Raw genomic sequence first — 46,350 nt, forward strand, 5'->3', positions numbered from 1 at the left:
GGGCGGCGCGCCGCCCCCCCCCCCCCGCGCGCCCCCCCCCCCCCCGCCGTTCTTTCCGGGACCGGGGCGAAGGAGAAGGCGACGGCGGGGGCGAGGTCCGTGCCCGGTCCGTTTCGCGTCGTTCAGCGAGGTGAGGCGATCGCGCGGGCCGCGGCGACCTCCTGCCGGAGGGGTTCGAGCACGCTGCCGGCCGGCCCGGTGAGATCCGTACGGACGGCGACGAGCACGTCCGTCTCGCGCAGCCCCTCGGACAGTTCCCGCAGTTGCAGGACCACCTGCGCGAACTCGGCGGCCGACGGACGCTGGGCGCCGTGCCGGATCCGTACCCCGGCCGCGGTGGTCGCGTCGACGATCCGCTCGACGGCGACGACGAGCGGGAGCCAGGCGGCGGCGCGCCGGCCGTTGGGCGGGGGTTCGCTCAGGGCCCGCTGGAACTCGGTGCGGATGCCGGACAGGTCGCGGTGGAGCCGGCGCCGCATTCGGGCGCGTTCGCCGGTGTCGGCGTCCTCCCGGGAGGCGTACTCGACGTAGTGGGCGGTGTCCGCGACCGTGTCGGCGAGCCGGTCCCCGACCCGGGTGTGCCAGCTCTCCGGCCACAGCAGATAGCCGGCGACGAGCGCGATCGCGCATCCCATCAGGGAGTCGACGAGCCGCGGGACGAGCAGCGCGGTGCCCTGGTGGTTGAGGACGTCGGACAGCAGCAGGATCACCGGGGTGACGGCGGCGGTCTGGTGGCCGTAGCCGCGTGCGCCGAGGACCGGGATGAGCGGGGCGAGGACGACCAGGGCCGGCACGTCCCACCAGCCGAGCGGCACCGCGGCGAGGACGACGGCCGCGACGAGGAGCCCCGCCACCGTGCCGAGCGCGCGCATCAGCGCCCGTGAGAAGACCGATCCGAAGTCGGGCTTCATCACGAAGGTGATGGTGAGGGCGACCCAGTACGAGCGGGCCACCGGTACGAGCGAGACCAGGCCCTGCGCGATGCCGATGCAGACGGCCAGCCGCAGTCCGTAACGCCAGGACCCGGGGGACAGCAGGACGTCGCGGGCGGAGCGCGCCGCGCGGACGCCGAGGCGGGCGGGCCGGCCGAGGGGGTCGTCGGCCGTGCGGGTGTCGGGGGTCCGGCCGGTGACGACGTCGGCGGCGTGGGTCAGCGCGTGGTCGACGGCGCGCGCGGTCTCGTTGGTGGGGACGGGGAGCCCGAGCCGTACCGGGCCGGTGTGACCGGTCTCGACGGCGTCCGCGAGCCGGCGTACGGCGGCGGGCACCTCGGGGGGCAGCGGCTCGGCGTGCCGGCGGCTGTACTGGTGGGCGGCCGGGGCGCTCTCCACGACAGGGGTGACGGCGTTCAGCTGGGCCAGCAGCCGGGCGAGGTCCGGGTTGCGGCCGCGGTGGCGGGCGCGCCGGGCGAGGACGAGGTCGTAGGACTGGTTGAGGGACTGGGTGATGGCGTGGCGGCGGTCGTCGTACGCGTCGGTGCCGCTCGCGGCGAGCAGGTCCGCCACGGCCCGGTACGTCTCCGCGACGGCGACCCGTTCGGGTACGCCCGAGCGCAGCGGCCAGGCCAGCAGGGCGAGGGCGAGGACCAGCAGGCCGCCGCCGGACATCAGGACGGGCGCCACCCACCACGCGCCCGGCAACGGCAGGCCGGCACCGATCACGCAGTTGAGGAGGAGCAGCAGTCCGGACACGGAGGCGACGGAGCCGATCGTCGAGAACATCCCGGAGGCGAGGGCGACGGCGGTGACCGCGCAGACGGCGACCCAGCCGTGGCCGAAGGCGGCCGCGCCGATGGCGACGCCGGCCGCGCCGAAGAGCTGGGGGACGGCGATGGTGAGGACGCGCATGCGGTACGCGTCGGCGGTGTCGCCGATGACGCCGGACAGGGCGCCCATGGAGGCGAGCGCCCCGTAGGCGGGCCGGCCCACGGCGAGGCCGATCGCCAGTGGCAGGGACATCGCGACCGCGGCGCGGACGACGGCGGCCCGGGAGACGGGGGCGTTCTGCGGGCGGAGGTTCCTGACCAGCCAGTCGGGAGGGGTGAGCACACTGGGCAACTGGCGGGGCATGGGCCCATTATGACCGTTTCGCGGAGCCGTCCCCCGACTCGTCCGGGCTGTGGAGGGTGAGATCGACGAGCAGGGCGCGGTGGTCGCTGCCGGCGACGGGGAGGAAGGCGGCGCCGGTGGCGGAGAACTCCCGGGAGACCAGGACGTGGTCGATCTGGGCGCCGAGGGCGGGGGTGGTGCGGGCCGGCCAGCTGGGGGTGCGGGGGGCGCCCGCGAGGCGGGAGGCGTCGCGCAGGCCGGTGTCGAGGAGGCGGCGGAAGGCGGCGTGGTCCTGGGAGGCGTTGAAGTCCCCGGCGATCAGGGTGGGGGTGGCCCCGCGCGCGGCCGCGTAGGCGCGCAGCTCGCCGAGTTCGTGGCGCCACAGGCCGACCTGTCCCGGCAGCGGGGGCATGGGATGCGCGAGCTGGAGCCGTACGGGGTGGCCGTCGACGTCCGCGACGGCTCCCGGCATTCCCATCGTGGCGCGGATGCCGTCGGCCTTCGTGAGCGGGTAGCGGCTCATGATGACCGACCCGTCGGAGCCGGCGCCCTCGACGGACTCCCGGTACGGATAGGGGCCGCCGGTCCGCTGGAAGGCGTTCCGCAGGGCCCGGGAGCAGACGTGCTCGCACTCCTCGACGAACACGACGGCGGGCCGCTCCCGGCGGACCGTCGCGATGAGCGCGGGGGTTCCCCTCCCGAACTGCACGTTGGAGGTCAGCACCCGCAGTTCGGCGACGGGACTGCCGACGGGCTCGCGGGTCCTCCCGTACGGCTCGGTGAACCAGGCGATCGCCCCCAGCACCACCACGCCCCACACCATCCCGGTCCGCCAGCGCGCGAACAGGGCGAGCAGCAGGGCCAGGCCGAGGGGAGCGAGCAGCCACGGCAGGAAGGCGAGCAGCTGGGGCACGGGGGTGATCCCGTCGGTGTCGGCCGCCCGGCAGCCCACGACGACGCTCAGGCCGGTGAGCAGCGCGCCGGACGTCCAGGGTCCGGCCCGCCGTCCGGTCGGCCGCCGTGGCCGCCGGTCCTCCGCCCGTTCCGCCTCCGCCGTGTCCACGCCCGGCCCTCCGCTCGTCCGTGTGGGATGCCCGAATCCTCCCTCGGACGAGGGGTGGCGCGCTCACGCGGGGACGAGCGTCACCTTTCCGGGTGGGCCGGGGAAGGGGCGTCGAGGCGGTGGAGGAAGGCGGCCAGTGCCGCGTTGAACTCCTCGGGCCGCTCCAGGTTCGGCAGGTGGGCCGCCGACGCGATCACGCACAGCGTGGAGTCGGGCAGCGCCGCGTGCATCGCCTCCGCGTCGTGGACCGGGGTGAACTCGTCGTCGGCGCCCACCAGGACGAGCGCCGGGACCCCGACGCGGGTCAGCAGGTCACGGTAGTCGGGGCGGAGCGCGCGCCCGCGCAGGGCGGCCGCGGCGCCCTGGACCGGCGTGCCGGTCATCATGCGGCGTACGTGTGCCGCGACGTGCGCGTCGGCGTAGGGGGCGACCATCTTGTACAGCACCTCGTCGGCGTATCCCGTCATGCCCTCGCGCAGCAGCCGGTCGGCCGTCGCGGCCCGGGCCTGCCGGCCCCGCGGCGTCTCGGCCGCGGGGAAGGTGTCGGCGAGCACCAGCGCGCCGATCCGCTCCGGGAACAGCCGGTAGCACTCCATGGCGATCTGGCCGCCCATGGAGAGCCCGGCGAGGGCGCATCGCGCGACGCCCAGTTCGTCGAGGAGCGCCGCGACGTCCTCGGCGAAGGCGGACAGGAGGGTGACGCCGGGGGTCACCGGGGAGGCGCCGTAGCCGCGCAGGTCCGGTGCGATCACCCGGCGCTCCGCCGAGAAGGCGGCGATCTGGGGGGCCCACATGGTGCGGTCGAAGGGGTGGCCGTGGAGCAGGACGAGGGGCAGCGCCGACGCGGCGGCGTCCCCTTTGTCCTCGTACGCGAGGAAGGGTGCCATGGTCACGACCCTAGGTCCGGCCAACTCCTCGGTGCAATAAGATCTTTGCCCTCGGTGCAATGTGTGGAGGCTCGCGTGGAGGACTACCGGCGTATCGCCGACCGGCTCGCCGACGACATCGCCGCCGGACGGCTCGGGTCGGGTGAACAGCTGCCCCCGCAGCGGGCGTTCGCCCGGCAGCGCGGTATCGCCGGGTCGACCGCCGGGCGGGTCTACGCCGAACTGGTGCGGCGCGGACTGGTGGTGGGCGAGGTCGGCCGCGGCACCTTCGTCCGGGCCGCCCCGGTCCCCTCGGGCCGCGCCCTCGCCGAACCGCCCCCCGAAGTCCCGGACCCGCCCGGGAAGTTCGGCCGTCCGCCCGCCGCGTCCGTCAACCTGGAGCTCAACTACCCGCTCGTACCGGGCCAGTCGGAACTGCTCGCCCCCGCTCTCTCCGCGCTGCTGCGCCCGGACCTGCTCACGGATTCCCTGCGCACGGCGCCCGCCACCGGCACGCCCGCCGCCCGCGAGGCCGCCGCCGCCCTCCTCGCCACCCCGGGCTGGCGGCCCGCCCCGGACCGGCTGGCCTTCGCGGGCAACGCGCGCCAGGCCGTCGCCGCCGCGCTCGCCTCCCTGGTCCGGCCGGGCGGCCGCGTCGGCGTCGAGTCGCTGACGTATCCCCTGGTCAAGGAGATCGCGACCCGGCTGGGCATCACCCTCGTCCCGCTCGCCACCGACGACGAGGGCCTGCGGCCGGAGGCGGTCACGGCGGCCCACCGCTCGACGCCGCTGTCCGCCGTGTACGTCCAGCCGACCCTGCACAACCCGACGTCGGCGACGGCGGGCGACGCCCGGCGCCGGGAACTGGCCGCCGTCGCCAGGGGCGCGGACCTCCCCCTCGTCGAGGACCGGATCTGGTCCTTCCTCCAGGACGGCCGGCGGGGCCCGGACCCGCTGGCCGCGTACGCCCCCGAGCGCACCCACGTCGTGGACGGCCTCTCCAAGCGTGTCGCGCCCGGACTGACGGTGGGCATGCTCGTGGTCCCGCCGGAGCGCGTCGAGGCCGTCGCGGCGGCCCTGCGCTCCGGAGCGTGGACGGCGGGACGCTTCGCCCTGGAGGCCGCGGTCCGCTGGATCGCCGACGGGACGGTGGAGCGGCTGGTCACCGCCAAACGCGCGGACGCGGCGGCCCGGCAGCGGCTCGTCGCCCGGCACCTCGCCGGGTTCCGCGTGCGGGCCGACCCGCGGTCCTACTTCGCCTGGTGGGAGCTGCCCCCGCCCTGGCGGGCCGACACCTTCACGGCGGCGGCAGCGGCGCACGGGATCGCGGTCACCCCCGGCTCGGCGTTCGCGGCCGGCACCGGCGCCCCGGACGCCGTCAGGCTCGGACTCGCGTCGGCCGGTCCGACGGAGCTTGCGCGAGCGCTGCGGACGCTCGCCTGCGTCGCCCGTACGCGGCCGTGAGCAGCGCGGCCGACGCCACCGCGACGCCGAGGGCGAGCAGCAGCCAGGAGACCAGGCGGAGGGTGCCGGTGAGAGCGTCGTAGACCGCGCCCGCCGCGCTGGGGGACACGTCGGCCGGCAGGTCGGCGAGCGTGAGCCGGCGGCCGACGGCGATCGCGACACCGAGCAGCGCGGCACCCAGCGCCGTACCGAGCCCGGTGGCCAGCACCGCCCGTCTGCGGCACACGGCGACCAGGATGCCCGTCACGGCGAGGACGGCCGCCGCGGCCGGCAGCCAGAAGCCCGCGAATTCAAGCACGTGGAACCCCTTCCGGAGCTGGGTCAGGTCCTCGGACGGCAACACCGTGATCTCGGTGTGCTCGACGGGAATCCGGTTCGCCAACGGCATGTGTTCGACCGTGAGTTGGGTCTTGACCCGCTCGGCGACCGGCGCGAGGTCGATGGTCACGGCCTCCTCGCGGTCGCTGTGCAGCGCCCGCATCACGGCGTCGTGCGCGACCCGGTTCGCCGCCTGCCACGCCGTACGGAACGCCGGGGTCTGGGTGAACGAACGCACCGCGTCCCGCACGAAGTGGTTCACCGGCTTCTGGAGCGGCGCGCCCACGTGGACCTCGCGCAGGATCCCGTTCGTGACGGCGGCGGCGATCGCCTCCCGCACGTCCGAGTCGGAGGCGAGGGGCGCCACCGTGGCCTCGTACCGCCCACTGTCGCCGATGCCGTACGTCACCCAGCCCGACAGCGCGCCGATCGGCGCGAGCAGACAGGCGAGGGCGATCAGAACGGCCGACAGGACGCTCCGGGCACGAGGGGACACCCCCTCAGGCAAAGCCCCGCCGGGGCCGGGCGCGAGCGGTGTGACTGCATATGGACGCATGCGGCAAGCCGAACGAGCGCCCGGACGGCAGCCCCGAGACCCGTGCGGCACACGGGCTCCGCCCGCTCCGGTGGAGGGCTCACCCGAACGGGTGTTTCCTGGAACCTGGAAGGAACAGGCGTGGCCGGCACGCCCCGTGGCGGGGGGGGGGGGGGGCCCCCCCCCGGGGGGGGTTTTTGTGGGTGGTGGTGTGAGATAGAGAGAGACAGGAGGGGATGGAGTAGAGAAAAACGAGAGACACACTCAGAGCAGACCCCGGCGGCCGCCGGGGTCTCGTGCACCACATACGACGCGGACGGGACGTCAGCCCACCGGGCGGCCCGCGCCGTCCTCGTGCGTGTAGTAGCGGTAGAAGTTCACCGCGAACACGCCGAACGCGACCGCGAGCGACATCATCGTGGACCGCCACACGCTGTGGTCGGCCTGGCTGTAGATGAAGCCGAACGCGAGGCCCGCGAACACGGCCCACAGCACCGCGTGCAGTTCGCGCCGCATCAGCGGCGCCACCATGAGGACACCGACGCAGACCGCGGCGAACACGATCGCGCTGACGAACCCGAACAGGATGTTCCAGCCCGTGATCGGTCCGCCGCCGCGGTTGATGGCCGCCGCCCAGAACCCGTAGACGAGCCCGCCGAGCACGGGTACCGCCAGCAGCGCGACGGCGTGGGTACGCGCGTCGAAGACGTCCGAGGGCCGTGGCGTCCGTGCCGTCCGTGGCATGTGCCGTGTCCCGGACGCCGATGAGGCAGGTGCCGCGTGAACCATGGGAGCACTCCTCTCTCCTCGCCCCTGCCTTCCAGGGCACACCCCGCCCGGACGCCTGGCAAGTCGGGATGCGGGGGCCCTGACCCCGTGTTTCGCTGACTTCCATGAAGCTCGTACTCTTCGGCGCCACCGGCATGGTCGGCAGCCGTATCGCCACGGAGGCGTCGGAGCGCGGTCACCACGTCCTGGCGGTCAGCAGGTCCGGGCAGTCCCCGGTCCCCGGGGTCACCGCGACCGCGGCGGACGCCTCCGACGCGGCGAAGGTGACCGAACTGGCGGCGGACGCGGACGTCGTCGCCTCGGCGTGCGTGCCACCGCGGGACGCCGCGGATCTCACGGCCCCCTTCCTCGCCCTCAACCGGGCGCTCGTGGACGGTACGCGCGCGGCGGGCGTGCCCCGGCTCGTGGTCGTCGGCGGCGCGGGCAGTCTGGAGGTCACGGCCGGACAGGAACTCTGCGACCAGCCGGGCTTCCCCGAGACCCTGCTGGCGGAGGCGCTCGCCCACCGCGACACCCTCACCTATTACCGCACCCTCGACGACCTCGACTGGACGTACGTCTCGCCCGCCGCGGAGATCGGCCCCGGCCCGCGCACCGGCCGGTTCCGGACCGACGGCGACCGGATGCTCACCGACGAACACGGCAACAGCCGGATCAGCGCCGAGGACTACGCGGTCGCCTTCGTCGACGAGCTGGAGACGCCCACCCACCCACGTGCCCGGATGTCGGTGGCGTACTGACATCCGTCGCGCGCCGACAAGGACAGGCGGTACGGCGAGGTGGGCGACTGGCTACCCCCACTCGGCCCGCTGGCGTCCCCGGCCGGACGGGACGATCCCGTCCAGCGGCAGAAGGTCCTGAGGCTCCGCGGCCGCAGCGTCGCCTGGGTGCCGCCCGCGGTGCTCCTCGGCGGGATCGCCGCCGCCGACTGGAACACCTCGGGCGCGTTCCGGATGATCTCGTGGATCGTGCTCGTCCCGGGCATCGCGGCGGCGCTCTGCGGAGTGTGGGGCACGGCGGCCTTCGCCTGTCTCTCGATGCTCACCTACTTCGCGGTGGACAGGTCCTGGTCGTACCAGTACCGGACGGGGCTGGCCGACTTCATCCTCGTCGCCCTGGGCAGCCTCCTCGCGATCCTGGCCTGCGTGGTCCGGGTCCGCAGCGAACGGCGCATGCTGCACATGCTGGACGTCGCCGAGACGACCCGGCGCACCGTGCTGCGCCCGATGCCGGCCGGCTGGGGCGGCCTCGACCACGCGGCCGTGTACCTCGCCGCGGACAGCGAGGCCCGGGTCGGCGGCGACTTCTACGACATCCAGCCGGGCCCCCGCGGCACCCGGCTCCTGCTCGGTGACGTCCAGGGCAAGGGGCTCGGGGCGGTGGAGGCGGCGGCGGCGCTGCTCGGCACCTTCCGGGAGGCGGCGTACCACGAGCCCGCCCTCGACACGGTCGCCGACCGGCTGGAGGTGCGCATGCTCCGGCACGTGCGCTACCGGGCGGCCCTCGACCGTGACGACTGGGAACGTTTCGCCACCGGCGTCCTCGTCGGTTTCCCCCAGGACGACCGGGACACCGTGGAGTTCGTCAACTTCGGCCACGAACCCCCGCTGGTGGTCGCCCCCGACGGCGTGCGCGACCTGCCGCCGGGCCACGGCCTGCCGCTCGGCCTGGCCGCCCTGACCACCGACCGGCCCCTCGTCCTGACGGTCGTGCTGGCACCCGGCGAGACCCTGCTCCTGGTCACGGACGGGGTGACCGAGGCCCGTGACGCCGACGGCGTGTTCTTCCCGCTCCGCGACCGGGTGGCCGGCGCCCTCGCCGCGGACCCGGCCACCGCCGATCCGCAACGCCTCGTCGAACTCGTCCGCGACGGCACGCTGCGGCACTGCGGGGGGCGCCTCTCCGACGACACGACGATCTTCGCGGTACGGCGGCGGACCGGCGGCGACGCCACGGACAACGGCACAAGCCAGCCATAGGGGGCGTTTGCGCGTCTGTCGTCCCCCCTTTGCAGGCGCAGCGGTTACGGTGCTGGCGTACGTGATCGATGGGGAGGGAACCATGCCCGGAACCGTGCTGCTCCTCGCGGCCTCGCCGGTGGGCAAGGGGTGCCTGGTGGACGCGGCGTCCGTGCTCCCCGTGCTCGCGGCCGTCTCCCCCTCGGTGCTGTCCGGCACGGACACGGCGAACGTGGTCGAACTGGCCGACCCACTGGAGCCGCAGGCCGTCCTGACCCGGCTGCGGGCCGCGGCGACGGCCCCCGGCCCGCTGACGGTGTTCGTGACCGGCCAGCTCCAACTGGACCGCCGCCAGCACCTCCCCCACCTCGCGCTGGCCCGCACCACCCCCGCGACCGTCCGCTACACCGCTTTCCCCTGGCACTGGATCGCCGAGGAACTCCGGCTGCGCCCGCCGGGCACCACCGCGCTCCTGGTCGACCTGCACGCCGACGCGGAGAGCTGGGAGTACCTCGCCACCACCACCCTGACCGTGGGGACGGGCGTCGGCCTGTACGGCAGGGTCGCCCCGCCGCCGCCCCGGCGCACGCTGGCGTCCCCGGCGTACATGAAGGCCGTCGCCACCATCCTGCGCAGCGGCCACCGGCCCGCACTGCCGCTGCTGCACGAGCAGGCGCTGGCCCGCACCGAGGGCGAGGGCGGGCAGCCGGGGATCGTCCTGGCGGTGGACGCGCGGGTGCCCGCGGCGCCGGACCCGCACGCCGCGATCACCGCCGCCGCGCAGGCGGGCCGGCACGCCGAGGCCGCCGCGCTGGCCGGGCGCTGGGAACAGGAGGCGGTCCGCACCTGGGGCGCCGCGTCCGAACAGGCCCTGCACTGGGCGGAGGTCCGCGCGGACCTGGCGATGCTCGCGGGTGACGCGGCCGGCAGCTGCCGGGTCTGGCTGGCGGTGGCGACCGCGCGCCTGGACGCGGGGCAGCCCGCGGACGCCCCGTCCGTGGAGTCGGCCGTGGACCGGGCCCACCACCAGTGGGGCCGGGTCGGCGACCCGCTGCGCGCCCGTGAACTGGGGCTCGCGCTGGCCGGGTTGCGGCTGCGCGTGCCGGGGCGCCGGCAGGGGGCGCTGGACCATGTGCAGCGCAAACTCAGCCGGCTGGAGGCCTGATCGGCCCGGTCGCCCCTGAACGACAGGGAGCACAGGGGCCACGTCCGTGCGGTGCCCGTACCGCGCTGCCCCGGTCGAGAGCCTCCCCGGACGTCCGCTCCGGTGCCATGATGGTGAGTCATGACTGCTGAGGGGGAGGGCGTGGCGGCCCGGGCCGTCCGTGTGCGTCTGGACGGGACGGCGGGCGAGAGTGACGTCGGCGCCCTGAAGAAGTGGCTGGAGCGCGAGAAACCCCTGGAGGAGCTGGTCAGGAGGGGCGACCTCAGGATCGAGGAACGCGCCGGGACCGACGCGCAGGGCACGCCCATGGGCGTCGGCATGGACATCGTGCTCGTGCTGATCGGCGCGGGCGCCGAGACCCTCTTCAAGGAGCTGCTCGCCCAGGTGAAGAGCGCCGTGCGGGCCTGGCGGGACAACCGCGGCTCCGTGGAGAACGGTGATCCGCCCGATGCCCGCGTCGACTCCGTGGACCCCGACGAGAGGTAGTCGGGTGGACCGCTTCGACCCGCGCGGACGAGTGAACCGGGCCCTGCTCGTCGGGGTGTCCGAGTACGAGTTCACGCGGCCGGAGCACCGCCACGGCGTCCCGAGCCCCCTGCCCGCCGTCGCGCACGACCTCCCGCTGCTCGCCGGCGCGCTGGAGCGGGGCGGAGTCGTCGGGCCGGGGGAGATCACCGTGGCGGACTCCCCGGCGCTGGGGGAGTTCCGCCAGGCGCTGCGCGCGGCCGTCGAGGCCGCCGAGGGGCTGCTCCTGCTCTACTTCGCCGGACACGGCGCCGTGCCCAGCGCGGGCGACGAGCTGTGGCTCCAGATGCGTGACGCGGAGGTAGTCCGGGGCGGGACGGCGGGGTTCGAGGGGGCCGCCCCGTTCACCAACGTGCTGAGGATCCTCGCCAACAGTGGCGCGGAGCGGATCGTCGTCGTCCTCGACTGCTGCAACGCGGGCAACGCGGCCCGAGTGTGGGAGGCGGTGGAGAGACCCGACATCAGACGGCGAGTCTCCGTACTCATGGGCGTGCAGGCCAACCACCGCATCGACGCGGGGGACGGCGACACCCCCACGCCGTTCACCGCCCGGCTGGTGGACCTGCTGACGGACGGCGTCGAGGGGCAGGGCGACGAGATCCACTTCCTGGCCCTCTCGGAGGCGCTCAGGGTGTACATGTCCGCCCACCACCGCACCGAGCGCGGGGAGCCCTGGGAACCGCAGAGCCGTACGGAGAACCCGGCGGTGGACGTGCTGTTGGCGGTCCGGCGGGGGGCCGCCGTCGGCTCCGCGGGCACGGGAGTCGCAGGAGGTACCGGCGCGCCTGGAGCCGCCGGGAGTACCAGGGCCGTCGGCGGCTCCGCGGACAGCACGGGCATCGGTGCGGCGGCCGGCAGCGCTGGTACGGGAGCCGGTGTCGACACGGGAGGCACCGCAGGCACCGCAGATGTGGGCATCGGGCCTGCCGGAGGCACCGCAGGCACCGGAGGCCCCGCTGGTACCGCAGGCACGGGAGGCACTGCTGTCACCGGAGCCGCGGGGGCGGCCGGGGCCACCCGGGCCTCCGGAGAGACCGTGGCCGCCGGACCCGCCGGACCCGCCGGACCCCCCACGGCTCCCGGACCAGCCGAGCCAGTCGGACCTGCTGGACCCCCCACGGCTTCCGAGCTAGCCGAGCCAGCCGGACCCGCTGGACCTGCTGGACCCCCGACGGCTCCCGGGCTAGCCGAGCCAGTCGGACCCGCTGGACCTGCTGGATCCGTCGGACCTGCTGGATCCAGCGGACCTGCTGGATCCAGCGGACCCGCTGGATCCGTCGGGCCCGGTCGACCCCGCGGGTCCAGCGGGACGGTCGTGGACCCGGTCCGCCGCGGAGCGCCCACGTTCCGGGTCCGCGGTCTCCTCGCCGCGGCGGCCGGTGCCGTCCGTACCGTACGGGCCCGTGTCCATCCGCCCCGCGGCCCGGCCCGGGCCACCGGCCCCGCCGAGCCCCGGCCGCCCGGCCGGACCCCGCTCCCGCGCGGCCCCTGGCGCTCCCTGCGGCGCCCGTCCCGCCGTACCGCCGTCGCCGCCACCGGCCTGACCGTCGCCGTCCTCGGTCTCACGAGCTACCTCTTCCTCGGCGACGGCACGTCCGGCGGAGCGTCCTGCGCCCCGCCCCTGGAACTGCGCCTGCTCACCGATCCCGACCTCGAACCCACCGTCCGCAAGGCGGCCGACACCTACCTCACCTCGGCGGCCAACACCACGGACGACGGCTGCCGGCGCAGCGGGATCACGGTGTACGGCGCTGGCTCGGCGGCCGTGGTGGCGGGCCTGCGCGACCAGTCGGACCCCTGGCAGCGGCCGGTCGGCGACGAGATCGACCCGCAGCGCGACATCGGGCCCCAGCCCGACATCTGGATCCCGGCCACGGCGGCGACGGCGGCCCGGGCGCGCCCGACCGGGCTCCAGCGCAGCTACGTGTCGCTGGAGCCGGACGCGGCGCCCTTCGCGTACTCCCCGGTGGTGCTGTCCGTGCCGCAGGAGATCGCCGAGGCCTCGGTCGCCGACCGCACCGGCGACTCGCTCACGGGCCTGCGGCAGAAGCTGACGCGGCGGGACGGGAACGCCGAGGTGCGGCGCCCGGACCCGGCGTACACGGACTCCGCGCTGCTGGCGACGGTCGGCCTGTACGGCGCCGGGGAGCCCGACGTGAGCCGGGCCGAGGAGAGCGTGGACCAGACCGGTCCGGTCTCCCCCACCGCCGGCGACCTGCTCTGCACGCTGCCCGACGACGCGGACACCGACCGGGGTACGGCGGCCCTGGTACCGGAGTTCCTGATGGTGAGCGGCGTCGGCTGCGACCGGACGACGCGCACGCTGCGGATGGCCGAGTACCCCGACGACGTGCCGGCCCTCGCCCCGCTCTTCGTGCGGGTCCGCTGGACGGGCGGCGACGCCGACGGCGCGGCGCGGGACGACGCGGTCCGGTCGTTCCACGACTGGCTCACGGATCCGGGTGGCGGGAGCGGCGGGGACGGGCACGCCACCGGCGGCGGGCCGGGCGGGGGGCTCGCGGTCTTCGGGAAGGAGGGCTTCCGCTCCCCGTCGGGGGCTCATGCGCTGCTCTCGTCGCGGGTCCCGGACTCCGGGCTGATCGCCGATCCCGGCCGGTCTCCCGGGGCGGCGGGTGCCGGCGCGATGGAGACGGCCCTGAAGCGGTACCGCAACGCGAACGGGCCGGGCCGGGTGCTCTTCCTGCTGGACAGCTCCGGCTCCATGGCCGACCTGTGGCAGGGGCCCGGCGGTGCCCCCGGCATCCTGAAGCAGTCGTTCGCCGGGCTCGGCGACCGGGACGAGTACGGCGTCTGGTCCGTCGCCTCGGCGGGCAGCCGCCCGTACCGGGAGATTCTGGCGTTCGGCCCGCACGAGCGGCGGGACGCCGAGCGTGCCGTCGACCGCGGAGCCGTGGTCCAGGACGCGGAGGCCGATCCGTACGGCGCGCTCACGGCCGCGCTGGACACCATGGCCCGCAAGGGCAGGGACGACAACCGTCCCGAGCTGATCGTCCTCCTCACCGACGACGAGGACAACAACCGCCTGACCGCGCACGATCACCTCGGCGAACTGCTCAAGACGCTCGGCGACAAGGGCGTTCCGGTGGTCATGGCGTCCCTGGAGAGCGGCGGCTGCGCCAAGGGCGGTCCCGACCAGCGGGTGTCCGAGGCGAGCGGCGGTCGCTGTCTGGACACCAGGGGCGACCTCGTGGCGGGCCTGCGCAACGAGGTCGCGCGCACGGGAACGGGGGACGAGTGACGCGGGGACGGGCGTACGGGGGCGCGGTGGCCCGGCGGGTGTACGGGTGCGGGCTGGCCCTGACGCTCCTGCTGACCGCCGCCTGCACCGGTGGCGGCCCGGCGCCGTCGGGTCTGCCCGCCCCGGCCGGCGGCCCCGGGGACATCATCGTGGCCAGCGGCCGGGACGTGACCGGCAAGGGCGGCATCCGGCAGCAGCTCATAGACGCCTGGAACGCCCGGCAGGACAAGCGGCACACCGGTGTCCACGCCCGCCTGGTCGAACTCCCCGGCTCCGCCGACGAACAGCGCAGCCAGCTCCTCGGCGCGTTGCAGTCGCGCGGCGCGGAGTACGACGTCGTCAACCTCGACGTGACGTGGGTGCCGGAGTTCGCCGCCGCGCACCTGATACGCCCGCTGCCGGACACCCTGGTCGACGCCGACGTCATCAAGTCGGTGGCGAGCACGGCCCGTTGGGACGGGAAGGTCTACGCGGTGCCGTTCAACAGCGATGTCGGGCTCCTCTACTACCGGCGCGACTACCTGGAGCGGGCGCACATCCGGGACACCGACCTGAGCCAGGGCGTCAGCTGGCAGCGGCTGCGGGATCTGACCGACACCGTCGAGGCACCGGGCGTGCCCCGGCCGCGGGAGTACGAGAAGGGCTGGACCACGCAGCTCGGCCCCTACGAGGGACGTACGGTCAACGGCGTCGAGGCGTTCCTCTCGGCCGGTGGCGGTGTCGCCCTCACCGACGACCGGGGCCGCTACACCGCGACCGTGGCGGAGCTGACCGAGGGGGTGGCGCAACTGCGCGCCCGTGCCCAGGCCGCGTACACCCTCGGCGACGCGTTCCGCTCCGACGAGACCGAGTCGCTCACCGACTTCGCCGACGGCCGTACGGCGTTCCTGCGCCACTGGCCGTACGCGTACCGCACCCTGCACCAGTCGCTCGGCGAGGCGCAGGTCGGCGTGGCGCCGCTGCCGGGCCGGGCGGTGCTGGGCGGCCAGAACCTCGCGGTGACCACGCAGTCGCCGCTGCGCGCCGAGAAGGCGAAGGAGCTGATCGGCTTCCTCACCGGCGCGGAGAGCGAACGCTGTCTGCTGGACGCGGGGTTCGCGGCCACCCGGGAGTCCGCCTACCAGGACGACGGGGTGACCTGCGGCACCGCCAGGACCTCCGGTGCCTCCCCCGCCGCCTCGGCGTCCCCGCCGGCGTCGCCGTCCGCGGAGAGCGCCGACCGTATGCCGCGCGACGACCACGGGCGTCCGCGGTACGCCCGCACCATCCTGCTGCCCGCGCTCCGGCGCGCCGTGCAGCGTCCCCGCACCCCGTTCTACGGGGCCTTCACCCAGACCTTCGCCACCGGACTGGGCGGGCTCTTCGGCGAGGACCCGCCGGGCGACGCGGAGCTGGCCGCCGGACTGGACAAGGCGCTCAGGCGGATCCTGCCGGGGCGGTGAGACAGGCGAGGGCTCCCGACACCAGCGTCCGTACGCCCGGCGCGAGGGTGCTCGGGTCGGGCGCGAAGCGCGGGCTGTGGTTGCTGGGCACGGCCGCGAACTTCTCCATGAGGTCGTCGCCCGGCGCGGCGTCCCAGACCTCCGCCGGGGTGCTCGTCACGAACCAGTAGGAGTACGGGATCCGTCCGTCCGCGAGCCTCGGGAAGTCCTCGCTGCCCATCGCCGGGCCGGGGTCGAGGATCGTCCCGGTGCCGAAGACCTCGCCGTGCACGGCGGCGATCCGCCGGTCGGTGTCCGGGTCGTTGACGGTCACGGGGAAGCTGTTGCCGACGGTGACGTCGGGCTCGCGCGGGCAGCCGGCCGCCAGGCACTCGCCGGCCGCCATCCGCCGGATCGCCGCGATCATGCGGTCCCGCACCTCGTCCGACTGGGTCCGCAGGTTGAGGGCGATCCGGGCCTCGGAGGGGATGATGTTGTTGCGGGTGCCCGCCTCGATCCGTCCCACCGTCAGGACGGCCTGCTCGCGCGCCGCGATCTCCCGGCTGACGACGGTCTGCAGCCGGGTCACCAGGTACGCGGCGGTGACGACCGGGTCGACGGTCGACTCCGGTCGCGAGCCGTGCCCGCCCAGCCCGTGCACGACGATGTCCACGTCGGTCGAGGCGGACATGATGAGACCGGGCCGGTGGGCGTAGAGCCCCGTCGGACCGGGCGCCGCGTGCTGGGCGAGCAGTACGTCCGGCGGCGGGAACCGCTCGTACACGTGGTCCTCGATCATCGCCGCCGCGCCCTCGCCGGTCTCCTCGGCGGGCTGTCCGAGCACCAGCAGCGTGCCCGACCAGGTGTCGCGCCCGGCGGAGAGCGCCTGGGCCGCGCCCGCCAGCCAGGTGACGTGCAGATCGTGTCCGCAGGCGTGCATCACGCCGGGCGTCGTGGACGCGTACGGCAGCCCGGTCTCCTCCTGGACCGGCAGCGCGTCCATGTCGGCGCGGAGCAGGACGGTGGGTCCCGGTCCGTTCCGCAGGACTCCGACGACACCGGTGCCACCGATGCCGGTGACCGTGTCGAACCCGGCGGTGCGGAACCGGTCGGCGAGGGCGGCGGCCGTGCGGTGCTCCCGCATCGACAGTTCCGGGTGCCGATGCAGATCCCGGTAGAAGTCCTCCAGGGCGGGGACCGGGAGGTCGGCGGTGAGGTCCAGCGCGGTACGTGCGGCAGGGGAGTTCACCGGGTCAGAGTAGAGGCCGCCGGCGGAACGGGGGGAGTTCCGCCGGCGGCCGTACGCGCCGTCCGCCGCGGGGGAGGACGCGGTTGCCGGACGGTCGGGTCTCCTGGGAACGGGGCGGCCCCTCGCCGCGCTGCCGCCGTGGCCGCTACGGTCGGGAAGGGGTGCCGTACGCCGTGTCCGTGGGTCCGGAGCCCTGCTGGTGGAGGGCCGGGGCCGGATCGGCCGCCCTGGCGGGACCCGCGTTCGCCGCCAGGACCAGTGCGGCCACGGCGGTGACTGCCGCACCGAGCACTCGGAAGTAGCGCGCGGAAATACGTCGGAGCACGGCGACCTCGCAACAACAGCGGCGTATTAAGCAGGCTTAACCCGTCGCTTAACGTAGGGGCTCGGAGCACCAAAGAGCAAGGGGCGCAAGGGGAGTTGGATATTAGTCAAAAGTCGTCTCGGGTTAAGTGGACTTAATGGCATGCTTAATCCATGGCGGAGCGTGACGGCCCGGAGGTCATCGGGCGCAGGGTCCAGCAGCTGCGTACGGAACGCGGGCTGACACAGCGGCAATTGGCGGAACCGGCGTACACGCCCGCCTACATCTCGACGCTGGAGGCGGGGCGGGTACGCGCCTCGGAGCCCGCGCTGCGGCACATAGCCGAGCGGCTCGGGGTGGCGTACGAGGAGCTGGCGACCGGCCGGCCGGCCCACCTCGCCACCGGTCTGCGGCTGCGGCTCACCGACGCGCAGCGCACCCTCGCCACCGGCGAGGCCGAGGTCGCCGCGGAGCAGTACACGGTGCTCCTCGAAGAGGCGGACACGCACGGACTCGTCGCCGAGCAGGCCGCCGCACTGCTCGGTCTCGGCGAATGCGCCCTGGAGAACGGGGACCTGGAGACCGCCCGGGAACGGTTCGAGGCGTCGGAGCGGCGCCTCGGGGACGCCCCGCTGCCCCAGCGGGTGCCCGCCCTGCGCGGCCGTGCCGTATCCCACTACCTCGCCGGCGAACTCCGGTACGCCTGCTACCTGTTCGAGTCCACGCTGGACGAGCTGAACCGGACCGGGATGCACGACCCGGACGCCCTGCTGCTTCTCTACACCGGGGTCATCGCGCCCTACATGGACATGGGCGCGCACGCCCGCGCCGCCCAGGCCGCCGAGTTCGCGCTCGCGCTCGCCCCGCAGGTCGGCGACCCCGCGCTGGTCGCCCGGATGCACCGCTCGGTGGCCCGCACCATGATCGCGGAAGGCCGGATGACGGAGGCCGACGCGTCCCTCGCCAAGGCCGCCGAGCTCTACCGGCAGCTCCAGATCCGTACGGAGCTCGCCAACTGCCACTGGATGCGGGGGTACCTGTACGCGCAGAACGGGGAACTGGAGCGCGCCGAAGGCGAGTTGCGTGAGGCGCAGGTCATGCTGTCGGCCAAGCGGGCCGCCCTCTACACCAGCCAGGTCAACGTGGAACTGGCGGACGTGCTGCACCGGCGCGGCAAGTCGACGGAGGCGGCCGTCCTCCTCCACGAGGTGCTCGGCGACCTCAGCCCCGAACGCGGCGCCGTGCACTCGGCGGGCGCGCACCGGCTGCTCGGCATCATCGCCGAGGACGCCCGCGACACCGAGACCGCGGAGGAGCACTACGTCCGGGCGCTGAGCCTGCTGGAGCGGGCCGGCGCGGCGGGCGACCTGGCCGACCTCTGCCGCCTGCTCGGCGACCTCCTGCGCCGCACCGGCCGGGTGGAGGCGGCCCTCGACGCCTACCGCACGGGCCTGGGCCACCGCACGGCCCCCGGCACGACCACCCTGGGCCCGGCCCCCGCGCAGCCACCGCTCTGACGGCCGCCGGGGGCGCGGAGGGCGCCCCCGCACCCGCCACCCGGCCCCGGGGCCCCGGCACCCCCGTACGGCCTCCACAGGGCCCCGCGGGGGCGCTGCCGGGGCCCTACGGGGTCACGACGGGGAACGCCCGGTCCGGTTCGGTGGCGTACGACAGGAGGCGGTCCAGGAGGGTGGGGTCGCCGTCCGTCTCGATGCCCGCGAGGCCCCGCCCCTCCAGCACGGCGCGCAGTTCCGGCCGGGTGAGGGTCAGGGTCAGTCCCGCGTGCGGCTTCGGGACGTGGTGGACCGGCATGCCGCGGTGCGTCAGCGCGCCGTGGTGGAGGTTGACGCGGTGGCGGCGCTGCTCGTCGGTCACGACGAGGTCGAGGGTGAGGTGCTCGTGCCAGGCGCGCGGGCCGTCGATACGGACGGCGAGCGAGTCGAGGAGCATGCTCACGGTGAGCGCGGAGGTGAGTTCGGAGCCCGTGGTGTCGATGTCGGTGTCGACCGTGACCCCGCGCAGTTCCAGGGCGGCCGTGAGGTAGTAGTTGCGCCAGGTGCCGTTCTCGGCGCCGTGACCGAGCCGTTCGTAGACGCCGCTGAGGGTCTCCCGGGCCGCGCTGTCCGACGGGTCGGCGAAGACCAGGTGGTTGAGGAGGGTGGCGGCGAAACGGAGGTCGCCGTTGTCCGCGTACGCCCGCGCCTTCACCAGGGCCTCCGTCGGACCGCCCGCCAACTCCACGTAACGGGAGGCGAGTTCGGCGGGCGGATGCTCCCAGAGGTGGGCCGGGTTCCCGTCGTACCAGCCCATGTACCGCTGGTAGACGGCCTTGACGTTGTGGCTGAGGGAGCCGTAGTAGCCGCGCGCGTGCCAGGACCGCTCCAGGGCGGGCGGCAGCCGCAGCTCCTCGGCGATCTCGGTGCCGGTCAGGCCGTTGTTGAGGAGGCGCAGGGTCTGATCGTGCAGATAGGCGTACAGGTCCCGTTGCTCGCCGAGGAACCGGACGACGTTCTCGCGCCCCCAGGTCGGCCAGTTGTGGGAGGCGAACGCGACGTCGTAGGTGTCGGCGAACAGGTCCACGGTCTCGTCGAGGTAGCGGGCCCAGACGCGCGCGTCACGGACCGGGGCGCCACGCAGGGTGAGCACGTTGTGCAGGGTGTGACTGGCGTTCTCGGCCACGCACAGCGCGCGTTGGTCGCGCAGCAGGAAGTTCATCTCGGCGGGTGCCTCCGTCCCCGGCGTGAGCTGGAAGACGAACCGCACGCCGTCCACCGTCTCCTCCTGCCCGGTCCGGGTGACGTCCACGTTCGGGGCGACGAGCGTGACGGTGCCGTCGGAGGTGGTGGTGCCGAGCCCGGTGCCGATCTGGTCGCGCGGCCCCTTGGGCAGCCGGGCACCGTGCATGAACACGGCCCGGCGCAGCATCGCGTTGCCGGCGAAGACGTTCTCGCTGACCGCGTGCTCCAGGAAACCCACGGGCGCGAGCACCGGCACCCCGCTCTCGCTGTCGTGCGGCAGCACACCGCGGGCGCCGCCGAAGTGGTCGACGTGCGAGTGGGTGTAGACGAGCCCGGTCACCCGGCGCGGTCCGCGGTGCTCGCGGTAGAGGGCGAGCGCGGCGGCGGCGCACTCCGCCGAGATCAGCGGATCGATGACGACGACACCCTCGCGGCCCTCGACGAGCGTCATGTTCGACAGATCGAGCCCGCGCACCTGGTAGACGCCCTCGGTGACCTCGTACAACCCCTGCCGCGCGCACAGCCGCGCCTGCCGCCACAGACTGGGGTGCGCGGTCGGCGGACAGTCGTCCGCGAGGAACGCGTAGGCGTCCGCGTCATGGACCACCCGCCCTCCGGCGTCCCGGACCACGCCGGGAACCAGGGCCGCGATGAACCCGCGATCCGCGTTCTCGAAGTCGGTCAGATCCTCGAACGGCAGCTCTTCGCCCGCGGCATCCATGACCCCACCCTCGACGGGACCTCGTCCTGGGACCAGTGGGGTGGGCCGTTCGAGGGGGTGGTGGGGCCCGGAAAGGGGTCATCGGGCGGGGAGCCGGTGAGGCACCTGGACCGTCGCACACCGAAAACCCGGCAACCTGCGGATGGGGCAGCCGCGGGGTGAGGTGGCCGGGTCCGGTGGTGTCAGTCGGGTCGGGTACTGCACGCGTCGTGGGTGGTGACGGCGGTGCGGGTACTGCGCAATGTGCAGGTCAGAGCCTGTCCATCCGGGTGTAGGGGCTGAGGATGCGGGCCTGGCGGGAGCCGAAGTCGACGAGCATGGCGATGCCCTCTTCGACGCCGATGATCGTGCCCAGGCCGAACTGGTCGTGGGAGACACGGTCTCCGAGGCTGAATTCCTTGGCCACGGGGACGACCGGGGCTGCGAAGGGGCTGGTGGGCAGGTGGCGCCGGGGCGCGGAGGGTTTCGTCATCGTGTAGCCAGTATGGGCTTTGTTTGGCCGATCGGAAGCCCCGGATTTCCTTCTTCGGCCGGAGAGGGGCCCACGGAGGTGCCGGTGATCTTGGCCCAGACGCTCTCCGAGATGTGGGCGGAGAGCCCCTCGGCGGTGCCGGGGAGCGGAGCCGGGAAGGCCGCCTTCCTGCCCTTGGCCGGGTGTTCCGCGAAGAGAGCCACGGTGAGGGTGAGGTGTTCGTCGTAGGTCGTCCGCCAGAGGGTGCGCCGGCCCGCGGCGCCCGTGAGGACGACCGGGAGACCCTCGGCCCCGCTCTGCATCAATTTGGTCAACACCCCCGCGCCGCCGTTCGCCATCGCCGTACTGGTGTTCGGATGCGCGCGGTAGAGGGTGCGGCCCCCGCGGGTGATCCGCGCGACCGTGTACGGCTTCGCGTACGTCCCGTGCGCCGCCCCCGCCGCGTACGCCGAGGCCAGCCGCAGCGGCGTCGGGGCGGCGGTGCGCGCGAGGGCGGCGAGCGGCGGCAGCAGCTTCGTGCCGGAGAAGGGCTCCAGCGCCGTGCCCGCCTCCACCGCGCCGTCCACCGCGTCGTTGAAGGGCTGGCGGGCGTGGTCCGCGCCGCCGTACAGGACCCGGACCGCGCCGTCACCCGGGACCAGGGCCACCACGGCCGTGTGCAGCCGGGCCCCGCCCTCGGCGGGCGGTGCGTCGCCCGCCGGCTCGGCCGTCGCGTCCTGTGCCGTCAGATCGAAGGTGGTACGGACCGTGTAGCCGCCCCGGGCGAGCTGGTCCTCGGTGATGCCGAGCCGGTCGGCGGCCTCGGCGGACGCCACGTCGATCAGGTACTGGCGCTGGCCGTCCGTGTCGCCCGGCGGATAGAAGCGGAAGGCGGGGAAGCGGGCCGCGGCGCGCTGGGCGGCGGTGATGGCGCCGCTGACCGCCATCGCGTCCAGCACCCAGTCCCAGCGGTCCACCAGTTTCGCCGTCACCGCGGGGTCCGAGCCGGCCTTCTCGTAGTACGACGGGATGTTGATGACGGCCGCGAGCGCCGCGCCCTGGCTCACGGTCAGGTTCCTGGCGTCCACGCCGAAGTAGTTCCGGGCTGCGGACTGGATGCCGGCCGCGCCCCGGCCGAAATAGACCGTGTTGAGATAGCCCGCCAGGATCTCGTCCTTCGACCGGGTGCGGTCCAGCTTGATCGCGATCAGGGCCTCGCGCGCCTTGCGGGACAGCGACTGCTCCGGGGTGAGCAGGGCGTTCTTCACGTACTGCTGCGTGATCGTGGAGCCGCCCTGCCGGCCGCCGCCGCTCACCGTCGCCCAGGCCGCCCGGGCGATCGCCTTCGGCGAGATCCCCGTGTCCGAACGGAAGGTGCGGTTCTCCGCCGCGATCACCGCCTCCCGCACGTGCCCCGGCACCTGCGAGAGAGGTATCTCCTGACGGTCGACGGGGCCGCGCCGGCCCAGGTAGTCGCCGTCGTCGTCCACGAAGACGGTGCTCTGCATCGCCGTCTCGGGGTGCGGCTCGGGGATGACCGTGAGGTGGTACGCGACGAGGGCCGCGGCGACGAGGTGGGCGAGGACGGTGAGCAGGACGATCAGCGCGCGGCGCAGACGCCGACCGCGCGTGCGGCGGACGCGGATGCGGCGGTCGGCCATACGGCGCCGCAGACCGGACCGGAGCCTGCGCCGGCCCCGTGAGCCACCGCACCTCCGGCTCGGGGCCGCGCCCACGTCCGTTCCCGCCTCCGCGCCCGCGTCCGTTCCCGCCTCCGTGCCTGCGGCCGTGTCCGCGTCCGGGTTCCGGTGCCGGTGCCGGTTTCGGTTCCAGTTCCGGTTCCGGTCCCCGTGAGGACCCTCGTGAGGACCCCTGTGAGGGCTCCCGTGAGGACGTCCGGCCGGCCGGAGGCCCTCGCGGGGCCGTCCGGACAGGTCCGCCGCGCCGGTCCGCCCGGGGCGGCTCGTCTCCATGTCCTCGCCGCTCACGTCGCGAACCCCGTGGTCGCGATCACCCTGCCCGCGGAGTCGTACACCGTGACTCTTCGCGTGGGACCGTCGGGGAACCGTCGTTTCGTCGGGATCCCGAACACCCCGGGCACCGCGGGCACCCCTGGCACCTCCCGCGCCTTCGGTGAACGCGGCTCCCCCGTCGTCCTCGGTGTCTTCGGTGTCCTCGGTGTCTTCGGCCCCGTCACCAGCGCGTACCAGACGCCCCAGTGCGGACTGCCCGCGAGGGTGAGCGCCGTGCCGTCGACGTCGCCCGCCGTGGTCTCGACCCGCACGCGCGCCGCGTCCCCCCTGCCGCGGTAGACGCCGGACACGAAGCGGCCCTGGTCGCCGTCGGCCTCTTCCTGGAGGGTGACGGCGGATGTGCCGGGACCGACGCCGCCGTGCTCGACGCCACGGAAGCGCGGTGCGGCACTCCCGGGCGTGGTCCAGTGCGCGCCGTCCTCGGTGAGCCAGATCTTGATGCCGGACGCGATCCGCACCCGCTCTCCGGGCGCCACCACCCGCACCGTGCCCCGGGGGTCGGCGGACGGGCCCGTCCACCGCGTCGCGTCCGCCCCCGAGCCGGCGCCCCCGCGCAGCGCCACCGCGGCCGCCGGGACCACCAGCAGCGCGCAGGCGGAACCCGCCACGACGGCCGCGCGGCGCCGACGGCGCCGCCGGGCCGCTCGTTCGACGGCGGCCAGGGGGACGGGCGACGGAGTCACGTCGCGGGCGGCGTCGGCGAATATCTCGCGCAATCGCTCGGCCTCGGCCGGGACACCTGCGGACCTGCGGTGACGGTTCATGGGCGGGCTCCGGGAGTGAGACGTCGAAGGGCGAAGGACGGATCGGCGCGCAGGGCCCCCAGACCGCGCCGGGCGAGCGCCCTGACCGTGCCGGCGGAGCAGCCGAGCAGCTGGGCCGTCTCGGCCTCGCTCAGGCCCTCGGCGAAGCGCAGCACGAGCACGACGCGCTGCCGGGCCGAGAGCGCCGACAGCACGGTGAGGGCCGGGACCGCGGCGGGGGCCGTGAGCGAGGTGGACGCCGTGAGCGAGGTGGAGGCGGCGCCGCGGGACGCCCGCTCGCGCGGGAAGGGCGGCCGCGGCCGGGTGACGCGTCTCCTGCGGGCGCGGGCGAGGTGGTGCTCGACCAGCGTGCGCCGTACGTAGAAGGCGACGTCGTCGCGCGGGATGCGCCGCCAGCGGGTGCGGACCCGGGCCAGCGCGGCCAGGACGAGGTCCTCGGCCTCCTGGGGGTCGCCGGTGAGCAGGTGCGCGGTGCGGACCAGGCGGGGCCAGGCCGCGGCGGCGTACGTCGTGAAGTCGCCCGCACGCCCGGGGGCGGCGGAGAGGCCGCCTTCACCGGCGGGCGGGGCGGACGGGGCGTCGGATGGAGTGTGGGGCACGGCCGGCGGTCCCTCGGAGTCTCGGGTACGTGGGGGAGGTGCGGTGCGGGCGAGCCGGGACCTGAACAACTCGGCTCACCCGCCCGCGGTTTCAGCGCGGCCCGGACCGGGCGCGGACCTCGGCCCCGGTGCCGCGGGCGTTCATGAGCGGACAACTCCGGGCGGGGCGGGGGCATGTGGCCGACCGGACCCCGGGCCCGGCTGTTCGAGCGCGGTGGCCGCCCGCCTGCGCGTCCGTCTCGCGTTCCGGTCGTCGTCGCCGTGGTCGCAGTCACCGTCGCCGTCGCTGCCGAGGACCACCTCGTCGCGGAAGGGGTCCCCGACAGAGGCGGTGGACCTCAACGAAAGTCCCGCCCAAGCCCGTTGGGAGGACGGTCCCGCGTGGTCGAAGAGGACGGGCGTCGGCATGCCGGCACCCGCGGTCCGCCCGCCGGCGACGTCGACGTGCGGAACGGGCAGTCGGACGGGGGACCCGGCCGTCACGGCCACGGACCAACCGGCCGCGTGGCGACGGATCCTGACTCCGCTCGTCATCGTGTTCCCCCTGTGGTGTGTTTCGATGTGCGGCGTACGGGACCTGTACGCACGGCACGTTCCGCCGGGTTGCACGGGGCCACGGAAATTCCGGAATCTCCGGCGGGGGCACGACCGAGGAAGCTGCGGGAGGCATGACCGAGGAAGAGTTCGACGCGTTCTACGCCGCCGCGTTCCCCCGGCTGACCGGCCAGCTCTTCGCGTTCACCGGGGACCACGGCGAGGCACAGGACGTCGTCCAGGAGGCGTTCGTGCGCGCCTGGGACCGGCGGCGGGAGTTCCTCGCCGACGGGGCGCCGGAGGCGTGGATCCGGACCGTGGCGATGCGGCTCGCGGTGAGCCGCTGGCGTCGCGCGCGCCGCTGGCTGGAACTCGTGCGCCGCGCCCCGGCGCCCGAGCACACCCCGGGACCCGGTCCCGAGCGCACGGCGCTCGTCGCCGCACTGCGCACGCTGCCCGAGGCACAGCGGATGGCGCTGGTCCTGCACCATCTGTGCGACCTCAGCGTGGAGCAGGTAGCCTCCGAAACCGGGGCCCCCGTGGGCACCGTCAAGGCCCGGTTGTCCCGCGGCCGGGCGGCGCTGGCCCGGGAACTGGCGGCGGACGAGTGGGAGGCCGCCGACGGGGGGAAGAAGACGCACGCGGGGCGGCGGGCGAACACCGCGAAGCCCTCCGCCGGCCCGGCGGCCTCGGCCGCCACGGCCGGCGACGCTGCGGACGAGGCGAGGAGGGAGGACGACCGTGTCCGATGAACTCACCTCGGAACTCGCCTGCGATCTGCGCGAGTTGGCGGCATCCGGCGAGACGCAGCCGCCGGTGTCCGGGGCCGGGATCCGTTTCAGGGCGGTACGTCGCCGGCGCCGCCGCCGTACGGCTGTGGCGGTGTCCGTCGCCGGTGCCTGCGCCGCGGCGAGCCTGGGGCTGCTGCTGTCCCTGAACCTCGGTGACGGCGGGACGCGTGAGCGTCCGTCCCCGGCCGCGAGTCCCACCGCCCCGCCCCGTACACCCGTGGCGGTCGCCGCCACCGTCGATCCCGCCCGCCGGGTGCTGACGGCCGGGGGCCGCGACATGCCGGTGTCCGTGGGCATGCCGGGTCACCCCACGCCGACGGGCCGGATGACGGTCGTGGCGAAGCAGGGCGTCCGGACGGTCCCCGCCGTGCAACTGGACATGAAGAACGCCTTCGAGCTGAAGGTGCCCTGGGTGATCGAGCTGCGCGCCGCCGACGGCACGACGAACTTCATCGGCGCCCTCTCCGTCGACCAGAAGGCCCCCGGCAACTACGACATCACGGGCGGCTGGATCGGGCTGCGGCAGACCGACGCGCAGTGGCTGTACGGGCGGTTGGAGCTGGGCGCGGTCGTCGACGTCGGAGACGCCGGGGACGCCGGTGGCACGGGCGCCGCGCAGCCCTCGTCGGGCCGTCAGCCCGTCGCCACGGCCATTCCGTCCAGGTAGGCGTCGAGGGCGGCGAACGTCGCCGCGGGCTGTTCGATGTGCGGGAGGTGGCCGGCCTCGGGCACGGACACGAACCGCGCGTCGGCGAACGCCGCCGCGAACGCCCGCCCGTACGCGGGCGTCATGATCCGGTCGCTCTCGCCCCACAGTACGAGCGCGGGTATCCGGATCCGTCCGAGGCGGTTCATGAGTTTCGGGTCGTGCATGTACGGGTCGCCGGACAGCGCCCGCAGCGTCACCATGTTGGCCTTCTGGGCGGTGATCTGTTCCTCGGTGAGGGTGGCGGGGTTCACGGCGAAGCGGGCCGGGTCGTGGAAGGAGTACGTGCCGATCTCGCGCGGGTCGAGGGCGAAGATGTCGCGGACCGGCTCGCCCGGTACGTCCACACCCGCGGAGTTGACGAGCGCGAGACGGGTGATGCGGTCGCCGTCGTCGCGGAAGGCCATCTCGGCGGCGGTCCAGCCGCCGAGCGAGGAGCCCACGACGAGGACGTCGCGGTGGTCCTCGTCCTTGAGCCAGTGCAGATAGGCGAGGGCGAGGTCGTCCACGCCGGTGAACCAGTCCGGGCGTCCGGTGCCGTTCCAGCCCGGGTGCGTGGGCACCACGACCCGCATGCGGGCGGCCAGATGGGCGGCGATGCCCGCCACGGTGGCGGGGCCGCCACCGCCGTGCAGGACGAGGGCGAGGGGCCCGTCCTCGGGGCCGCTCTCGGTGAGGGTGAGCGGGAGGTCGGGGCGGGTGCGGACGGTACGGGTCCTGGTGCTCTTGGTGTCAGCCATGCGCCACACGGTATCTACGCATACGTATATACGCAAGCGTATTCGGCACGTTAGAATCACGGCATGACTGGTGGCACGAGTGAGCGGGAGAGGCGCGTGGACGATCGGGAGGGCGGTGCGGTCGACCTCGAAGCACTGGGACGGGCCGTGAAGGAGGCGCAGTACCGGCATCACCGGGCGCTCGACACCCGCCTCGCGGCGGTCGGCACGACCCTCGCCCAGTGGGACGCGCTGCGGGCCATCGGCCGGTCACCCGGTGCCTCCGCGCACGAGCTGGCGGTGGCGACCTTCCAGGGCGACCAGTCCTTCGGCACGCTGGCCGGCCGGCTCGCCGCCCAGCACCTGGTCGAGCGGCGTCCCGGCCGTGGCCGCCGGATCGAGCATCACCTCACCGAGGCCGGCGAACGGACGCTGGAGGCGGGGCGTGCCGTCGCGGTCGAGGTGCTCACCGCGTCCTTCGCTCCGCTCGACGAGGGCGAGCGGGTCACGCTGCTGGGCCTGTTGCGCCGACTGGGCATGGACGCCGGGACGGTTCCCTAGAGTCGGTCCTATGGGAATACTCGGATTCTTCGTCCTCGTCATGATCGTCTTCGCGTGCTACGCGGGACTTGAGGGCCGACTGGGACGCACCGACCGCAAGATCGCCCGCGTCGAGCGCAAACTCGACCTGATCCTCGACCACCTGGGCGTCCGGGAGACCGAACCGGAGCTGGAGCAGGTGGCCGCGCTCGTGCGCGACGGCAGGAAGATCGAGGCGATCAAGGCGTACCGGCAGTTCACCGGGGCGGGCCTCAAGGAGGCGAAGGACGCGGTCGAGCGGATGGACTGACGCCCGGTGCACCCGGTGCGCCCGCTGCCCGGACCCACCGGGGCCGCGGTCCGTCGGTCAGCGGGTCCGCCGGCCGGCCGGTTCGTCAGTTCGTCGGGTTCGTCAGTTCGTCGGGCTGGCGGCGGGCGTCTTCCCTTCGAGTACCTGCCGCAGCCGCGAGGTGCCCTGCTGGACGGCCTGCGTCGTGGAGTCCGTCTCGGCGCCGTCCAGGCCGCCGTTGGTGAGGAAGAGGGCGCTGTCGCCGACCCGCACGGCGGCGATGTCCAGGGTCAGGGTCGAGGGTTCCCCGTCCAGCTGCCCGTTCATGGTCAGCATCAGCCCCTGCCGGGCGTCCCCCTCGTCGGGCAGCTGTGTCGAGACGACCTGGACGTTCTGCTGACCGCCCTGCCCGTCCACCGCTGTGAACTCGGCGCACTTCTGCGGCAGCGTGGCCACCCACGCCAGTTGCCTGGTCAGCTCCGGCTGCCCGTATTCGGCGACCTGGTAGTGCATCTGGGCCTGGTTGTTGCTGTCGTCGAAACCGGTGACGGCCTTGGTGCCCTTCGCCGGGCCGAGCAGTTCTTCGGCGTACAGGCCGTCGAGCAGCTTCTGGCAGTCGGCGGCGGCGTTCTTGTCCCCGCCGAAGCCCGCCGCGTCGACCTTGCTCTTGAGCAGGCCGTCCCGCCAGGTCGCCGCACCCGACGTCCCCGTCCACTGCGACGGCAGGTCCGCGTTGGTGATCAGCGCGGTCCTGGCCTGGGCCTCGGTGAGCGTGCCGGCGGACGACGAGGTCGACGCGGCGGCCAGCGGGTCGGCGGGGAGTGTGTGCCCGGAACCCCCGTCGCCGCCGTTCGAGCACGCGGTCGCCGACCAGAGCACGCCCACCGTCAGGGCGCAGACCAGCAGCCGGGGCACGGGGGACGGTGGCAGGGCGGAGGCGGGGCGGTGCGGCGGACGGTTCACGGCGGAAGCCTCCTGACGGCGGGCGCGATGTCTGCGTCCACGCCACCACCGGGTGCGGCGCACCACCAGCGCACCGGGCCCGTCCGGGTGACCGGCCGCGCGGTCGTCAGCCGGCCGGGTCGTGCGCAGGCCGTCCGGCGCCCGGCGTCGCCACCCGTACCTTGCGGCTTCCGCACCGTGTGCAGACCGCGTCGGCCAGCGGCGACCTGATCGCGACGCCGTCCTCGTCGACGTACTCCTGTGTGTGCAGACCGGCGGCGTCGGTCGGATCGGTGAAGAACATGACCTGGAACGTCGCCTCCCAGGTGTGCCCGCAGTTCCGGCAGGCGAACGCGAAGGTCTCGGACACCGCACCGGGCTCGCTCGTCATGGGCCCTCCTGGGCTCTCCTGCGTCGTAAGGGCCGCGCGCCCGTCCGCGCCCCCGTCGTACGAGGCGCATCCCGTCCCGTACCGGACGCGTCCTGCCGGCCGGGCGGCCGTCGTCGGCCGGTCTCCAGCGCACACCGGTCGTCGCGGGGCGGCAACTCGGGGTGGTGGGCGCGGAGAGGAGGGAGGGGAGGGGAGATGCGGTGGGCGTGAGTGGGCGTGAAGGGGAGGCGCGGTGGGCGGGCCGGCGCGTGGGGCGGGGCTCGGCGGGATCTTCGGGGGTCGGCCGCGACACGCCCGGCGGAGGCCGTCCGGTCGTGTCGGCGGGGCGCCGGGACCGCCTCGGGGACAGGGCGCGCGGTGAGGCCCGGCACCGCCCCGGTCCGCAAGGGGCGCCTGGCCCCGGGCGGGAGATCCGGTGCGGAAGGGCGCGGAATATCTGTCATGGCCGCGATAGAAAATGACTCGGCCGAGGGGGTGGTTCCTTATTCCCCGGAGTGCGGTGAGATAGTGCGCCGCCCTTCCGGAGCCGTGGCGTGCTAGTGTCGATATCAGTTGCAGTTGTGGTTCCCAAAGTCTTGGAGCGTACTTTCCGGTCCGTACCGGTCGGTCGCTTCTGAATTTCCGGTTTTATCCGGAGGGGGCAACATCGCGGCGACGCGGACCCGCACAGTGTGGGTCCTCGAGCTTTGCCCCGAAGGAGATTGACATGGCTACTGGCACCGTGAAGTGGTTCAACGCGGAAAAGGGCTTCGGCTTCATCGAGCAGGACGGCGGCGGCGCCGACGTCTTCGCTCACTACTCGAACATCGCCACCCAGGGCTTCCGTGAGCTCCAGGAAGGCCAGAAGGTGACCTTCGACGTCACGCAGGGCCAGAAGGGCCCCCAGGCGGAGAACATCGTCCCCGCCTAGTCCGGGACCCGCTGACGCCTGACTTCTGAGTCGGCTGATGCTTAAGGTGGCCGGGACCTGCACCCTGAGGTGCGGGCCCCGGCCACCTGCTTTTTGGTTTCCCCCCGGGTTTCGTTCCCCGGCTGGTTTCGTCCCGGATTGAATTTCCGGCGAATTTTCTGTCCGCCGTGTCCACTTTCCGGCCCGCCTCGCCCAGTTTTCGGGCCACGGAACTTCATCCCGCGGAGGCACCATGCGTTGTGTGATCGCCCGTTTCCCCTTCGACCTCATCAAGAGCGAGGTCGAGCACTCGATGGCGGACGTCCAGCCCGAGTCCGTCACCGGCGCGTCCGTGGTCATCGGCCCGCACGCCTACCCCGTCAAGCAGGTCGGCGAGGTCATCACCCGGCAGGACCGGCGTGACTTCACCGAGGCCGAGGTGGCCCGTGCGCTCACCCGGCTCGGCTTCGTGTGCCGGCCCGCCGCCGAGCCCGCCCGGACCGCCGTACCCAGCTGGGCCGATCCGGCCTAAGGGCTCCCCCTCCCGGGGCGTTCCCCCGGATTCCGTCCCGGTGCTCCTTCCCCCTCCCCGTTCTTTCACCGCCTCACCTCCTCACCTCTTCGCCCAGGGCGTGCCCGGCACCCCCGTGGACACCCTCGCCGCCACGAAGTCCACCGTCGCGTAGTGGCCCGGGGTGACGCGGGCCGTGATGCGGCGGAGGTCGCCCTCGGCGTCGATCCAGTAGGTGAGGGGAGAGGTGTCGGCGGGCGAAGCGGTGGGGCGGGGACCGGAGAAGACGCCGTACCCATGGCCGTCGAGGTCCTCCTCGCGCAGCCACAACGGGCCCGACCGGGCGAGCCGCCGCGCGTCGCCGGGGCGGCTCTCGGCCACGGACAGCACCAGGCGCAGCGCGCGGTCCAGCGGGCTGGTGGAGTAGGGGCGGCGGGTCCACCGGCCGGGCTCCAGGGTGCGTGCCCTGCGGACAGCCTGCGCGGCGGTCGTCACGACGTCCCGTGCGGGGGCCCGCGTCGTGGGGCCGGGCGCTCCGCCGGACGCCGGAGCCCGCGGCCGGACCTCGGCGACGCCGCCCGGGTCCCAGGAGAGCAGGCCCCGCGACGTGCGGGTGCCGTCCACCAGCTCGTACGCCCCCACCGCCCGGCGCAGATGATGGTCGACCACCGCGCGCACGGTCACGGTCCCCGTCTCCTCCCCCACCGGGGGCAGCCGCACCGTCACCTCCGCGGGGCTGGCCTCGTACGCGCGGAACCGGGCTACCGCCATGCGTTGGGCCTCGTCCGCCGAGAGGGCACGGGGCGTCGGGTCCTCGCCCCCGGGGAGCAGGAGCAGCAGGACGCTCACGACACCCGCCGCGAGCGCCGTCGCGCCGACGGCCGCGCGCCGGCTCCTCGGCGGCCTTTCGCGGGTGGAGCGCGGGGAGTCCGGGAAGAAGCGCATGGCACGTCTCTACAGGCGGGCCGTCCGTCCACCGGCCGACTCCCGGGGCCGGGCCGTCCCGGGTCACCCACCCGGCGGACGCGGCCACCGCTCGTCGCACGGGCGAATGACGGGCGAGGAGGGGCGTCGGAGACGTGGGTCCGGCGGTGGGGTTCGGGGGAGGGACGCCGAGGGCCGGACGACGCGGAAGCCGGGGCCGGGGCTACACGGCCAGGACCGCGCGGACCGTCTTGCCGCCGATGCCCGTGCTGACGACCTCCAGGCGGTGGGCGAGGTGTTCCACCATCGCGAGGCCGCGGCCGCTCTCCGCGTCGGTGTCCACCAGGCCGACCCGGGGCCGGCCCGGACTGTCGTCGTGGACCTCGACGGTCACTTCGCCGCCGTGCCCCACCTGGAGACGCAGCCGGCAGCCGGTACGGCCGTGCCGGACGGCGTTGGCGACGAGTTCGGACGCGATGAGCGTGGCGTCGTCGACCTGGTCGGCGGTCGGCGGCACCGTCCGCGGACGCGGCCGGGTCAGGAACGCCGACGTCAACCTACGGGCCCTGCCTGCCGAAACGGCCGTGCGTGGCAGGGTGTACTCCACGCGGGCGGTCTGCCGGACGGCGCGCTGCTGCGCACGCATGACAACCTCACTTCCCCTCCCAGGACACCAGGTACCCGGCGGCCGGACCCCCGCCGGCCGGGCCCCGCGCGAAACGGCGCGCGGCGGTCCTGCCCCCGGGTGATGCCCGCCCCCGGCGATCGGCAACCGGCGATCGGGGTCACAAACCCGCCAACGGTGTACAGGAGACGGTCACTGCCGGTCTTCCTGTGCGGGAAGGTGCGCACGGGGTGATCGTGGCCTACGGGTTCCACTGACGGTCATCCGCTGTTCGTCCCCACGAAAGTTGTTCGAGCAACTCCCGTGACCCGCATGATTCTGAAAGGGTGTGGGGATGCCGACCCTTTACAGAAGAATGCTCGGTCTGCTCCCCCGGATAGGTGTGCAGGTCCTCGATCTCGGTTCGGGCGCGGCGGTGGTCTACCGACGCGGCAGCCGCACGCGTGTGCCCGTGGGGCGTGCGGCCGATCTGATCGCCCGCGGCGGGGGACGCTACGAGGTCACGCCCGTCGGCCCGGCGAAGAAGGCCGACATGTGGGTGGTCGCCCGGGAGTCCTCGGCGCAGGGCGACGCCTGGGGAAGCGTGCCCTTCGGTGAGTCGGGCGGCCGGCTGCTCGTCGACGAGACGGCGTCGGCGGCCGACGAGCGCCGCTTCCAGATCGCGGCGGCCGAGTACCTGTGTACCCAGCACGTGACGGCGCTGCTGGAGAAGTACCGGGTGAACTGCGTCTTCGACGTGGGTGCCAACGCCGGCCAGTACGGCCGCCGGCTGCGCAGGCTCGGCTACACCGGTCGCATCGTCTCCTTCGAACCCACCGCGGACGCCTTCGAGAAGCTGGAGCGCGCGGCGAGCAAGGACGACGAGTGGCAGGTGTTCAACGTCGGGCTGGGGCGCGAGGACTCCGCGCAGTCCATCCACGTGGGCTGGAACACCATGAACTCCCTTCTCCCGCCCAGTGATTACGGGAAGGACCGCTACCTCCGGTTCGCGAAGACCCGTACCGAGGACATCGAGATCCGCCGGCTGGACGGGATGCTGGAGAAGGCGCTGGACGGCATCACCGACCCCCGCCCCTATCTGAAGATGGACACCCAGGGCTACGACCTGGAGGTGTTCGCCGGTGCGGGCGGGCGGATCGCGGACTTCGTCGGCATGCAGTCGGAGGTCGCCGCGCTGCGGCTCTACGAAGGCAGCCCCCGGATGCGGGAGGCGATCGCCACCTACGAGGAGGCCGGGTTCGAGATCAGCGGCATGTACCCGGTGACGCGTGAGGAGACGACCGGCCGGGTGGTCGAGTTCGACTGTGTGATGGTCCGTGCCGACGCCGTGCCGCAGGCCGCGTCCGCGTGACCGGCGCCGGTCACGGCACGGACACCGACGCCGGTCGCCCTACGCCGGATACGCGTGTGTCTGGGCGGCTTTGACCGTCGCCCAGACCGGTGCGCCCGTGTGCAGGCCGAGTTCGGCCGCGGCCACGGTCGTCAGGTCGGCGGCCAGCGGCAGTTCGCCGGTGAGGTCCACACGGATCTGGTCACCGTGCGTCTCCAGGCCGGCGACCTCGCACCGCCACAGGTTGCGTGCGCTGGAGCCGGTGGGCCGGTCGCGGTACAGGGTGACGGCGCCGGGCGGGAAGGCCACGAGGACGGGGCCGGCCAGCTCCTCGGTGGTGGTGATCGCCGGGCCCGCGTCCAGTCGTACGGTGTGTCCTTCGGCCGTGCCCCGGTAGAGGTTGAGGCCGACCAGCTGGGCGATGTAGTCGGTGCGCGGGTGACGGGCGATCTCCGACGGGGTCCCCTCCTGGACCACCCGGCCGTGCTCGACGACGACCAGCCGGTCGGCCAGCACCATCGCGTCGAGCGGGTCGTGGGTGACGAGCACCGCCACGGCCTCGAACTCGGTGAGATGGCGCCGCAGTCCGGCGCGCACGTCGAGGCGGGTGCGGGCGTCGAGCGCGGCGAGCGGCTCGTCGAGGAGGAGCAGCCGGGGGCGGACGGCCAGCGCGCGGGCGAGGGCGACGCGCTGTGCCTGCCCGCCGGAGAGCCGGCGCGGTTTGGCGCCCGCGTGGTCGGCCAGGCCCATCCGGTCCAGCCAGGCGGCGGCCCGCGCCCGCGCCTCCGCCTTGGGCACGCCCTGGCAGCGCGGCCCGAACGCGACGTTGTCCAGGGCCGTCAGGTGCGGGAAGAGCAGATAGTCCTGGAAGACGACGCCGACCGGACGGGACTCCGGCGGCGTGCGGTCCAGGGGGACGCCGTCCAGGCGGAGCCGGCCGCCGGGGGAGAGCGGGGTGAGACCGGCCAGGGCCCGGAGCGCGGTGGTCTTCCCGGCGCCGTTCGGCCCGAGCAGCGCGACCACGTCGCCGGGGGCGACGCTCAGCGTCACGTCCAGGTGGAAGACACCCCGGTCGACGACGAGGCGGGCGTCGAGGCCCTGGTCGGACGCGGTGTCCCCGGCCGTGGCGGTGTCCTTGACCGGTGCGGGGTGCTGGTCCGGTGTGGGCGTCCGCCCCGTCGCGGGGTTCACGCCGGTCATGACGCCCCCGTCATCCAGCGGTCCCGCAGTCCGGCGAGGACCGCGATCGACACGACGAGCAGCACCAGGCTCAGCGCGATCGCCGCGTCGGGGTCGCTCTGCAGGGCCAGGTAGACGGCGAGCGGCATGGTCTGCGTACGGCCGGGGAAGTTGCCCGCGAAGGTGATGGTCGCCCCGAACTCGCCGAGCGCGCGGGCCCAGGCGAGGACGGCGCCCGCCGCGATGCCCGGCGCGATCAGCGGCAGCGTGACCCGGCGGAAGGCGGTGAACCGGGAGGCGCCGAGCGTCGCGGCCGCCTCCTCGTACCGCGGATCGGCCGCCCGCAGTGTGCCCTCCACACTGATGACCAGGAACGGCATCGCCACGAACGCCTCCGCGACCACCACCCCCGCCGTGGTGAACGGCAGCGTGATCCCGAACCAGGCGTCCAGCCACTGCCCGACGACACCGTTGCGCCCCAGCGCCAGGAGCAGCGCCACACCGCCGACCACGGGCGGCAGGACGAGGGGCAGGGTCACCAGCGCGCGGACGAAGCCCCGTCCGGGGAAGTCGGTGCGCGCGAGGAGCCAGGCCAGGGGGACGCCCAGGACCAGGCTCACGCCGGTGGCGGCGGTGGCGCAGACCAGGGAGAGCTGAAGGGCCTGCCACACCTCGGTACTCGTCAGCAGGTCCGGCAGACCGCGCCAGGGAGCCCGTACGAGCAGGGCGAGCAGCGGTAGCAGCAGAAACGCCAGGCCGACGAGGGCCGGCAGCAGCAGCGGCAGCGGCACCCCGCCCCGGACACCCGGCCGGACGAGTGACCGGACAGGCGGCCGGACACGCGTCCGCCGAGGTCCGCCGGCGGGGGCGTCGCCCCGCGGGAGGACCCCGGCGTCCGCCTGGTCCGGCTCGGTCACGGCTGGAGGAACCCGGCCGCGGTCAGCACCTTCTGGCCCTCGGGGGACTGCACGAGCGCGATGAACTCCTTGGCCGCGGCCGCGTTGGGCGCGTCCTTGAGCAGGGCGATCGGGTAGTCGTTGATGGCCTTGGCCGACTCGGGGAACTCCACGCCCTCCACCTTGTCACCCGCGGCGTTCACATCGGTCTTGTAGACGACCGCGGCGTCGGCCTCCTTCAGCTCCACCTTCGTCAGGGCGCTCTTCACGTCCTGCTCGTAGGAGACCGGGGTGAGCTTGACGCCGCTGGCGTCCAGCGCCTTCTGCGCGGCCGCGCCGCACGGCACCGTCTTGTCGCACAGCACCACCTTCAGGCCGGACTTGGTGAGGTCCTTGAGGGAGGCGACCTTGTCCGGGTTGCCGGGCAGCGTCGCGATCTCCAGCTGGTTGCGCACGAAGGTGGCCGGCGTGCCGACGGCGTCGCTCTTGTCCGTCACGATGGCCATCGTCTTGGGGCTCGCGGCGGCGAACACGTCGGCCGGGGCGCCTCCGGTGATGCTGGCCGCGAGCGTGTCGCTGCCACCGAAGTTGAAGGTCACCTTCGTGCCCGGGTGGGCCTTCTCGAAGTCCTGGCCCAGGGTGGTGAAGCTCTCCTTGAGGGAGGCGGCGGCGAACACCGTCACCGTGCCCGACAGCTTGTCGGACTTCGGGGAGGAGCTGGACTTCGTGGAGCTGTCGGACTTCGTGGAGCTGTCGGAGTCGGAGGAGCAGGCGCTCAGGGCCAGCAGCGCGGCGGCGCCGACACCGGCCACCTGCAGCATCCGGCCGGTACGGCGGGTTCGGCGCGCGGATCGGGTCATCACGGGTGTACTCCCTCGGAGGCCTCAGGCATGCTTACGCTGATCATACTTCCGCAGATGCGAGCCATAAGTCTCCTGTCACATCGCATGAGCCGCGCGATCAACGACCGGGTGTCCGCATGTGCGTTTGTACGGGACGGCGCTCTGGGTACGGTTTCCGGGAGGTGGTGCCCAGTGAGTCCGTTCCTGACACATCCGCCGGTCCACTCGCTCGCGTCGGTCGCCCTGACCGGGGACCTCGACCGCCCGGCCCGGCTGACCGTGCCCGATCTGCTGGCGTGGCCGCAGCACCGGGCCCGGGTGAGCTTCGAGTGCGCGACCAGCGGTGTGCAGCAGCACCGCTTCGAGGGCCCCCTGCTGTACGACGTGCTGCGTGACGCCGGTCCCGGCTTCGACCCGGCCCGGCGCAAGGACCGTCTGCGCTTCCTCATCGCGGTCGGCGGAGCGGACGGCCATCACGCGCTGCTCACCTGGGCCGAGATCGACCCGGACTTCGCCCATGCCCCGGTCCTCCTCGCGGTCGGTGCCGACGGCACCCGGCTGGACCTGGCGGGCCCCCAGCTGGTGCTGCCCCAGGACCGCTGCGGTGCCCGGCACATCAGCCGCATCGACACCATCCACGTGGACGGCCGTTACGGTCCCGCGCGTCCATGGACGTGACGCGAACCCGTCTGCGACCCTGACCCGCCGGCGGCCGGCGGGTCGCGGCCGGCGCTCGACGGGTCGCCGTTCGCGGGAGGTCGCGCATGCTGTTGCGTCAGCTGGAGTACCTGGTCGCGCTGGCCAGGGAGCGGCACTTCGCCCGGGCGGCGGCGGCCTGCTTCGTCTCGCAGCCCTCGCTGTCCGCCGCGGTCCGCCGGCTCGAACACGAACTGGGCGTGCCGATCGTGCGCCGGGGACGGAGGTACGAGGGGCTGACCCCGGAGGGCGAGGTGGTGCTGGCCTGGGCGCACCGCATCCTCGCCGAGCGCGACGCCCTGCACCAGGAACTGTCGGCGCTGCGCGGCGGTCTGACCGGAACCCTGCGTCTGGGCATCGTCCCCACGGCCCTGCCCGCCGCCTCGCTCCTGACCACCCCCTTCTGCGAGCGTCACCCGGGGGCCCGGGTCAGCCTCGAATCCCTGTCGTCCGTGGACATCACGCACGGGCTCGCCGAGTTCGAGCTCGACGCGGCGATGACGTATCTCGACGACGACGGGCTGCGCCACGTACGGCGCTTCCCGCTGTACGAGGAGCGGTACGTGCTGCTGACCCCGGTGGACGGTCCGCTGGCCACGGCGTCGACGGCCCGCTGGTCGCGGGCGGCGGACCTGCCGCTGTGCCTGCTCAATCCCCGGATGCGCAACCGGCGCATCATCGACGAGTGCTTCGCCGCCGACGGTGCGACGGCCCTGCCCACGATCGAGTCCGACAGCGTGGCCGGGCTGTACGCGCAGTTGCCGAACGGCCGCTGGTCCAGCGTGATATCGCATGCGTGGCTGCACATGTTCGGCGTACCGGAGGGCATGCGGGTGGTGCCGCTCGAAGGGCCCGCGCACGGACCCCGGGTGGGGCTCGTGGTGGCGCGGGACGACCCCCCGTCCGTGCTCGCGGAGGCGCTGCTGACGGTGGCGCGCGAGGCGGGCGTGCGGGACGCGCTGGACGCCCTGCTGACCAGTTACCTGGGTGCCGGCCGGAGTTGATAGCCGCGGGCTATCTCCGCATAGCGACGTTCGCTTTGACCTGGGGAATCGACCCCGAGGATGGTGAAGGGAACCTTCCGTAACCGGAGTTGAGGAGAGCCGCGCCATGGCCAAGGTGCTCTGCGTGCTGTACGACGACCCGACCGACGGATACCCGACGACGTACGCCCGCGACGACCTGCCCGTCATCGACCACTATCCCGGCGGCCAGACCACACCCACCCCCAAGGCGACCGACTTCACGCCCGGCCGGCTGCTCGGCAGCGTGACGGGTGAACTGGGTCTGCGGCGCTTCCTGGAGGAACGCGGACACACCCTGGTCGTCACCTCCGACAAGGACGGCGACGGCTCGGCCTTCGACCGTGAACTGCCCGACGCGGACGTGGTGATCTCGCAGCCGTTCTGGCCGGCGTATCTGACCCCCGAGCGGATCGCCGCCGCGAAGAACCTGAAGCTGGCGATCACGGCGGGCATCGGCTCCGACCACGTCGACCTCGACGCGGCCATCGAGCACGGCGTCACGGTGGCCGAGGTGACGTACTGCAACAGCATCAGCGTCGCCGAACACGTGGTGATGATGACGCTCTCCCTCGTCCGCAACTACCTGCCCTCGCACCAGGTCGTCCTGGACGGCGGCTGGAACATCGCGGACTGCGTCGCCCGTTCGTACGACCTCGAAGGCATGCAGGTCGGCACGGTCGCCGCGGGACGCATCGGGCTCGCGGTGCTGCGCCGCCTCGCGCCCTTCGACGTGAAGCTGCACTACACCGACCGGCACCGGCTGCCGGAGGAGGTCGAGCGGGAGCTCGGACTGACCTTCCACCCGACCACCGCGGAGATGGTGCCGCACTGCGACGTCGTCACCGTCAACGCGCCCCTGCACCCGGAGACGGAGGGGCTGTTCGGGGACGAACTGCTCGCCACGATGAAGCGCGGCGCGTATCTGATCAACACGGCGCGGGCCCTCATCGTGGACCGGGACGCCGTGGAACGCGCCCTGCGTGAAGGACAGTTGGCCGGATACGCGGGCGACGTCTGGTACCCGCAGCCCGCGCCCGCCGATCACCCCTGGCGCACCATGCCGCACCACGGCATGACCCCGCACATCTCCGGCTCGTCGCTCTCCGCCCAGGCCCGGTACGCGGCGGGCACCCGCGAGATCCTGGAATCGTGGCTGGACGGCACCCCGATCCGGGACGAGTACCTGATCGCCGACGGCGGCGGACTCGCGGGCACGGGAGCGCACTCCTATTCGACGGCTACGGCCACCGCTACGGCCGCGGCCCCGACGGCCACGTCCTGAGCACGCGGGGCCACCGCCCCCCGACGTCCCCCTCCGGCTAGGTGCGGTCGATGTGCACGTTGGTGGACTTCACACGGGCGGTGGCCTCCATGCCGACCTCCAGGCCGAGTTCCTCGACGGCCTCCCGGGTCAGCAGGGAGACCAGCCGGTGCGGTCCGGCCTGGATCTCCACCTGGGCCGCCACGTCGCCGAGCTTGACGGCGGTGACGATGCCCGGGAACGCGTTGCGCACCGAGGTGTAGGAGGTCTCGTCCTCCTCGCCGGTCCTCGCCAGATCGACGGAGAAGGCCGCGAGGTCGCGCCCGTCGATGACGCGCCGGCCGCCCTCGTCGCGTTGGGTGGTGATGCGCCCGGCGTCCGCCCACCGCCGCGCGGTGTCCGGGCTCACGCCGAGCAGCCGGGCGGCCTGGCCGATGGTGTAGGACTGCATGCGCGCCAACATAGGCGCGTGATCCTTGCGTCTGCAAGCAAGGCCGGCGGCACGTCGGCACAGGTCACGTGCGGCGCGCCCCGGGGCGCCGTCGACCGGGCCGGGCCGGGCGGGACTCCCGGGCCCGGGGGCGGTCGGCCTCCGAGGGGGCGGTCTCAGGGGCGGTCGTCCGTCAGCTCGCCGGCGTTCAGGGGCAGGCGCAGGCTGACGCGGCGCCGCACCGCGGCGAGTTCACGGTGCAGGGGCGAGCGGGGCACGGCCAGCACCGGACAGGCGGCGTGCGCGAGGCAGTAGCGGGCCACCGAGGGGAACAGCGCGCGGCGCATCCTGCCGCGGCGTCCCGCGCCGATCACCAGGAGGTCGCCGGCGCGGTCGGCGACCCGGACCAGGGCGCGCCCCGGCCGGTCCCACACGGCCACCACCCGCAGGGGGACTCCCGGCCCGTCGACGCCGAAGGCCGCGTCGAGGGCGGTACTCAGCCGTTCGTCCGCCAGCTGCCGGAACTCGGCCATGGGCGGTGCGAGCATCGAACTCGGGTGGGCGAGCGCTCCCCGCGGCGGTTCCCAGGCGCCCACGGCCAGCAGCCGGGCACCCCGGCGGTGCGCCTCGAACGCGCCCCGGTGCAGGGCCGCGAGGCTGCCCAGCGAGCCGCTGACCCCGACCACGACGCGTCGCCGTTCTCCCTCGCTCATCGCTGGTCCACCCCTCGGCGTACGTCCACTCGGGCATCCGGATCCCATGGAACGCGCCGGGAGGACGGCGGGGCCACGGTGTTGGCCTTCACCTAACGCGGAGACGACAGTTCCTGACACTCGCGACACGGCTCTGAAGTGGGTGCGGGTGCGGCGGTGAGGGTGGGGACGTGCGGCGTGTGAGGCGTGCGCGAGGGGCGCGCATTTATCCGCGCAACCACCTGTATGTCGCGAAACGGCAACAGGGCCGTCCGTGGCCTTGCCGTTGCTGAAGCCTTGGGCGGGTACCGAGGGGGAAGTGTGAATATCTTGTTCGCTGTCGTGCTGATCATCGCGGGCGGGCTGGGCCACCGCCGCGCCGCGGGGAAGAAGCGGCATGCCGGCTGAGTCATGGTCCGTCCTGCTGGCGGTGGCGGTCCTGTTGTGCACGGGTCTCGCCGCCCTCCCGACGGGCAGCAGACACAAACGCGCCGCGCCGGGGCGCGTGGTGGCGATCGTCTCCGTGCGCGTCGGCGAGGGCACGGGCGGAGGTCCTGCCGGACGTTCGGACGGGGGCCCTGACGCAGGCCCTGGTGGGGCCACTGATGGAGCCCCTGGGGGAGGTGAGGGCGGGAGCGAGGGCGCGGGGGACGGTGCCGGGAGTGCCGCCGAGCGTCTGTACGCGACGGTCCGTTCGCTGACCGGTCAGTCCCGGCCGGTCGACGCCGTCCACGTCGTCGACGACGGATCGGCCGTCCCCGTCGTTCCCTTCGACCACCCCTCGGTCACCTGGCACCGGGCGCCCGGCGGCGGCAGGCGCGCGGCCCGTGCCACGGTGGTCCGTCATCTGCGCGGCCACGGGGAGCCGTTCGACTACGTGCTCACCGTGGACGCCGGCGGCGAGGTCCACAAGGACGCGGTGTGGCAGATGCTGCGCGTCCTGAACGACCCCCGCGTCCAGGCCTGCACCGGAACCGTCCTCACCCGGAACCGGCAGGCCGGCCTCACGGCCCGGCTGTCGGACCTCAGACTGTTCGTCCTGTGCGTGCTCGGCCGGGGACTGCGCTCCGCCGTGGGAGCGGCACGCCCGGCCCCGGGTGGACTCTCGCTGTACCGGGAACCGGTCCTGTCCGACCATCTGGACCACTACGTGGCCTCGGGCGAGGACGGGGGTGACGACGACCGCCAACTGTGCGGCTACGCCCGCTCGCGCGGCCGGGTGGTCTCCGTGCCCCGCGCCTACGTCACCGCCGACGCGCCCGCCACCATCGGTGACACCTACCGGCAGCAGCGGCGCCGGGCGGGGGCGGTCAGGCGGCTGGCCCCCTGGGAACTCCTCGCCCTGCCGGCGCCCGCCAGGACGGCCCGGCTGGTCGAACTGGGCGCCGGGGCCCTGCTGCCCCTCCTGTCCCTCGGCCTCGTGGCCGACGTACGGCGCACCGGCTCCCCGGCCCCGCTGCTCCAGGCCCTGGCGGGCGTCGGGGTGTTCACGCTGGCCGAAGCACTGCTGTACGCGGTCCTGCGGCCCGGCCTGAGCCGTACGGAACGGCTGACGGCTCCCCTGCTGGCCCCGCTGCACGCGGCGATGATGTTCTTCGTGATCCACCCGGCGACGTACCGGTCCTTGGTCGGCCCCCCGCCCGGAGGCAGCCGCGCCCGCGAGAAGCCCGCCGCCGTGCCGAACCTGCCGGGAAGTCCCGGCGCTCCGAGCACTCCCGGCACTCCGGACCCCACCGGCACCCCGGACCCCACCAAGGACACGGAGACCCGGCGACCCGCGAATCTGCCGAAAACGGCGGGCACATCGAACTCACCGAACTCACCGAACTCACCGAACTCACCGAACACGCCGGACACCCCGCGCCCCGCGCCGCCGGCTCCCGCCAAACTCCTCGACCCCCTGACCGAGAGGACCCTCGAAACGCCCCTGAGAACCCGCACGGCGCACCCCGGCTGACCTCGGGCGCGGGGGGAGAGCCCCCGTCCGGACGCCGCCCCGGTGTCAGCGGGTGAGGGACGCGGCGTCACCCATGACGACCACGGGATGCTGGGCGGGGTCCAGGGTGAGCAGGAGTTCCTTCATGTGCTGCTGGGCGAGGCTGACGCAGCCGTGCGTGGGCCCCCCGTGGTCGACGTGCAGCCAGATGCCGCCGCCGCGGCCCGCGCCGAGCGGGCGGGTCCAGTCGAGGGGCGAAGTGCCGGGCCGGCGGTTGTAGTTGATGGCGACGACGTAGTCGAAGGAGCCCACGAGCGGTTCGCCCTCGAAGCCGGTGCCGACGGTGGTGAAGCCCCCCGAGCGGTCGTACGGCAGCTTGCTGCCCGGGTCGGCCAGCAGCCCTCCGGCGTCGGTGAGGGCGAACACGCCTATCGGGGACCGGAGATCGCCGGCGTGGTGGTCGTCCGTCCAGCCTCTGAGGGCGTTGTGGGCGGCCCACTCGGCTCCGGGCTCCCAGCCCGTGTCCGTACGCCGGTACAGCGCCACCTTCGACACCGGGGAGTTCCTGCCGCGGCCGGTGACCAGGACGACCTGCCGGGCCTTCCCGGGTATGGCGGCGAGCGTGCGGGGGCCCAGGCCCGGCAGCCGCGCCGGATCGGCGCTGCCGGACGCTCCGGTGTCCGCGGACGGCCGTGAGGGCCGGGCCTGTGTCGTGCCGGACGTGGCGGCCGGGGCGTCCGTGCCGGCGGCCGGCGACCCCGCGCCGCCCGTGGACCGGGTCCCGCCTCCGCATCCGGTGAGGGCGACGGACAGGACCAGGACCACCGCGGACAGCCCCGCGCGGACACCGCCCGTGCGGTTGATGGAGAAAGACATGATCATCATCCTGGACGGGACATGTGAGGAAGTGGTCAGCAGGTCCAGGAAGCAGGGGCGGGTCCCGTGTCCGTACACGGCCGTGAGGGCCTTGGACCGCTGCGACGCCCGGATGTGACGCCCCGTCCGCGTGCCGCCCGCGCCCCATCCGCCGCGTCCGCGTGACGTCCGCGTGCGCTCCGTCCTTTTTTCCGGTGAATCCGGCGCCTCATTCGCCGGTCATTCGCAGCCCTTCCACGCCTCTGCCGCAGCTCTTTCATGGCCATTTCGCGGCTCTTTCGCGGTTCTTCCGCGGCTCTTTATTCGAAGCCGAACGCGGCGCGGATTGGTCGGGAACGAAAATTCCTCCGATGTGCTGAATGACCAATCCGCGGCACCGTTCTGCTTCGGATTCCGGCCGTGAGCAAAGATCCGAGTACGTCGAGGCGCGGCACCCGATGGGTGCGGCGGGCGCGGGCGGCGCTGAGCGGCCTGCTGGCCGGTTACGCGGCGCTGGCGTTCGCCGAGCTGGTGTCCGCGTTCGTACGGCCGCAGGCCGGACCGGTCGTGGCCGTCGGGTCGGCGGCGATCGACCGGACGCCGGCGCCCGTGAAGGACTGGGCGATCCGTCATTTCGGCACGGACGACAAACTCGTTCTGCAACTCGGAATTCTCGCCGCGCTCGCCGTCCTGGCGATCCTGCTCGGTCTGCTGGCGCTCGCCCGTCGCAGGACCGGGGCCGCCGGAGTACTCGTCTTCGGTGTCGTGGGCGCGGCGGCCGCGCTCAGCCGGCCGGATTCCACGAGCGTCGCCGACGCCCTGCCGTCCGTGGCGGGCGCGTTGGTGGGCGGGCTGCTGCTGTACCGGCTCGCGGGCCGGCCGTCCGTGACCGGTCCCCTCGACGCCGCGCCGGCCGTCCGGCCGGGCGGGGACCGTCCGGTGGTGGCCGACGACACCGTCGGCCCGTCCGCCACGCCGGGGGAATCCGGCTGGGACCGGCGCGGCTTCCTGGTGGCGGCCACCGCGGCCGCGGCGGCTTCGACCGGCGCCGCGGTCCTGGGCCGTTCGCTCAACGGCAGCCGCGGCCGGGACGCGGTGGCCTCCCGCGACAACGTGCTCCTGCCCGCGCCGGGCTCCCCGGCCACCCCGGTGCCCGGGGGCGCGGGGCTGCGGATTCCCGGCGTCAGTCCGTTCGTGACACCGACCAAGGACTTCTACCGGGTCGACACCGCCCTGGTCGTGCCCAAGGTCGACGCCACCACCTGGCGGCTGCGCATCCACGGCAAGGGAGTGACCCGGCCGGTGTCGCTCTCCTTCGACGACCTGCTGCGCCGTTCACTGATCGAGCGCGACATCACGCTGACCTGCGTGTCCAACGAGGTCGGCGGCCCCTACGTGGGCAACGCGCGCTGGATCGGGGTGCGGCTGGCGGATCTGCTGGCCGAGTGCGGGGTGACACCCCCCTCGAAGGGCGGTCCGGCCGATCAGCTGGTCGCCCGCTCGGTCGACGGCATGACGATCGGAAGCCCGGTCGACGACGTCATGGACGGCCGGGACGCGCTGCTCGCCGTCGGCATGAACGGCCGGCCGCTGCCCTTCGAGCACGGCTTCCCGGTCCGCATGGTGGTGCCCGGCCTCTACGGCTACGTCTCCGCCTGCAAGTGGATCCAGGACCTCGAACTCACCACCTTCGACGCCTACGACCCGTACTGGGTGAAGCGGGACTGGGCGCGCCGGGCACCGGTCAAGACCCAGTCCCGCATCGACACCCCCAAGCCGTTCGCCCGGCCCCGGGCGGGCACGGTGATGGTCGCCGGTGTCGCCTGGGCCCAGCACCGCGGCGTCCGTGAGGTGGAGGTGCGCGTCGACGACGGGCCCTGGCAGCGGGCCCGCCTCGCCGCCGAGGACACCGTCGACACCTGGCGGCAGTGGTCCTTCCCCTGGGAGGCGACCAAGGGCGGCCACACGCTGACCGTCCGGGCCACCGACGGCACCGGCCAGGTGCAGACCGCGCAACGCGCCCGGACCATCCCGGACGGCGCCAGCGGCCGGCACTCGGTGGTGGTGACCGTCGACTGACCCATCGACCGACAGGCCCCGAAGCCGGACTCCTGAAGCCGGACTCCCCAAGCCGGACTCCCGGAGCCGGATCCCCGAAGCCGGACCCCCGCACCCGTGCGGACGTACCGGCGTGCTCCACCCACCCGAACACCCCTCGAACCACCGTTGAAATTTCCCCCCTTGAACGCGGCTTCCCTGCCGCGTCGTCCTAGGAGAACTCCATGAACACCCGTTTCCGCCGTGCCGCCCTCACCGTCGCCGCGGCAGCCGTCCTGCCCGTGGCCCTGAGTGCCTGCTCCGACAGCGGCAAGGACAGCGCCTCCTCCGACAACGGCAAGTCCTCGACCGCCGCGAGCGACACCGCGACCGACAGCGCCACCACCGGCTCCGGCGACATGACCGGTGCCGACCAGCCCTTCGGCCCGGGCTGCGCGACGGTGCCGAAGAACGGCGCGGGCTCGTTCGACGGCATGGCCAAGGACCCGGTGGCGACCGCCGCGTCCAACAACCCGGCCCTGTCCACGCTGGTCACCGCGGTGAAGAAGGCCGGTCTGGTCGACACGCTCAACACCGCCCAGAACATCACGGTGTTCGCGCCGACCAACGACGCCTTCGCGAAGATCCCGAAGGCCACCCTGGACAAGGTCCTGGCCGACAAGGCGCAGCTGACGAAGATCCTCACGTACCACGTCGTGGGCCAGAAGCTCGCTCCCAAGGACCTGATGAGCGGCTCCTACGCCACGCTGGAGAAGTCCAAGCTGGCCACCGCGGGTTCCGGCGAGTCCTACACGGTCAACGACGCCTCCAAGGTCGTCTGCGGCAACGTCAAGACCGCCAACGCCAACGTGTACATCGTCGACACCGTGCTGATGCCGAAGAGCTGACGCCGTGCCGCGACTCCCGTGACGGGGAGGAGCGGGAGGGGGGGGGGGGGGGCGGCCCCCCCCCCCCCCCCCCCCCCCCCCGCCCCCCCCCCCACCCCCCCCCCCCCCCCCGGGCGCGGCCGAGGGGCACAG

Annotated in this window: 44 protein-coding genes; 21 read left to right on the forward strand and 23 right to left on the reverse strand. The window is 73.9% G+C overall.

The window, feature by feature from the left end:
* Nucleotides 1–122: 122 nt before the first annotated feature.
* From ACFV2J_RS27895 to ACFV2J_RS27905, 3 genes are all read right to left on the reverse strand, one after another.
* The gene (locus tag ACFV2J_RS27895; protein ID WP_385089872.1) at nucleotides 123–2,069 is read right to left on the reverse strand and encodes an FUSC family protein; all 1,947 of its coding nucleotides are present in this window, start codon (nucleotides 2,067–2,069) and stop codon (nucleotides 123–125) included.
* A gap of 7 nt (nucleotides 2,070–2,076) precedes the next feature.
* Nucleotides 2,077–3,111 (reverse strand): endonuclease/exonuclease/phosphatase family protein, encoded by a 1,035-nt coding sequence (locus ACFV2J_RS27900; protein ID WP_385089870.1) that lies wholly within the window; start codon nucleotides 3,109–3,111, stop codon nucleotides 2,077–2,079.
* An 80-nt stretch (nucleotides 3,112–3,191) separates the two neighbouring features.
* Nucleotides 3,192–3,998: an alpha/beta fold hydrolase gene (locus ACFV2J_RS27905; protein WP_385089867.1), complete on the reverse strand. Its 807-nt coding sequence runs from the start codon at nucleotides 3,996–3,998 to the stop codon at nucleotides 3,192–3,194.
* A 75-nt stretch (nucleotides 3,999–4,073) separates the two neighbouring features.
* Here ACFV2J_RS27905 and ACFV2J_RS27910 point away from each other — a divergent pair, with 75 nt between their 5' ends.
* A complete protein-coding gene (locus ACFV2J_RS27910) occupies nucleotides 4,074–5,441 on the forward strand; it encodes a PLP-dependent aminotransferase family protein (protein ID WP_385089864.1) in 1,368 nt (455 codons plus the stop codon).
* Here ACFV2J_RS27910 and ACFV2J_RS27915 read toward each other — a convergent pair.
* Nucleotides 5,356–6,255 carry a hypothetical protein gene (locus ACFV2J_RS27915; protein ID WP_385089861.1) on the reverse strand — a complete coding sequence of 300 codons (900 nt, stop codon included), beginning with the start codon at nucleotides 6,253–6,255 and terminating at the stop codon, nucleotides 5,356–5,358. The genes ACFV2J_RS27910 and ACFV2J_RS27915 overlap by 86 nt on opposite strands.
* Before the next feature lie 363 nt (nucleotides 6,256–6,618).
* The gene (locus tag ACFV2J_RS27920; RefSeq protein WP_385095523.1) at nucleotides 6,619–7,083 is read right to left on the reverse strand and encodes a hypothetical protein; all 465 of its coding nucleotides are present in this window, start codon (nucleotides 7,081–7,083) and stop codon (nucleotides 6,619–6,621) included.
* 104 nt (nucleotides 7,084–7,187) lie between these two features.
* On the opposite strand from ACFV2J_RS27920, the gene ACFV2J_RS27925 reads away from it, so the two are divergent.
* From ACFV2J_RS27925 to ACFV2J_RS27950, 6 genes are all read left to right on the forward strand, one after another.
* Entirely contained in the window at nucleotides 7,188–7,823 is a 636-nt protein-coding gene (locus ACFV2J_RS27925) for an NAD(P)-dependent oxidoreductase (RefSeq protein ID WP_385095526.1), read from the forward strand.
* Between the two features lie 39 nt (nucleotides 7,824–7,862).
* Nucleotides 7,863–9,062: a PP2C family protein-serine/threonine phosphatase gene (locus ACFV2J_RS27930; RefSeq protein WP_385095528.1), complete on the forward strand. Its 1,200-nt coding sequence runs from the start codon at nucleotides 7,863–7,865 to the stop codon at nucleotides 9,060–9,062.
* A gap of 82 nt (nucleotides 9,063–9,144) precedes the next feature.
* Entirely contained in the window at nucleotides 9,145–10,206 is a 1,062-nt protein-coding gene (locus ACFV2J_RS27935) for a hypothetical protein (RefSeq protein WP_385095531.1), read from the forward strand.
* Between the two features lie 120 nt (nucleotides 10,207–10,326).
* Nucleotides 10,327–10,692 carry a hypothetical protein gene (locus tag ACFV2J_RS27940; protein ID WP_385095534.1) on the forward strand — a complete coding sequence of 122 codons (366 nt, stop codon included), beginning with the start codon at nucleotides 10,327–10,329 and terminating at the stop codon, nucleotides 10,690–10,692.
* A 4-nt stretch (nucleotides 10,693–10,696) separates the two neighbouring features.
* Nucleotides 10,697–13,990 carry a caspase family protein gene (locus ACFV2J_RS27945; protein ID WP_385441221.1) on the forward strand — a complete coding sequence of 1,098 codons (3,294 nt, stop codon included), beginning with the start codon at nucleotides 10,697–10,699 and terminating at the stop codon, nucleotides 13,988–13,990.
* Nucleotides 13,987–15,432 (forward strand): extracellular solute-binding protein, encoded by a 1,446-nt coding sequence (locus ACFV2J_RS27950; RefSeq protein ID WP_385096575.1) that lies wholly within the window; start codon nucleotides 13,987–13,989, stop codon nucleotides 15,430–15,432. Before ACFV2J_RS27945 ends, ACFV2J_RS27950 begins: the two co-directional genes overlap by 4 nt.
* Here the strand turns inward: ACFV2J_RS27950 and ACFV2J_RS27955 are convergent.
* Together ACFV2J_RS27955 and ACFV2J_RS27960 are read right to left on the reverse strand one after the other, a co-directional pair.
* Entirely contained in the window at nucleotides 15,407–16,660 is a 1,254-nt protein-coding gene (locus ACFV2J_RS27955; protein WP_385096578.1) for an amidohydrolase, read from the reverse strand. The two genes, ACFV2J_RS27950 and ACFV2J_RS27955, sit on opposite strands and share 26 nt — an antisense overlap.
* A gap of 145 nt (nucleotides 16,661–16,805) precedes the next feature.
* Nucleotides 16,806–16,985 carry a hypothetical protein gene (locus ACFV2J_RS27960; RefSeq protein WP_385083984.1) on the reverse strand — a complete coding sequence of 60 codons (180 nt, stop codon included), beginning with the start codon at nucleotides 16,983–16,985 and terminating at the stop codon, nucleotides 16,806–16,808.
* A 152-nt stretch (nucleotides 16,986–17,137) separates the two neighbouring features.
* On the opposite strand from ACFV2J_RS27960, the gene ACFV2J_RS27965 reads away from it, so the two are divergent.
* Nucleotides 17,138–18,481 carry a helix-turn-helix domain-containing protein gene (locus ACFV2J_RS27965; protein WP_385083985.1) on the forward strand — a complete coding sequence of 448 codons (1,344 nt, stop codon included), beginning with the start codon at nucleotides 17,138–17,140 and terminating at the stop codon, nucleotides 18,479–18,481.
* Nucleotides 18,482–18,587: 106 nt separating this feature from the next.
* On the opposite strand, the gene ACFV2J_RS27970 is transcribed toward ACFV2J_RS27965, so the two are convergent.
* From ACFV2J_RS27970 to ACFV2J_RS27990, 5 genes are all read right to left on the reverse strand, one after another.
* The gene (locus tag ACFV2J_RS27970; protein WP_385083986.1) at nucleotides 18,588–20,423 is read right to left on the reverse strand and encodes an alkyl/aryl-sulfatase; all 1,836 of its coding nucleotides are present in this window, start codon (nucleotides 20,421–20,423) and stop codon (nucleotides 18,588–18,590) included.
* 250 nt (nucleotides 20,424–20,673) lie between these two features.
* Nucleotides 20,674–20,895 carry a hypothetical protein gene (locus ACFV2J_RS27975; RefSeq protein WP_101399314.1) on the reverse strand — a complete coding sequence of 74 codons (222 nt, stop codon included), beginning with the start codon at nucleotides 20,893–20,895 and terminating at the stop codon, nucleotides 20,674–20,676.
* Nucleotides 20,892–22,535, reverse strand: a complete 1,644-nt coding sequence (locus tag ACFV2J_RS27980; protein ID WP_385083987.1) for a transglycosylase domain-containing protein — start codon at nucleotides 22,533–22,535, stop codon at nucleotides 20,892–20,894. Before ACFV2J_RS27980 ends, ACFV2J_RS27975 begins: the two co-directional genes overlap by 4 nt.
* Nucleotides 22,536–22,858: 323 nt before the next feature.
* Nucleotides 22,859–23,671 carry a hypothetical protein gene (locus ACFV2J_RS27985; protein ID WP_385441227.1) on the reverse strand — a complete coding sequence of 271 codons (813 nt, stop codon included), beginning with the start codon at nucleotides 23,669–23,671 and terminating at the stop codon, nucleotides 22,859–22,861.
* Nucleotides 23,668–24,270, reverse strand: coding sequence for a sigma-70 family RNA polymerase sigma factor (locus ACFV2J_RS27990; RefSeq protein ID WP_385083989.1), 603 nt, complete (start codon nucleotides 24,268–24,270; stop codon nucleotides 23,668–23,670). The genes ACFV2J_RS27985 and ACFV2J_RS27990 overlap by 4 nt, the downstream gene beginning before the upstream one ends.
* Nucleotides 24,271–24,938: 668 nt before the next feature.
* On the opposite strand from ACFV2J_RS27990, the gene ACFV2J_RS27995 reads away from it, so the two are divergent.
* Nucleotides 24,939–25,556, forward strand: a complete 618-nt coding sequence (locus ACFV2J_RS27995) for a SigE family RNA polymerase sigma factor (RefSeq protein WP_385083990.1) — start codon at nucleotides 24,939–24,941, stop codon at nucleotides 25,554–25,556.
* Nucleotides 25,546–26,262 carry a L,D-transpeptidase gene (locus ACFV2J_RS28000; RefSeq protein WP_385083991.1) on the forward strand — a complete coding sequence of 239 codons (717 nt, stop codon included), beginning with the start codon at nucleotides 25,546–25,548 and terminating at the stop codon, nucleotides 26,260–26,262. The genes ACFV2J_RS27995 and ACFV2J_RS28000 overlap by 11 nt, the downstream gene beginning before the upstream one ends.
* Here ACFV2J_RS28000 and ACFV2J_RS28005 read toward each other — a convergent pair.
* Nucleotides 26,229–27,041, reverse strand: coding sequence for an alpha/beta fold hydrolase (locus ACFV2J_RS28005; RefSeq protein WP_385083992.1), 813 nt, complete (start codon nucleotides 27,039–27,041; stop codon nucleotides 26,229–26,231). The two genes, ACFV2J_RS28000 and ACFV2J_RS28005, sit on opposite strands and share 34 nt — an antisense overlap.
* Before the next feature lie 63 nt (nucleotides 27,042–27,104).
* On the opposite strand from ACFV2J_RS28005, the gene ACFV2J_RS28010 reads away from it, so the two are divergent.
* On the forward strand, nucleotides 27,105–27,581 hold the full coding sequence (locus tag ACFV2J_RS28010; protein ID WP_385083993.1) for a MarR family winged helix-turn-helix transcriptional regulator: 477 nt from the start codon (nucleotides 27,105–27,107) through the stop codon (nucleotides 27,579–27,581).
* Nucleotides 27,582–27,591: 10 nt separating this feature from the next.
* The gene (locus ACFV2J_RS28015; protein WP_385083994.1) at nucleotides 27,592–27,870 is read left to right on the forward strand and encodes a ribosomal protein L7/L12; all 279 of its coding nucleotides are present in this window, start codon (nucleotides 27,592–27,594) and stop codon (nucleotides 27,868–27,870) included.
* Nucleotides 27,871–27,972: 102 nt separating this feature from the next.
* On the opposite strand, the gene ACFV2J_RS28020 is transcribed toward ACFV2J_RS28015, so the two are convergent.
* The gene (locus ACFV2J_RS28020; RefSeq protein ID WP_385083995.1) at nucleotides 27,973–28,812 is read right to left on the reverse strand and encodes a hypothetical protein; all 840 of its coding nucleotides are present in this window, start codon (nucleotides 28,810–28,812) and stop codon (nucleotides 27,973–27,975) included.
* Nucleotides 28,813–28,918: 106 nt separating this feature from the next.
* Entirely contained in the window at nucleotides 28,919–29,182 is a 264-nt protein-coding gene (locus ACFV2J_RS28025; protein WP_385083996.1) for a hypothetical protein, read from the reverse strand.
* Between the two features lie 706 nt (nucleotides 29,183–29,888).
* Here ACFV2J_RS28025 and ACFV2J_RS28030 point away from each other — a divergent pair.
* Nucleotides 29,889–30,092: a cold-shock protein gene (locus tag ACFV2J_RS28030; RefSeq protein WP_010986199.1), complete on the forward strand. Its 204-nt coding sequence runs from the start codon at nucleotides 29,889–29,891 to the stop codon at nucleotides 30,090–30,092.
* Nucleotides 30,093–30,324: 232 nt separating this feature from the next.
* The gene (locus tag ACFV2J_RS28035) at nucleotides 30,325–30,603 is read left to right on the forward strand and encodes an SCO5918 family protein (protein ID WP_385083997.1); all 279 of its coding nucleotides are present in this window, start codon (nucleotides 30,325–30,327) and stop codon (nucleotides 30,601–30,603) included.
* An 81-nt stretch (nucleotides 30,604–30,684) separates the two neighbouring features.
* On the opposite strand, the gene ACFV2J_RS28040 is transcribed toward ACFV2J_RS28035, so the two are convergent.
* Entirely contained in the window at nucleotides 30,685–31,527 is an 843-nt protein-coding gene (locus ACFV2J_RS28040) for a hypothetical protein (protein WP_385083998.1), read from the reverse strand.
* A gap of 202 nt (nucleotides 31,528–31,729) precedes the next feature.
* Nucleotides 31,730–32,152 carry an ATP-binding protein gene (locus tag ACFV2J_RS28045; protein ID WP_385083999.1) on the reverse strand — a complete coding sequence of 141 codons (423 nt, stop codon included), beginning with the start codon at nucleotides 32,150–32,152 and terminating at the stop codon, nucleotides 31,730–31,732.
* Nucleotides 32,153–32,465: 313 nt separating this feature from the next.
* Between ACFV2J_RS28045 and ACFV2J_RS28050 the strand changes: the two genes are divergently transcribed.
* Complete coding sequence (locus ACFV2J_RS28050; RefSeq protein WP_385084000.1) at nucleotides 32,466–33,482, forward strand: FkbM family methyltransferase; 1,017 nt, start codon at nucleotides 32,466–32,468, stop codon at nucleotides 33,480–33,482.
* A gap of 39 nt (nucleotides 33,483–33,521) precedes the next feature.
* Here ACFV2J_RS28050 and ACFV2J_RS28055 read toward each other — a convergent pair whose 3' ends face one another.
* The 3 genes from ACFV2J_RS28055 to modA are packed head-to-tail and all read right to left on the reverse strand — an operon-like array spanning nucleotide 33,522 to nucleotide 36,396.
* Entirely contained in the window at nucleotides 33,522–34,661 is a 1,140-nt protein-coding gene (locus ACFV2J_RS28055) for an ABC transporter ATP-binding protein (RefSeq protein WP_385084001.1), read from the reverse strand.
* Nucleotides 34,658–35,557, reverse strand: a complete 900-nt coding sequence (modB, locus tag ACFV2J_RS28060) for a molybdate ABC transporter permease subunit (RefSeq protein WP_385084002.1) — start codon at nucleotides 35,555–35,557, stop codon at nucleotides 34,658–34,660. The genes ACFV2J_RS28055 and modB overlap by 4 nt, the downstream gene beginning before the upstream one ends.
* Nucleotides 35,554–36,396 (reverse strand): molybdate ABC transporter substrate-binding protein, encoded by an 843-nt coding sequence (gene modA / locus ACFV2J_RS28065; RefSeq protein ID WP_385084003.1) that lies wholly within the window; start codon nucleotides 36,394–36,396, stop codon nucleotides 35,554–35,556. Before modA ends, modB begins: the two co-directional genes overlap by 4 nt.
* Nucleotides 36,397–36,570: 174 nt before the next feature.
* Between modA and ACFV2J_RS28070 the strand changes: the two genes are divergently transcribed.
* From ACFV2J_RS28070 to ACFV2J_RS28080, 3 genes are all read left to right on the forward strand, one after another.
* Complete coding sequence (locus ACFV2J_RS28070; RefSeq protein ID WP_385084004.1) at nucleotides 36,571–37,056, forward strand: molybdopterin-dependent oxidoreductase; 486 nt, start codon at nucleotides 36,571–36,573, stop codon at nucleotides 37,054–37,056.
* Nucleotides 37,057–37,142: 86 nt separating this feature from the next.
* Nucleotides 37,143–38,078, forward strand: a complete 936-nt coding sequence (locus tag ACFV2J_RS28075; protein ID WP_385084005.1) for a LysR substrate-binding domain-containing protein — start codon at nucleotides 37,143–37,145, stop codon at nucleotides 38,076–38,078.
* A 106-nt stretch (nucleotides 38,079–38,184) separates the two neighbouring features.
* A complete protein-coding gene (locus tag ACFV2J_RS28080) occupies nucleotides 38,185–39,381 on the forward strand; it encodes an NAD-dependent formate dehydrogenase (protein WP_385084006.1) in 1,197 nt (398 codons plus the stop codon).
* 37 nt (nucleotides 39,382–39,418) lie between these two features.
* On the opposite strand, the gene ACFV2J_RS28085 is transcribed toward ACFV2J_RS28080, so the two are convergent.
* Nucleotides 39,419–39,811 carry a molybdopterin-binding protein gene (locus ACFV2J_RS28085; protein ID WP_385084007.1) on the reverse strand — a complete coding sequence of 131 codons (393 nt, stop codon included), beginning with the start codon at nucleotides 39,809–39,811 and terminating at the stop codon, nucleotides 39,419–39,421.
* Between the two features lie 155 nt (nucleotides 39,812–39,966).
* Nucleotides 39,967–40,503 carry a universal stress protein gene (locus ACFV2J_RS28090; protein ID WP_385084008.1) on the reverse strand — a complete coding sequence of 179 codons (537 nt, stop codon included), beginning with the start codon at nucleotides 40,501–40,503 and terminating at the stop codon, nucleotides 39,967–39,969.
* 376 nt (nucleotides 40,504–40,879) lie between these two features.
* Between ACFV2J_RS28090 and ACFV2J_RS28095 the strand changes: the two genes are divergently transcribed.
* Nucleotides 40,880–42,439, forward strand: coding sequence for a glycosyltransferase (locus ACFV2J_RS28095; protein WP_385441242.1), 1,560 nt, complete (start codon nucleotides 40,880–40,882; stop codon nucleotides 42,437–42,439).
* A 45-nt stretch (nucleotides 42,440–42,484) separates the two neighbouring features.
* On the opposite strand, the gene ACFV2J_RS28100 is transcribed toward ACFV2J_RS28095, so the two are convergent.
* Nucleotides 42,485–43,294, reverse strand: coding sequence for a L,D-transpeptidase family protein (locus ACFV2J_RS28100; RefSeq protein WP_385084010.1), 810 nt, complete (start codon nucleotides 43,292–43,294; stop codon nucleotides 42,485–42,487).
* Between the two features lie 399 nt (nucleotides 43,295–43,693).
* Between ACFV2J_RS28100 and ACFV2J_RS28105 the strand changes: the two genes are divergently transcribed.
* Together ACFV2J_RS28105 and ACFV2J_RS28110 are read left to right on the forward strand one after the other, a co-directional pair.
* On the forward strand, nucleotides 43,694–45,352 hold the full coding sequence (locus ACFV2J_RS28105; protein ID WP_385441246.1) for a molybdopterin-dependent oxidoreductase: 1,659 nt from the start codon (nucleotides 43,694–43,696) through the stop codon (nucleotides 45,350–45,352).
* Between the two features lie 203 nt (nucleotides 45,353–45,555).
* A complete protein-coding gene (locus ACFV2J_RS28110; protein ID WP_385085851.1) occupies nucleotides 45,556–46,218 on the forward strand; it encodes a fasciclin domain-containing protein in 663 nt (220 codons plus the stop codon).
* Nucleotides 46,219–46,350: the final 132 nt, after the last annotated feature.

It is taken from the genome of Streptomyces sp. NPDC059668, assembly GCF_042734135.1.
Classification (GTDB): Bacteria; Actinomycetota; Actinomycetes; order Streptomycetales; family Streptomycetaceae; genus Streptomyces.

What these genes read in the sequence shown, in the direction of transcription:
- ACFV2J_RS27895 (WP_385089872.1), bottom strand. Translation starts at nt 2,069, where the DNA reads ATGCCCCGCCAGTTGCCCAGTGTGCTCACCCCTCCCGACTGGCTGGTC.
- ACFV2J_RS27905 (WP_385089867.1), bottom strand. Translation starts at nt 3,998, where the DNA reads ATGGCACCCTTCCTCGCGTACGAGGACAAAGGGGACGCCGCCGCGTCG.
- ACFV2J_RS27920 (WP_385095523.1), bottom strand. Translation starts at nt 7,083, where the DNA reads ATGGTTCACGCGGCACCTGCCTCATCGGCGTCCGGGACACGGCACATG.
- ACFV2J_RS27925 (WP_385095526.1), top strand. Translation starts at nt 7,188, where the DNA reads ATGAAGCTCGTACTCTTCGGCGCCACCGGCATGGTCGGCAGCCGTATC.
- ACFV2J_RS27935 (WP_385095531.1), top strand. Translation starts at nt 9,145, where the DNA reads ATGCCCGGAACCGTGCTGCTCCTCGCGGCCTCGCCGGTGGGCAAGGGG.
- ACFV2J_RS27940 (WP_385095534.1), top strand. Translation starts at nt 10,327, where the DNA reads ATGACTGCTGAGGGGGAGGGCGTGGCGGCCCGGGCCGTCCGTGTGCGT.
- ACFV2J_RS27965 (WP_385083985.1), top strand. Translation starts at nt 17,138, where the DNA reads ATGGCGGAGCGTGACGGCCCGGAGGTCATCGGGCGCAGGGTCCAGCAG.
- ACFV2J_RS27970 (WP_385083986.1), bottom strand. Translation starts at nt 20,423, where the DNA reads ATGGATGCCGCGGGCGAAGAGCTGCCGTTCGAGGATCTGACCGACTTC.
- ACFV2J_RS27975 (WP_101399314.1), bottom strand. Translation starts at nt 20,895, where the DNA reads ATGACGAAACCCTCCGCGCCCCGGCGCCACCTGCCCACCAGCCCCTTC.
- ACFV2J_RS27980 (WP_385083987.1), bottom strand. Translation starts at nt 22,535, where the DNA reads ATGGCCGACCGCCGCATCCGCGTCCGCCGCACGCGCGGTCGGCGTCTG.
- ACFV2J_RS27985 (WP_385441227.1), bottom strand. Translation starts at nt 23,671, where the DNA reads ATGAACCGTCACCGCAGGTCCGCAGGTGTCCCGGCCGAGGCCGAGCGA.
- ACFV2J_RS27995 (WP_385083990.1), top strand. Translation starts at nt 24,939, where the DNA reads ATGACCGAGGAAGAGTTCGACGCGTTCTACGCCGCCGCGTTCCCCCGG.
- ACFV2J_RS28005 (WP_385083992.1), bottom strand. Translation starts at nt 27,041, where the DNA reads ATGGCTGACACCAAGAGCACCAGGACCCGTACCGTCCGCACCCGCCCC.
- ACFV2J_RS28010 (WP_385083993.1), top strand. Translation starts at nt 27,105, where the DNA reads ATGACTGGTGGCACGAGTGAGCGGGAGAGGCGCGTGGACGATCGGGAG.
- ACFV2J_RS28015 (WP_385083994.1), top strand. Translation starts at nt 27,592, where the DNA reads ATGGGAATACTCGGATTCTTCGTCCTCGTCATGATCGTCTTCGCGTGC.
- ACFV2J_RS28025 (WP_385083996.1), bottom strand. Translation starts at nt 29,182, where the DNA reads ATGACGAGCGAGCCCGGTGCGGTGTCCGAGACCTTCGCGTTCGCCTGC.
- ACFV2J_RS28030 (WP_010986199.1), top strand. Translation starts at nt 29,889, where the DNA reads ATGGCTACTGGCACCGTGAAGTGGTTCAACGCGGAAAAGGGCTTCGGC.
- ACFV2J_RS28035 (WP_385083997.1), top strand. Translation starts at nt 30,325, where the DNA reads ATGCGTTGTGTGATCGCCCGTTTCCCCTTCGACCTCATCAAGAGCGAG.
- ACFV2J_RS28040 (WP_385083998.1), bottom strand. Translation starts at nt 31,527, where the DNA reads ATGCGCTTCTTCCCGGACTCCCCGCGCTCCACCCGCGAAAGGCCGCCG.
- ACFV2J_RS28045 (WP_385083999.1), bottom strand. Translation starts at nt 32,152, where the DNA reads ATGCGTGCGCAGCAGCGCGCCGTCCGGCAGACCGCCCGCGTGGAGTAC.
- ACFV2J_RS28050 (WP_385084000.1), top strand. Translation starts at nt 32,466, where the DNA reads ATGCCGACCCTTTACAGAAGAATGCTCGGTCTGCTCCCCCGGATAGGT.
- ACFV2J_RS28055 (WP_385084001.1), bottom strand. Translation starts at nt 34,661, where the DNA reads ATGACCGGCGTGAACCCCGCGACGGGGCGGACGCCCACACCGGACCAG.
- modA (WP_385084003.1), bottom strand. Translation starts at nt 36,396, where the DNA reads ATGACCCGATCCGCGCGCCGAACCCGCCGTACCGGCCGGATGCTGCAG.
- ACFV2J_RS28075 (WP_385084005.1), top strand. Translation starts at nt 37,143, where the DNA reads ATGCTGTTGCGTCAGCTGGAGTACCTGGTCGCGCTGGCCAGGGAGCGG.
- ACFV2J_RS28080 (WP_385084006.1), top strand. Translation starts at nt 38,185, where the DNA reads ATGGCCAAGGTGCTCTGCGTGCTGTACGACGACCCGACCGACGGATAC.
- ACFV2J_RS28085 (WP_385084007.1), bottom strand. Translation starts at nt 39,811, where the DNA reads ATGCAGTCCTACACCATCGGCCAGGCCGCCCGGCTGCTCGGCGTGAGC.
- ACFV2J_RS28090 (WP_385084008.1), bottom strand. Translation starts at nt 40,503, where the DNA reads ATGAGCGAGGGAGAACGGCGACGCGTCGTGGTCGGGGTCAGCGGCTCG.
- ACFV2J_RS28095 (WP_385441242.1), top strand. Translation starts at nt 40,880, where the DNA reads ATGCCGGCTGAGTCATGGTCCGTCCTGCTGGCGGTGGCGGTCCTGTTG.
- ACFV2J_RS28100 (WP_385084010.1), bottom strand. Translation starts at nt 43,294, where the DNA reads ATGTCTTTCTCCATCAACCGCACGGGCGGTGTCCGCGCGGGGCTGTCC.
- ACFV2J_RS28110 (WP_385085851.1), top strand. Translation starts at nt 45,556, where the DNA reads ATGAACACCCGTTTCCGCCGTGCCGCCCTCACCGTCGCCGCGGCAGCC.